The organism is Streptomyces sp. GL_141, assembly GCF_057834385.1.
In genome coordinates, this window is sequence record NZ_CM174402.1 from 8,340,936 (window position 1) to 8,398,606 (window position 57,671).

A 57,671-nucleotide genomic window follows, 5' to 3' on the forward strand; every position below is an offset into this window, starting at 1 on the left:
CGAGAGGTTCATCAGGAACCGGGTCAGCCAGGCCCAGCCGAAGTCGGGATGGCGGCGCGGGTCGATCCAGAAGCCGGTCAGGAAGCCGCGCCAGCGGAAGGCCGGGCGGGCGGCGGGGGCGAGCACCGAATCCCGCCGCATCAGCACGTACGGCACGGCCGCGAGCACCGAGAAGGCCGCGCAGGCCAGGTAGCCGGCGGTGATCCCGCCCGCGACCGTGGCCAGGGCCGTGCCCACCAGGATCCCGATCACCTGGGAGACCCCGAGCCAGCCGCCGACCAGCCCGCGCTGCCGGGCCGGGACCTGGTCGGGGACGGCCGCGGTGAGCGCGGCGAACGCGGCGTTGAGGGCCAGCTGCACCAGGCACCAGCCCGCGATCACCACCGCGAGGCTCTGCGCGAGCCCGAGGACCACCAGGCCGGCCGCCCCGCCCGCCACCCCGGCGACCACCCAGGGGATCCGGCGGCCCGCGCGCGCCGTCGTACGGTCGGACAGTGCTCCGAAGACGGGATTGGCGACCATCGAGACGGCCGCCCCCAGCCCCGTCACCAGGGCGAGGGTGGACGCCTTGTGGTCCGGGGTGAGCTGCTCGGCCTGGCGTGCCAGCAGCAGCTGGAGCGGGCCGAACCAGCCGACCCACACCCCGAGGTTGGCGAGGGACAGCGCGCTCACCCACCGGCCGCCCGGCGGCGTGGCGGTCTCCTGCGCCGCCCCGGCCTTCGGCCCGGCGGTCACCTGCCGCTCTTGATCAGGTCGCGGTACCAGGCGTACGACTCCTTGGGGGTCCGGGCGAGGGTCTCGTAGTCGACGTGGACCAGGCCGAACCGCTGCCGATAGCCCTCCGCCCACTCGAAGTTGTCGAGGATCGACCAGATGAAGTAGCCGCGGACGTCGGCCCCTTCGGCCATCGCCTCGTGCAGGGCGCGCACGTGGCCCTCGTGGTACGCGATCCGGCGGGCGTCCTCGATCCGGCCCGTGCCCGGGTCCGGGCCGTCCCCGTACGAGCAGCCGTTCTCGGTGATGTACAGCGGCGGCAGCCGGTCCCCGTAGCGCTCGCGCAGGGTGGCGAGCAGTTCGCGCAGTCCGTCCGGCACCACCGGCCAGTCGAAGTCGGTGCGCTCGTACCCCTCGATCTCCCGGAAGCCGAAGGGGAGCCCGGAGGGGATCTCGATCCCGCCGAAGACGGAGGTGCCGGCCGGGGTGGGGGCGCCGACGAGCATCGGGTTGTAGTAGTTGACCCCGTACCAGTCCAGCGGCGCCGAGATCGTCTTGAGGTCCTCGGCAACCGGGCCGGGCAGCAGGGACTCCAGGCCGTCCGGGTAGGCGCCGGTCAGGATCGGGTCGGCGAAGAGGCGGTTGGTGAGGGTGTCGTACAGCGCGGCGGCGGCCCGGTCCTCCTCGCTCTCGCCGGCGGCCCACACGGGACTGTGCGAGGCGGCTATGCCGATGTGCCGGGCGCCCGCCGCGCGCAGGGCCTGTACGCCCAGGCCGTGGGCCAGGAGCTGGTGGTGGGCGGCGGGCAGGGCGTCGAAGACGAGCTGCTTGCCCGGGGCGTGCTCGCCGAGGCCGTACCCCAGGAGGGTCACCTCGGCGGGCTCGTTGATGGTGATCCACATCGGCACCCGGTCGGCGAGCCGCTCCGCGACCACCGAGGCGTACGCCGCGAACCGCTCGGCGGTGTCGCGCTCCAGCCAGCCGCCCCGCTCCTCCAGGGCGAGCGGGGTGTCCCAGTGGAAGAGCGTGGGCACCGGATCGATCCCCGCGGCGCACAGCTCGTCGACGAGCCGGTCGTAGAAGTCCAGGCCCGCCCGGTTGACGGCCCCGTGCCCGTCGGGCAGGACCCGGGACCAGGAGACGGAGAACCGGTAGGCGTCCACGCCCAGTCCGCCCATCAGGGCCACGTCCTCGCGGTAGCGGCGGTAGTGGTCGGTGGCCACCTCCGCGTGCGAGCCGTCCTTGACGCGCCCCGCCTCCCGGGTGAAGGCGTCCCAGGAGGAGGGCCCCCGGCCGTCGGCGGTGGGGGAGCCCTCGATCTGGAACGCGGAGGCGGAGACTCCCCAGCGGAAACCGGCCGGGAAGCGGGGCGTGGGGGATGCGGGCGGTACGGACGCGGTCATGCGGGCTCGCTTCGGTCGGGGACGTTCACGGCACTTTCGGGGCCCCGGACCCGCCCTGTCAATGGAAAGTGAACAATTCTCAACTTTTGCCGGAGCGTGCCGCGCCGAGCAGGACGAGCTCCTCGGAGCCGGCCTCCTCCAGCTCCCCGGCGAGCTCCCGCGCCTCCCCGGCCCCGCCCGAGGCGCGTTCGCCCGCGCAGAGCAGCAGGGACTGTGTGAGATGGGCGCGCAGGGCGGCGGCGAAGACCCGGTCGAACTCCTCCCCGGAGAGCGCTCCCGCCCGGCGCAGGGTGTCGGCGGACACCATGCCCGGCATGTCGTGCCCCTCGTGCGGGCGGGTGTCGGGCGCCGCGGACACTGCCAAGAGCGTCCGGAGCCGGGCGAGTTCGGCCTCCTGCCGGTCCGCCGCCCGCTCCGCGAACCGCACCAGCGCCGGATCCCCGGCCCGCCCCGGCGCCAGGCCGGTCAGCAGCCGGGCCCGCTCGTCCATCGGGATCATCAGCTGGATCCAGGCGATGTCGGTGGCGTTGAAGGCCGCCGCCCGCGGCGTCCCGGCCACCGGCTGCGCGCCGCAGCCGGTGACCAGGAGCGCCGCGAGCAGCAGCACCCGTACGGGCCGCCGGGTCAGAACGTACCGGCGGAGTTGCACTTGGCGCTCTGTACGACGCAGTCCTTCACGCGCTGCCCCAGGGCCGCGTCCTCCCAGGCGTTGAAGAAGTCACCGTGGATGGAGGAGGCCATGCCCGAGGACAGCGAGAGGCCGTCCGGGTTGCCGCCGGTCGGGTAGCCGATCACGAAGGAGACGGAGGGGATGGCCACGGGGTAGGCGCCGGAGCACTTGCCGCCCACGGTGGTGAAGGACACGTGCGACTTGTGGTCGGGGCTGTCCAGGTGCTTGCCGTCCCAGCAGTCCGGGAAGACGAGCTGGTAGACGAGCTTGGCGTTCGGCGCGCACACCGGCCAGTTGTCGTCGGCGCTGCGCCCGATCTCGCCGCCTTCGCCCGCGCACCAGAACTGGTTGACCGAACCGGCCGGAGTGGGCACCTGCGACTTGGCGTTGCCCGCGATCATCCGGAAGCCCTGCGGGAACGGCACCGTCGCCGTGGGGTCCGGCAACCGGGACCCGTAGTAGACGATCATGCCCTCGGGTTCCACGGCCCTGCCGCGCTCGTAGAGGGTCGGTATCCAGTAGCTGGAGAGGTCCTTGGCGGGGGTGCAGCTCGTCGCGGTGTGCGCGGCCAGGGACTCCGCGGTGCTGAAGGCGTCCGTGCTGCGGTTGCCGAAGAAGCTGTGCATGTGGGACGCGCCGGGCAGGCCCGGGGCCACGATCGGGTCGTCGGGCTTGGAATGGCTGTAGACGCAGGTGGCGTTGAACTCCGGCACCCGGACGGCGTTCGCCGGCACCGGCGCGGGGGTCATCGCACGGAACCCGGCCAGCTGCGCGTCCCACTTCGCCTGGTCGACCTTGACCCAGCCCGGAGAGGAACCGGCCGCGAAAGAGAACCAGTTGACATTCACGAAGTCCCCGGCCCCGCTGCCGCGCAGGACCGCGAACACCGACTGGGGACCCGCGGGATGCGCGGCGACATCGGCGGTCCGCGTCGACCAGCTCTGCCAGCCGCCGGTGGGGGTGATCTCGAACTGCGCGAGCAGCGGTCCTGTCGTCGATCCCGTCCGCAGCTCGACGGCGCCCGGTCCTCCGACCGCGGAGGCCACCCGGGCCGAGACGGTCAGCGGGCCGGAGGCGCCCAGGTCGACGTTGTCGAAGCGCATCCAGTCGCCGTCGGCCAGGTACGCGGCGTTCTGGCCGCCGCCCGTGTCGCCGGTCGTTTCGAGCTGGACGCCGGACTGCGCCGCGTAGGCCTCGGCCTGCACGAGGACGGTGTCGGCGGCCCTCGCGGGCGCGCTGGTCACGGTGGCTCCGAGGCTCGCGGCCAAGGCGGTGGCCAGGGCGCCCGCGAGGAGGGCGCGGAGCGTGAACCGGGGTTTTCGCATGGTGATTCCTTTCACTGGTAGACGCGCACGTAGTCGACGAGCATCCGGGCCGGGAACGGCGTCGTGGCGTCCGTCGGGCCGGGCCAGTCACCGCCCACCGCGAGGTTGAGGATCATGTAGTGGGGGTGGTCGAAGACCCACGGCCCGCGGGTGCGCTCCACCTGCTCCTTGTCGAGCGTGAAGACGGTCCGCCCGTCCAGGCTGTAGACGATGCCCTTGCTGTTCCAGTCGGCGGCCCAGACGTGGTAGTCGTCGGAGAAGTCCGCGTCCTGGGGCAGCTTGTAGGGGGCGCCGATCCCGCCGCCGCCGTTGTAGGCGGGCGCGTGGACGGTGGAGTACGAGGTCTTCACGTCCTTGCCGAGGACCTCCATGATGTCGATCTCGCCGTTGTACGGCCACGGCCGCCCGGTCAGGAAGTCGCCGCCCATCATCCAGAACGCCGGCCACAGCCCGTTGCCCTCGGGGACCTTGATCCGGGCCTCGACGCGCCCGTACGTGAACTGGAACGTGGCCCCGGTGTTCATCCGCGCCGAGGTGTACTGGCAGGTGGTGCTGCCGGTCAGCGGGTCGGGCGGGCAGCCCTGGCCGGGCGTGGCCTCCTTGCGGGCCTCCATGACGAGGTGGCCCGCACCGTCCGTCGCGGCGTTGCGGTGGTCGGTGTAGTACTCCAGCTCGCCGTTCTGCCCGGTGCCCGGGTCCGCCCGCCACTTGGCCGCGTCGGGCTTGCCGGCCGCGGGGCCGTCGAACTCGTCGCTCCACACCAGCCGCGGCGGGTTCGCGGGGTCCGGCGGGAGCGGCGGGGGAGTCACCGGCGCGCCGCCGGTGCCGTACACCTGGAACTCCCACAGGGAGTATCCGTACGGGGTCGCGCGCTCGGTGCCGTACATCCGCACGTACCGCCCGGAGCCCGAGACGGTCAGGGTCTGCTTGAAGCCCGTGCCCGCCGTCGTGGAGTAGACCGGGGTCCAGGTGTTCCCGTCCGGGGAGACCTGGATCTGGAAGGACTTGGCGTGGGCCGGGTCCCACTGGAGGACCACCTTGCTGATCTGCGCGGGCGCGCCGAGGTCCACGGAGATCCAGCCGGGATCCGTCCAGCCGGTGGCGGGGCTGGTCGCCCAGCGGGAGGCGGGGTCGCGGTCGAAGGCCCTGGCCGGGGTGCATTCCCAGCAGTTCCCGTCGGCCTGCGAGGAGGAGGCCGCGCCGGTCCTGCCGTAGGAGAGCAGCGCGTCCCCGCCGCCCCCGGTGCCCGGGGTCCCGTAGACCTGGAACTCCCAGAGGGAGTAGCCGTATCCGGTGGCGCGCTGGGTCCCGTACATCCGGACGTAGCGGCCGGTGCCGGAGACGGTCAGGTTCTGGGTGCCGCCCGCGCCGGCGGTCGTCCCGTAGAGCGTGGTCCAGTTCGCGGCGTCGTCCGAGACCTGGATCTGGAAGGCCTTGGCGTACGCGGCCTCCCAGGCGAGGGAGACCCGGGTGATCGTGGCCGCGGAGCCCAGGTCCACCTGGATCCACTGCGGGTCCGCGAAGGCGCTGGACCAGCGGGTGCCGGCATTCCCGTCGACGGCGCTCGCGGGGCTGTAGCCGGGCTCGCTGCCGGAGACGGTGACGGATCTGCCCTGCGACAGCAGCGTTTCGGCGGCGCGGGCGGGGGAGGCGGGGAGGGTGCTGAAGGTGAGGAGGGTGAGGGCGACGGCGACGAGTAAGCCGAGGCGGCGCAGCGACGGAGGCACGGCGGCTCCAGGAAACGTGGGGGAACAGCGGGGAGGGGTGCGAGAGTCGGAGAGGAAGAGTGGGGGAGCGCTCCCTGAGGGGTGAGGATGGGGCGGCCCCCCAGGGCTGTCAAGGTGTCCCGTCATCAGGCCGACATACGGGCGACTTCGGTTCGTCCCCTGATGGAGCGTTCTCTCGGCACCCGCGGACCTCGCGGTGAACCGTGCTGACCAGGGAGGATCCCGCACCGTCGACAGCCCGGCCCTCACCGACGGACAATGCACAACACAGCACGGTCTGTTGACAGTCGATCAGGCTCCGGTCCACCATCGCGGGAGAACGCTCCCCCGCGGGCCGTCCGTCCGACCCGGCGGCGGCGGCGCCGCCGAACGGAACGGGCCGGTATGAGAAGACCCACGCTGGAAGTGGTCGCCGCCCGCGCGGGCGTGTCCCGATCGAGCGTCTCCCGTGTCGTCAACGGGGAGGCCACGGTCGCGCCCGAGATCCGCGAGGTCGTCATGCGCGCCGTCCGCGAACTGGGCTACGTGCCCAACGCCGCCGCCCGCAACCTCGTCACCCGCCGGACCCACGCGGTGGCCGTGGTCGTCTCCGACCCTCCCCAGGGCGTGGTCTCCGACGACCCCCTCTTCTCCACCGTGGTCCGCGCCGTCAGCAGGGAGCTGGAGGCCGCCGGGAAACAGGTCGTGCTCATGCTCGCCGAATCCGACCGGAGCCGGGCCCGGGTCGAGGAGTACGTGGCCGGCGGACACGTGGACGGGGTCATGCTCGTCGCCCTGCACGGCACGGATCCCCTGCCCGCCGCCCTGGCCAGGACGGGCCTGCCGGTCGCCTCGTTCAACCGCACCTGCGCGCGGGACGTGCCGTACGTGGAACTGGACAACGCGGCCGGCGCCGCGCTCGCCGTACGCCACCTCCTGGAACGGGGCCGGCGCCGCATCGCCACCATCACCGGACCACTGGACCTCTTCGAGGCCCGCGAGCGCCTCGACGGCTACCGCGCCGCCCTGCGCGACACCGGCCGCCGGTCCATCGTGGCACTGGGCGATTTCACCCGGGCCTCCGGAGCCGAGGCCATGCGGCAGCTGCTGGAGGACGACCCGGAGCTGGACGCGGTGTTCGCGGCCAACGACCTGATGGCCATCGGCGCCCTGCGGACCCTGCGGCAGGTGGGCCTGCGGGTCCCCGAGGACGTGGCCGTCGTCGGCTTCGACGACATCGAGGCCGCCGCCTACACCGTGCCCGCCCTCACCTCCGTGCGCAGTCCCATGGCCGATCAGGCCACGGCCACGGTGCGGCTGCTCCTGGGCCTGATCGAGGGCGGCTCCAGGGACCGGGTGGTCATGCCGAACGACCTCGTGGTCCGCGAGTCGTCATGAGGGAGCGCTCCCTCAGGTGGTGCGCCCCTCGGAAGGACCCGTCACGTCCTGGACGTGCCGCAGGCCCGGTCCCGCCAGGACCTCGTGCAGTTGCTGGAAGACCTGCCGGGCGCCCACGGCGTTCCAGTCGGCGGGGAGCAGCTCGGCGGGCAGGCCCGGGTCGAGGTAGGGCAGCCGGCGCCACTCGGTGAGCATCGGCACGTAGTGGCGGAAGGCCTCGGCGGCGTCGATGCCGTCCTGGAGGGCGAGCTTCGCGGCGACCGGTGCGTACGCGCCCGTGAAGGTGGCGTACTGGGCCTGGATCGCGGGGAAGTCCCACCAGGAACTCACGGCCTCCGGCAGGTCGCTGAACGCGGCGTAGTCGGCGGCGGCGAACAGGTGGACGTACTCGCTCAGTCCGAGCCGGACGAGCATGTCGCGGGCGTCCTCCAGGAGCCGGCCCGGCGCGAGCCACACGCCGGGAGCGATGTTGCCGAAGCCGAGCCAGGTCAGCCTGGTGCGCAGCTGGTAGCGGTGGGAGCGCTCGGACTCCGGTACGGAGAAGACGGCCATGGCCCAGCCGTCCGCGAGGTCCGCCGGTTCGAGGCTGGCGAAGATGCGCCGGTCACCGGCGTCGAAGACGGGGTGCACGGCCGGACTGAGCCGGTACCCGGTGGCTCCGCGGCGCTCCGGTTCGAGGACGCCCTTCTTCTTGAGCCGGGAGATGGCCGAGCGCACCGCCTGGCTCTCGACGCCGAGTTCCGACATGAGCGTGATCAGGTCGGCGACGGAGATCCAGCCGCCGCTCCCGCGCACGAAGGCCCCGTAGACCGTACTGATCAACGAGCTGGGCCTGAGGGGGCTGTCCGACATGATCACCTTCCCGTGGTGTGGGGTGGTGATCCTATCGAGGGGCGGCGGCCGGGTCGCCTCCGGTCACCCCGCGGTCGGTGTCCCCGGGTGCAGGGGGGCCTGCGCGTACGCCCCGGAGAGGAGGTGGCCGGCGCCGGGGGCGACGGCCGCCAGGTCGAGGGCGCGCAGCATCTGGTGGGCGGTGCAGACAGCCGCGGACACCACCGGCTTGCCGAGCAGCTGCTCGGCCTCCTCGATGGCGCCGAGCGAGGGCATCTGCACGCAGGCCGACAGCACGACCGCGTCCGCGTCGGCGTAGTCCAGGGCGCGGGCCAGGCCGGGGAGCCTGGCGGGGTCGTGGGCGGCCACGTCGAGGTTGTTCGGGATCTCCAGGGCCTGGAAGTCGAGGACCTCGATGCCCTCGTGGGTGAGGTAGTCGACGACGGTCTGCGTGAGCGGGCGCATGTAGGGGGCCAGCAGGGCCACCTTCTTGGCGCCCATGGTCTGCAGCCCGTGGACCAGGGCGCCCGCGCTCGTGACCACGGGAGCGGGGGCACCGTTCTCCACGGTGCGCGTGTGCAGGCGTTCCTCGGAGGCACGGTGGTAGCCGAGCCCCATGCTCATGATGGCGACCAGACAGGCGTAGCCGAGTACGTCCACCCGCGCGTCCGAGAGTTCCACGGCGCAGCGGTCGGAATCGGCGTCCATCGCCTTGAGCTGCTCCGGCGTCACATGGGTCATGCGCATACGGCTGGAGTGGAAGGTGAAGCGGTCGTCGGGCGCGATCTCCATGCGGGCGCGCAGGATCGCGGGGACCTCGGTCTCCATGGTGACGTTCGAACTCGGCACGATCTGGCCGATGCGGTAGGTACGGGGCGGCACGGGTGCTCCTCGGGTCTCTGGCGGGGGTGTCGCGGGTGTCGGGGCGGGTCCGGCCGGATCAGCGGGCGTCGACGACCGGGTTGGCGAGGGTGCCCATGATCTCGACGGTGGCCTCCACGGTGTCGCCGGGCACGAGGAACTCCGGCGGGACCATGCCGGCCCCGACGCCGGAGGGGGAGCCGGTCGCGATGACGTCGCCGGGCTCCAGCGTCACCCCCGAGCTGATGTCGGCGATGAGCCGGGCGATGGGGAACAGCATGTGGCGGGTGTTGGACTTCTGCTTGGTGACCCCGTTCACCCGCAGTTCGAGGTCGAGGTCCATCGGGTCCGGGACCTCGTCCGCGGTGACCACGGCCGGGCCGAAGGGGGCGTAGGAGTCCTGGCCCTTGGAGAAGAACCACTGGCCCGACCGGCGCTGGTCGCGGGCGCTGATGTCGTTGACGATGCTGTACCCGAAGATGTGGCCGTACGCCTCCTCCTCGGTCACCCGGAAGGCGGTCGTACCGATGACCACGGCGAGCTCGCACTCCCAGTCGAGCTGCGTCGTGAGGTCGGCGTTGTGCAGGATCGGCGACCCGGGGCCGGTGACGGCGGTGGCGGGCTTGCTGAAGAGCACCGGACGCGGCGGCAGGTCCTTGTCGGTGTCCAGGCTCCGGCTGGACTCCTCCACGTGCTCCACGTAGTTCAGCCCGACCCCGATGATCTTGCCGGGGCGCAGTGGCGCGCGCAGGGTGACGTCCTCCAGCCGGTGGACGGCCCCGGCGGGCCGGTCCGCGGGGTCGCCCGCCAGCAGGCGGGCGGCCGCCTCGCGGGCGGGGGCGCCGGCCCGGACGAAGGAGAGCAGGTCGGCGGGCAGCTCGACGCCCGCGTGCAGGGCGAGGGCCGCGAGGTCGTACACCAGGCCGTCGACCTGGGCGCCCAGGCGGTCGGCGGTGCCGGTCATCGGCGCGGTCGTGTAGGTCACCAGGCGCATCGGGGGCTCCTAAGGGGGAGAGGTGAGGGGAAGGAGAGGAAGAGCGGCGGCGCGGGGTGCGCCGCCGCACCGGGACCGGTGTCAGGGCCGGCGGTCCGGTGCGGCGGCGCGGCTCAGGAGGCGGGCTGGTGCCCGCCGTTGTCCGGGTACGCCTCTTCGCGGTGGAAGCCGAGGGACCGCATGACGGGGAAATCGTTGAAGGAGAACAGGCAGGCGTCCTCGGACGGGTCGAGGTTGCGGTGCTCGTGCCAGGCCCAGGACGGCACGCAGAACACGTCGCCCTGCTTCCACTCGAAGCGCTGCCCGGCGATCACCGACACACCGCGCCCCTTGGCCGCCGTGTAGATCACCGACCCGGTGTGGCGGTGGGCCAGCGTGGCCTGGCCCGGGCGCAGCAGCTGCATGTGGGCGCTCATCGTGGGCATCACCGAGCCGCCGGTCACCGGGTTGGTGTACTCCGCGATGACCCCGTCGTACGGGGAACCCCCGGTGGCCGAGGCCAGGCCGAGCAGGGCCTCGTAGGTCTGCTCCCAGGGGTAGGCCAGCAGCGGGGAGTAGGGGCGGCTCCACTTCTCGGAGCCGTACGGGAGCAGGTTCGCGGCGTAGGTCAGGACCGAGGAGTTCACCACCTTCCCGGGCTTCTGGTGCAGCTCGGGGTGCACCTCGTAGAACCCGGCGTCCAGGGCGTTGACCAGCGGGATGTCGAGGCCGTCCTGCCAGATCACCGGGGCGTCGGCGGCATCGTTGCCGTGCTCGTGCCAGGTGCCGTTCGGGGTGATCGCGAAGTCGCGCGGGCCCACCTTCAGCTTCTGGCCGTCCACGATCGTCCACGCCCCGGTGCCCTCGTGCACGAAGCGCAGCGCCGCGGCCTGGTGGCGGTGGGCGGTCATGGCCTCGCCGGGGCCCATGATCTGCAGGCCGGTGTAGAGGAGTCCGGCGGCGGCACTGACGTCCCTGCGGCCGGGGTTGACCAGCATCACGACGCGGCGGCCCGCGTCGTCGGCCCTGACGAGGCCGAGGGCCTTGTGCACGAGGGGCCGCAGCTCCTCGTAACGCCACAGCACGGGAACGGACTTGGGCTGCGGGTACCAGGGCTCGATGTCATTGGCCACCGTCCACAGCGCCCCCGCCTCCAGGGCTTCGAGCTCGCCGTAATAGGCGGTGAGTTCGGGGGTGTCGGAGACCCGGGCGCGGCCCAGTGCGGTGTCGTCCTGGTCGGTGGTCATGCGTCCTCCTCGGGGGTGGTGGCGGTGGGCGGAACGGACTGCGGGACGGGCAGCGGAGCGGATTGCGGAACGACCAGCGGGACGGACTGCGGGACGGTGAAAGTGACCGGCGTGCGGGGCCGGTTGTCCACTTCGAGACGGAAGACGTCGAAGCGGTTGTAGTGCCCGGTGATGTCGTGCATCTGCTTGGGCTGGATGCACCGGTTCAGGTCGATCTCGGCGTAGACGATGCCCTCGACGTCGACGAGCGGCTCCGTGACCGGGCGGCCGTCGGGCCCGAAGATGCCCGACAGGGCGCTGCGCGGCCGGGCGAACAGGGCCCGGACCGCCTCGTCCTCGCCTGCGACCGCGTCGACGATCTCGGGGGAGACGGTGGAGCAGGCGACGACGGAGAAGACCTTCCCCTCGAAGCTGTGGGCCGCGGTACGGACGGCGATGGCCTCGGCCATGTCGTAGTCGGTCGGAGCCACCGGCAGGGCGATGTAGCAGGCCGCGTGCACCAGTTCGCCCTGGGCCAGGAGCGTGAACCGCGCCAGGGTGTTGGTGTTCTCCCCGCACGCGAGGGCGCCGACCGGGCCGACGGGGGTCTGGTGGACGCGCAGGGAACTTCCGTCGCCGCCGGTCCAGGTGAGCTTCTCCGCCCAGGTCGGCACCAACTTACGGTGCACACCGAGCAGTTCGCCGTCGGGGCCGATGGTCAGCAGCGTGTTGTAGAGCACGCCCAGGCTGTGCGGGGCGCGCTCGTTGACACCGATGACCAGTACGACCCCGTACTGGCGGGCCGCCGCGCGCAGGGTGTCGACGTGCGGGCCCGGGACGTCGATGGACGCACGCTGGAGGCGCTCGAACCAGGGCGAGCCCTGGACCGGGTTCATCGTCCAGTTCCAGTACGGGTAACCGGGGACGAACGCCTCGGGGAAGACGACGAGTTCGGCGCCCTTCCCGGCGGCCTCCGCGATCAGGGCGACGGCCTTGTCGACGGTGGCGGCGGGATCGAGGTAGACGGGAGCGGCCTGGACGGCGGCCGCGATGAAACGGGGCAGGTCGTTCGGGGAGCGGGTGTGGCGGGTGTGACGGGTCTCCATGAGGTCTCGGCCGTTCCGTTCAGAGGGCCGGCGCGGCGACGCGCGGCAGCCATCGCTGGTGCACCGGTGCGGCGGGCTGCCGCAGCAGTTCGAGGCGCGGCGGCACCCGGTCGGTGCGCGCCGCCGGCGGCCGCGCGCTGCCGGCCCGCCAGGACCGGGCCCACGGGGCGGCCGGTCCGCGGTACCCCTGGGCCACGGCCGCGTGCAGGGTCCACAGGGGGTCGTGGAGCTGGGCGCGGCCCACCGCGCACAGGTCGGCGCGGCCCGCCAGGATCACGGAGTTCACGTCGTCGTAGGTGGAGATCGCACCGACGGCGATGGTGGCCACCCCGGTGGTGTTGCGGATCAGGTCCGCGTACGGGGTCTGGTAGCTGCGGCCGAAGGGCGGCCGCTCGTGGGCGACGACCTCACCGGTCGAGACGTCGATCGCGTCGGCCCCCGCCGCGGCCAGGGCGCGCGCGATGTGCACGGCGTCCACCTCGTCGAGGCCCCCCTCGGCCCAGTCGGCGGCCGAGACGCGGACCAGGAGGGCCTTTCCGGCCGGCCAGACCGCCCGTACCGCGCCCAGCACTTCGAGCGGGAAGCGCAGCCGGTCCGCGACCGGTCCGCCGTACTCGTCGGTGCGCCGGTTGGTCAGCGGGGAGAGGAACCCGGACATCAAATGGCCGTGCCCGTACTGGAGTTCCAGGACGTCGAAGCCGGCCCGGTCGGCGCGCTCGGCCGCGCGCACGAAGTCCCGTACGACCAGGTCCATATCGGCGCGGGTCGCCTCGCGGGGGACCGGGCCGTCCTCGTTCCAGGGCAGCGGGGAAGCGGCCAGGAGCGGCCCCCCGGCGGCCCGCCGGCCCGCGTGGGTGAGCTGGATGCCGAGGCAGGTGTCGGACTGGCCGTGCGCGAAGGAGGTGATCCGCCGCCAGGCGGCCTCCTGCTCGTCGGTCCACAGCCCGGGGCAGCCCGCGTCGGTCCGGCCGTCGGCGCTCACCGCCGTCATCCCGGCGATGACCAGGGCCGCGCCGCCGAGGGACTGGGTGCCCAGGTGGACGAGGTCGAAGTCGCCCGGCACTCCCTCGGTGGCCGTGGACAGGGCCATGGGGGGAACGACGATCCGGTTGCGCAGGCGCAGGCCGCCGAGCCGGAAGGGCCGGAACATGGGCGGGACCGGCGCGGAGCTGTTGACGGCGGTGGTGAACTCCTCGTCGCGCACCCGCAGGTTGTCGTAGGTGACCCGGCGGCTGCGGGTCAGCAGGTTGAAGGCGAACTGGTGCGGGTCCTGGCCGGTGTACCGGTCGATGTTCTCGAACCACTCCAGGCTGGCCTGCGCCGCCCGCTGCGTGGACTCCACCACCGGCCTGCGCTCGCCCTCGTAGGCGGCCAGCGCGCTCTCCACGTCGGGGTGTTCGTGCAGACAGGCGGCCAGCGCGAGGGCGTCCTCCATGGCGAGCTTGGTGCCGGACCCGATGGAGAAGTGGGCCGTGTGCGCGGCGTCCCCGAGCAGCACGGTGTTGCCGCGGCGCCAGGTGCGGTTGCGCACGGTGGTGAAGCGCAGCCACTTGGAGTTGTTGGGGATGAGCCGGTGGCCGTCCAGGTGCCCGGCGAGGATCTCCTCGCAGCGGCGGATCCCCTCCTCGTCACTGGCGCCGGGCGCGAGGTCGACGCCGGCCGACCCGGCGAAGCCGCCGCGCTGCCAGGTGTCCTCGTCCATCTCCACGATGAAGGTGGAGCGGGTGTCGTCGTACGGGTACGCGTGCACCTGGAGGGTGCCGAAGTCCCGCTCCTCGACGATGAAGGTGAAGGCCTCGAAGACCTTGTCGGTGCCCAGCCACATGTAGCGGCCCGGGCGCTCGTCGAGATCGGCGCCGAAGGTGTCGGCGTAGGCGGCCCGGGTGGCCGAGCGCACGCCGTCGCAGGCGACCACCAGGTCGTATTCGGCGGCCAGTTGCTCCGGCGCGGGAGCCTGCGTGCGGTAGCGGACGTCCACCTCCAGGGCGGCGCAGCGCTCCTGGAGGATCTGCAGCAGCCGGCGGCGGCCCAGAGCGGCGAAACCGTGCCCGCCGGACGTGAGGGTCCGGCCGCGGTGGCGCACGTCGATGTCGCTCCAGCGGGCGAACTCCGCCGACATCGCGGCGTGGACGGAGGGATCGGCCTGGGCGATGCCGTCGAGGGTCTCGTCGGAGAAGACGACCCCGAAGCCGAAGGTGTCGTCGGGGGCGTTGCGCTCCCAGACGGTCACCTCCCAGTGCGGGGAGATCTGCTTGGCCAGGGCGGCGAAGTACAGGCCGCCCGGCCCGCCTCCGATGACTGCTATGCGCACGGGGCGCCTCCTCGGTTGTTCTCGATCAGTTCGGGGGCCTGCCGTCCGGCCTTCGTGAGGACCTCGCGGACCTCGGCCGGCCAGGGGGTGGTCCCGGTCGCGCGGGCGGCGGAGTGGGCGATGACCATGCGGCCGGTGGCGGCCACCGTGCCGTCCGTGCCATCTGTGCCGTCCGTACGGTCCGTGGTGCCGTCTGTACGGTCCGGACTCGCCGTACCGCCTGGGCCCGGCTCGCCGCGGACGGTGAAGGCGTAGTGGAGGGAGCTCGCGCCGACCTTGGTGACCCGCAGCTCGGTCCGCACGGCCTCGCCGAACCAGAGCCGGGCCCGGTAGTCGGCCTCGAAGTGGACCCGGGGCGTGCTGCCGAAGAGGTGCGACAGGCCCAGACGGCGCAGCAGCACGGCCTCGGCCGCCTCGACCCAGCGGATCACGGTGGAGTGGTGGTAGTGGCCCGCCGCGTCGGTGTCGGTCCACTCGACCCGGCGCTCGACGACGACGCTGGGCAGGTGCGGCACCTGTGCCTCGGGGCACCCTGCGGCGCACCCGCCGTCGTCCGGGGCCGCGGCGGTGGGGGCGGCTTCGGCCGGTTCCTCTCCGCGGGCGCGGAGTTCGCCGCGCCGGAGCTTGCCGGTCTCCGTCCGGGGGAGCTCGGTGACGAACTCCACCGCACGCGGGTACTTGAAGGGGGCGATGGCCGCCTTGACGTGCTCCTGGAGCTCGCGGACGGTCTCCGGGGCGGCCGGGACGCCCGCGCGCAGGACCACGTACGCCTTGACGAGCATGCCGCGCCGCTCGTCGGGGACCCCGACGACACCGCAGTCGGCCACGTACGGGTGGTCGGCGAGCGCCTTCTCGACCTCGGGCCCCGCGATGTTGTAGCCCGAGGAGACGATCATGTCGTCGCTGCGGGCCACGTACCAGAAGTAGCCCTCGGCATCGCGGATGTAGGTGTCGCCCGTGATGTTCCAGCCGTCGCGGACGTACGTGGACTGCCGCGGGTCGTCCAGGTAGCGGCAGCCGGTGGGTCCGGTGACGGCCAGGAGGCCGGGCTGCCCGTCGGGAACGGGCACCCCGTTCGCGTCCACCACCGCGGCCCGGTAGCCCGGGACGGGCCGGCCCGTGGAGCCGGGGCGGATGTCCCCGTCGGCCGCAGAGATGAACACGTGCAGCATCTCGGTGGCGCCGATGCCGTCGATGATGCGCAGCCCGGTGGCGGCGTGGAACTCCTCCCACACGGCGGCGGGCAGGGGCTCGCCCGCCGACACGCAGCGGCGCAGCCCGGCCAGCCGGCCGGCGGCGCCCGCGGCCAGGATCGCGCGGTAGGCGGTGGGTGCGGTGAACAGGACGGTCACGCCGTGCTCGGCGACCAGGTCGGCGAGCTGCCCCGGCGTCGCGGTCTCGACGAGCAGGGTGGCGGCCCCGACCCGCAGCGGGAAGACCACCAGACCGCCGAGCCCGAAGGTGAAGGCGAGCGGCGGGGTTCCGGTGAACACGTCGTCGGACCGCGGCCGCAGGACGTGCCGGGAGAAGGTGTCGGCGTTGGCGAGCACGTCCCGGTGGAAGTGCAGGGTCGCCTTGGGCCGCCCGGTGGTGCCGGAGGTGAAGGCGATCAGGGCCACGTCGTCCGCGGCCGTGTCCACGGTGGTGAAGGCACCGGTCTTGGACGAGCAGCGGACGGCGAGGTCGTCCTCGCCGGGGCCGCCGTACGCGATCACCCGCGGGGCGGCGAATTCGGCGGAGCCGTCGCCGTGGGCCGCGGCGGCCGCGGCTCCTTCGATTTCCGCGAGGTAGCGGTGGTCGCAGAGGGCGACGGCGGGGCGGCTGATCTGGCACAGGGAGGCGAGCTCGGCGGCGCGCAGCAGCGGCACCGTGGTGACGGCCACTCCGCCGGCCTTGAGCACGCCGAACCAGGCGGCGACGAGCCAGGGGTTGTTCGGGCCGCGCAGCAGCACGCGGTTCCCGGGGAGCAGGCCCAGGTCCTCGGTGAGCACCTGGGCGACCTGGTTGGCGCGGTGTTGCAGCTCGCCGTACGTCCAGCGCTCTTCGGTGGTCAGCAGGCAGGGGCGGTCGGGTCCCCAGCGCTCGACGGCGTCGTCGAGGAGGCTGTGGGCGCAGTTGAGCCGGTCCGGGTAGTCCAACTCCGGGAGATCGAAGTGGAGTTCGGGCCAGAGGTCGAACGGCGGAAGCCGGTCGCGGCAGAAGGTGTCGGCGTGCGCCGAAGGGGAGAGCTCCATGGGGCGGCACCTCAATCAGGGAGCAGCAGGGGAGATGGGGCAAGTATCTCGATAAATTGGCGGGCGTCAATTCCTCGCCATATTTCTGTGAGGCGGATCGCTTCTCCGGCGCGCTCCCGGTGCCTCTCGGATGGCCCCTCTCGGCCCCTCGGGGCCCCCGCTCCGGGGCGATGCGCGTGCCGATCCGGGCGTCAGGCGGCCGGTACGCGCACCCGTACGGATTTGCCGAACTCATCCGCCCAGACGCTTAGTTGACCGCCCGCCTCGGTGGCCATCAGGTGCACGATCAGCAGGCCGCGCCCGTTCTCGGCGTCCTGGTCCACTTCGTCCCGCGGGTGCGGCAGCCGCGGCAGCGAAGGGGCGCCGTCGGCGACCTCCAGCTGGAGCCATCCCCCTCGCAGGGAGACCTCGACGCGCAGGCGGCCCGCGCCGGCGGCGTGCAGGACGACGTTCCCGGCCAGCTCGCTCACGGCCAGCAGCAGGACGTCCGCCGTCTCGGCGGCGACTTCCCAGCCCTCGAGCACCGAGCGCACGCGGGAGCGGATCAGGGGGACCGTCGCCGCGGTGGGCTCGGCGGCCCAGCGGCCGAAGCCGCGGGCCCGGGCGGAGGCCGCGGACGTCGCGGCGGCCGTGGCGGCTGCGGAGGTCGGGGTGTCCGGGGCGGCCGGGGCGGCTGGGGTGTCCGGGTCGGCGGCGGGTCGGATGGCGGGGGGTGTGGAGGTGAGCATGGCGTGCTCCCGTGGGGGGAAGGCGACGACATTCGCGCGGTGGCTCGTGTAACTGCCGGGGAACTGGGACTGCCCGTGCTCTTGTGGTCTGCGGAAACGCGTCGCTAGAGTCGTGATTACACGTGTAACACGCTAAGGGTCCTCCCCGGCCCGCGCAAGCATTTCGGACATACGTTACGAAGCTTTGTCCGTCCTGCTCGCGCGGCTCTGGCCGGACCCGCAGACCCGCATCTGGACCCGTCGGCCCCCGGGCCGAGAAGATTGGAAGGGCCGCAATGACGCAATCGCCCCCCGCCGCGATCGATACGGCGGACATGACCTGGCCGCCGCCTCCGTTCCGGACCCCCGTGTCCGCCGTCGTGGACGCGTACGGGGGCCGCCGCTTCGAGGGGATCACCTACGCGACCTCGCCCGGCTACCGCCCCCGGCTGCTCGACGTGCAGGTGCCCGCGGGTGACGGGCCCTTCCCGGCGGTGGTCTGGATCCACGGCGGCGGCTGGCTGGACGGCGACCGGCGCTATCCGCCGCCGACCGTGCCCGTCGAGCTGCTGCACGGGTCGGTCCTGGCTGCGGGGCTGGCCCTCGTCTCCATCGACTACCGGCACAGCCTGGAGGCCCCCTTCCCGGCCCAGCTGCACGACGTGAAGGCCGCGATCCGCTACGTCCGGCGGTTCGCCTCCGTGCTGGGCGTCGACCCGGACCGGATCGGGGTCTGGGGCGAGTCCGCCGGCGGCCACCTGGCGGCCCTCGCCGGGGTCGTCGGCGCCGACACCCCGGACGCCGCGGCGCTGGAAGGCACGCACGGAGTGGGCACCGGCGACACCGCCGTCAACGCCGTCGTCGACTGGTACGGGGTCTCCGACCTGGTCACCCTCTCCGAGCACCCCATGCCGGCGTTCCCGCCGCTGCCCGGCGGAGTCGAGTTCCCCGACCCGTACGAAGCCCTCCTCGGCGCGTCCGTCGCCGAGAGCCCGGAGCTGGCGCGGGCCGCGAGCCCGGTCACGTACGCGGTCGAGGGCTCCGAGCCGCCGCCGTTCCTCCTGGTGCACGGAACCCTTGACGGACTGGTCCCGTACAGCCAGAGCGAGGAACTCGCCGCGGCCCTCGTGAAGGCCGGGGGCGAGGTCGTCCTGACCCCCGTGGAAGGCGCCGACCACATCTTCCTCGGCTCGCCCGACATCGGCCGCATCGTCGCCGACAGCGTGGCCTTCCTCGCCCGCCACCTGGGCGTCTGAGGTCCGGCCCAGCCGCGAAAGGACGGCACCGGCGGCGGGCGCCCCCGTGTTTCGGAGCGCCCGCCGCCGGTGCCGTCCTGAGGGATCCGTCAGCCGGTGCAGCCGGGGACCGTGCCGGCCGGGCTGCAGTTGTTCGGCCGGTTGGCGCGGACCTCGTCGCCGTTCAGGGCGAGGCCGTCGGACGCCTTGAAGATGCCGCCGCCGTCACCCGCCCGGTTGTTGGTGAGGGTGTTCTGCTCCAGCGTCGTGCGGCCCAGCCCCTCGGGGCCCCCGGCGTGGTAGAGCCCACCGCCCTGCGCGGTGCCGTTCTTCGCGGTGACCGTGTTGCGCAGGACCTCGTTGCGCTTGGCCGTCAGGCTGCCGCCGTGGGGGTTGTCGAGGCCGCCGCCCTGAGCCGTGCCGCCCGCCGCCTCCGCGGTGTTGCCGGTGATGTGGCTGTCGGTCAGGTCGAGGGTGCCGAAGGGGCCCACGCGGACACCGCCGCCGCGGGCCGTGCCGTTCTCGGCGATGGCCCGGTTGCCGCTGATCTTCACGCCGCTCACGGTCATCAGCGCGTTGTTGGCGATGCCGGCGCCCTGGGCGACACCGTTCGGTGCGTCCGAGGTGTTGTCCGTGATGGAGCCGCCGCTGATGGTCATCCTGCCCGGCGCCGGGATGCCGTTGGAGACGGTGGCGCGCGCGAACCCGCCCCGGGCGAAGGAGCGGTTCTTGCTGATGACCGTGTTCTCGACCGTGGTCTCGGCGAAGCTGATGATGCCGGCCCCGAACGCGAAGCTCTGGGTGTCCTCGGTGACGGTCGTCGTGTTCCCGGTCAGCCGCGAGTCGGTGACCGTGAGCGGACCGTCGTTGGCGATGGCACCGCCCGCGGCGCCGCTGCCGATGTCGCTGCCGCTGTAGACGACGTGGTTTCCGGTCACCTCGGTCTCGCTCACGCTTCCGGTGCCCGGGTTGTCGATACCGCCGCCCTGGGCGAACACGTCGGACCGGGACGTGTTGTCGGTGATCTTGCTGCGGGTCACGCTCATCTTGCCGGTGTTGGAGATGCCGCCGCCGCAGGCCAGCCCCGGGGGGTCGGGGAAGGCGGGGCAGTCCGTGGCGAAGCCGCCGCTGATCGTCGTCCGGGTGAGCGTGAGGTTTCCCGCGGGGCCGACGAGGAGGATCCGGAACTTCGGCACCTCGTGCCCGCGCTCGTCCCGCCTGATCGTGGCTCCCCGCCCGTCGATGGTGATCTCACTGGTGATCACCGGCAGCCCGTTGCCGGGGTTCACGGGGTCCGGCGCGGTCAGCTTGTACGTGCACGAGCGTGCCAGCTGGAGGGTGTCCGGCCCGGTCGAGCCGTTCGCGGCGTTGATGGCCGCGACGAGATCGGGAACCGAGCAGCGAACGTGCACCGTGGCGGCGTGGGCGGCCGGGGCGGGGACCGCCACCAACGCGCCCGCCACGAGACCGAGGACGGCCGAAACGTGCCGACGAGACATCGGGGGACTCCTCCTTCTGCGCTGTGGGGCCGGCCGGCGGGGGACCACAACCGGCCGAGCCCACCCGACCACGCGCGCTCACCGTCGGCTTCCCGACTTGATCCATACAGGCGGGCGGACGCCCCGGACGGAGCACGGAGGCGTGCGAACGGGTCAAGGGGGCACAGCGAACGGGCTTGAGGGGGCACAGCGAACGGGTCAAGGCCGCACAGGAGGTAAAGCGGCCTCAGGGGCTCAGGTGGTCTCGCGCCGGACCAGGATCGCCTCTATGTCGGGTACGGGCGCCGTGGTGCCCGTTTCGACCAGCTCGTGCACGGCGTCGGCGACCATGGCCGGCGAGGCCAGTTCCAGGCGGATGGAGGTCAGCGGAGGTTCCTGGAGCGAGGAGAGGACCAGGTCGTCGGAGCCCACGACCGCCACGTCCTGCGGTACGGAGATCCCCTCGGCCCGCAGCGCGTGGAGGAGCAGGGCGGCGTACTCGTCGTTGTACGCGAACACGGAGTCCAGCCCGAGGCTCCGCCAGCGCCGGGCCAGTGCGGTCGCGGACTCCCGGGTGTACGAGAGCTCCACCGGGGTCACGGTGGCCATGTGGCGGGCGGCGACGGATTCGGCGCCGGCGAGCCGCGGCTCGGCGAACAGGCCGAGGCCGCGCTCCTGCGGCATGACCACGCCGATACGGGTCCTGCCGCGCGCGATCAGGTGCTCGGCGGCGGTGGCGCCGATGAGGGCGTGGTCGAAGCCGATGGTGTGCACGCCCGGCACGGGGCGGGCCGCGAAGGCGATCAGCCCCCGCACCCCGGCGCGCCGCAGCAGCTCGGCGGCCTGCGCGGTGAGGCGGTCGCCGTCGAGGGCGATGACGGCCGCCGGACGCAGTTCGGCCCAGGCGCGGGCGGCGTCGAGGGGATCGGTGAAGCGCCCGGCGTGCAGGACGGCGGTGTAGCCGTGCCGGTCCAGCTCGCTGTGCAGGTCGTCGACCCAGTCGCTGACGAGGCGGCCGACCGCGGAGATCGACGAGGGCATCAGGACGAGATTGCTGCGGCCGGCCCGCAGGGACCGGGCCGCGGCGTGCGGTACGTAGCCGAGCTGGCGGGCGGCGTCGAGGACGCGCGCGCGGGCGGCGTCGCCGACGCGGTGGCCCTGGGTGTCGTTGAGGACGAAGGAGACCGTGGCGCGGGACACCCCGGCGAGGCGGGCCACGTCGGCGCTGGTCGGGGACGCCGGAACAGGAGTGTCTTTGGCCATGACGTCGATCGACGCTCCTTTTGATCGGCCCGATGCCTTCCCTTCGAAGGTTACACGAGTTAGATCAAGGGAGCGCTGGCCCGCCCGAATGGGCGGGACGCTCCCGGGGGACGTCGTGGGGCGCATCTGGTGGGGTGGATCTGGTGGGGCGGATCTACTCGGGCCGGGCGAGCGCCCCCTCGTGCAGGCGCAGGGAGTCCCCGGCGAGGTCGTCGAGCGCGGTGACCACGGAGTCGAAGCGCATCGTGGTGCGGGTGTCCTTCTCGTACGGGTTCCACGTCGGCATGTCCGGATGGTTCGGGTCGCCGGTGCGGACGAAGGCGATCCAGGCCTCGTGCATGGTGTGCGCGAGGCCGTCCCGGACCGCGGGGTCGAGCCCGGCCGTCAGGGGAGCGTGGGTCCACTGGTCGAAATTGGCGAAGGCGAAGGGCAGTTCGAGGCAGTGGGCGGCCCCGAGCCGGCCGTCGTAGGCGGCCGCGGGGAGGTCGAACTGGTAGGCCCACACCGGACGGCCCGCCGCGGCCCGCGCCTCGGCCAGCCGGAGGGCGGGCACGCGGAAGAGCTCGTCGGTGATCAGGTCCATCAGGACGCCGGCCGGTCCGCTCCCCGGCCGGGCGCGCTCGTACGCCGCGTACACGCCGGGGGCGGCTTCGGGACCGAAGGTGTCCGCGATCCGGGCGGTCACCTGTTCCCGGTCGGCGGCGCCGTAGGCCTCGTTCAGTGCGAACCCGAAGTTGGCCTCCTCCCGGGTCCAGCCGATCATCACCTCGATGTCCGCGGCGGCGCCGTGCAGCAGGGCCTGTGCGGGGTGGCGGGGCAGGGTGACGCCGTCGACCACGGGCAGGAACGGTGTGGGCCAGTACCCCCACCGCGTCGTCAGGGCGAAGAGCCCGCCCATGGCCCCGATCAGCTCGGGCCAGGGCACGGCGCGCAGCTCGGCCACGGTCTTGACCCCGGCGAGCTCCAGGTACGCGGCGGTGCGCTCCCGGTAGGCGCCGGGCGCGGGGAGGTCCAGCCCGAAGGGCGGGCTCATCAGGATCACCCGGCGGATCAGTTCCCGGGCCTCGGGCAGCCCGGCGAGGGCGGCCGTGGACACGGCGCCGCCCGACTGGCCGGCGACGGTGATCGCATCCGGGTCGCCGCCGAAGGCGGAGATGTTCTCCCGTACCCAGCGCAGGGCGGCGAGCTGGTCGGTCAGCCAGTGGTTGGCGCCGGAGCCGTCCGGCTCGTCTTCGGTGCCGGTGTAGAGGTAACCGAGCGGCCCGATGCGGTAGTTGATGCTGACGACGACCAGGTCTCCGTCGCGGGAGAAGGTCGCGCCGGAGTAGTTGGGCAGTGACCCGGAGCCGGAGACGAAGCCGCCGCCGTGGATCCAGAGCAGCACCGGCCGCCGGGCGTCGTCGACGGCGGGAGTCCAGATGTCGAGGGTCAGGCAGTCCTCGTCGAAGGGCGGCGAACCGTGCCCGCCGAGGACGGGGTCGCCGCCCTCCATGTGCATCTGCGGGGCGCTGGGCCCGTCGGCGGTCGCGTCCCGGGTGCCGCTCCAGCCCGGATGCGGCTGCGCGGGCCGCCAGCGCAGCTCACCGACCGGGGGTGCGGCGTAGGGCACGGCCCGGAAGACGGCGAGCCCGTCCTCGACCGCGCCGCGGAGCGGGCCCGAGGGCGGATGCGCCACGGGGTGATCGGGTCCTGGGGTGGGTGCCATGAGTCGATCCTTCCTGGGCCGCGCGCCGAACGCGCGCCGACCCGCCGAGAATATGCCGCCGATTCTGCGACCGTCAATGTTTCGCAATAGCCGGGCTGGTCGGCGTACGCCCTCCGGGCCGGCGAGGGGCAGCCGCCGGCAGCTGGTCCGCGCGAGAGCCGAGCCGCGCGTGCGGGGTCGCAGCGCGGGCAGCCCGACGACCCGGGAGCCCTGGAAGGTCCGGCCTGGGTTGCAGGGGCTGAAGGGGTTGCAGGGGTTCAGGCGCGGAATCCGTGAAGGTGGTCACGAGGCGGCCATGGTCCGTAGTGGGCCGGAACCACGATCGGAAACGCCGCTCTGGGCGCACTCCTGTGAGGGACAATGCTCGGCATGACGACGTGAAGAGCACCGGCCGGGCGGCAGCATTGGCGGAAGGTCGGGACCTGGAACACGGTTCTCGACGAGGGTCGACGAGCGTGCGCCGCCTGCGGAACGTCCGTCTGCTCGCACCAGTACCGCGTCTACCCGCCCGAGTCCTCGATGTTCGAGCGCTGCATCGGATTCGCCTGGTGTTCCAGTTGCAGGATCTACTCCGGCAACATGGTCCACATCCCGCGCAAGCGGGTCCTGGCCGACCTCTTCTCCTCGCTGTCCCCTGAGCAACGAGACCGGGTTCTCCGTTCGGAAACCCGGGTGATCGAGTTCCTGGACCGTCAGGTTCGAGGGGGCCGCGGCTAGGACCTGTCGTCAAACTGCTGTCTGCCGCGCGCCCGTTGGTCCGTCCTGGCGGCCCGACCGTACGGACCGCCAGGACGGCGGGGGCGGCCCGGTCGGGTCTGGCCGTCGGCGGGGCTCGGAAGGCGCGGTCCTCAGGGGCGGTCAGTCCCAGAGGGTGTCGGACGCCATGCGTTCCGCCTCCGTCTCCAGCAGGGGTGCGAACGCCCGCCACAGGAGCAGGCAGGCCCCCACGGCGGCCAGGGCGCCGGCGAAGGTGTCGCTCAGCCACTGGGCGTGCTGCCAGGTGCGGCTCCACATCATGGCGCCGGTGTAGCCCGCGCCGAACAGCCACCACCAGCGCCGGCCGCCCGGCGGGAACAGCACCACCGCGGCCGCGATCACCAGCGCCACCGCGCTGAAGACCTGGCCGGACGGGTACGAGCCGTCGTTGACCAGGGTCCAGGTGTGCGGGGGCCGCGGCCGGTCGGCCAGCTGCTTGAGCGGGAGCACCAGGAGCATTTGGGCCAGGACGGCCGTGGTGAAGACGAAGAGCGCCGACCGCCAGCGTCCGTACATGCACAGGCAGCCCATCAGCAGCAGCGGCACGACCGTGCCCAGCGGCCCGCCCAGGCGGTCGAGCACCGTGGCGAACCCGCTGGCGGTGTCGGCGGGCGACCCCTTCAGCGAAGCGGCCCAGGCGTCGTCGAGGCCCTGGAAGAAGGGCCGTTCGTCCAGGCGGAGTAGCAGTCCCATGAGCACGGACAGCAGGGTCAGTGCCGCGCCCCAGGCAAGAGCGTGCCGGGGCGGAGGCGCGGGGACGAGCCGCCGGGGCGGCCGGGTGGGGATCGGAGGCGGCGTGACGGCGTGACTGGGGAAGCCGGGGAAACCGGACATGGGGAACCTTTCGCGGCCGCCTCCCCGGATGACGGGGGAGCGTGGGAAGGCGGCGGACGGGCGCGAAGCGCGGGGACGGAAGGGAGCGGACGCGCCGAAGGGCGCGTGCGGAGGGGATTCGTGGAGGCGTGCGGCGGAGGCGGCTGCACCGATGACGGCGTGCGGACGCGCACTGCCGCGGTGTGCGGCGGGGATGGGCGGGGCGGGGAGCGGTGGGGTGAGGACGGGGATCCGCGGAGGTGGGGTGGGGTCAGGGGAGACGGGGTGAGCGCGCGGGGTGGCGTGAAGGCGCGCGGGGTGGCGTGAAGGCGCGCGGGGCGTGCATGCCGATGGGGGCGCGTCTGCGCCCACTGCCGAGTGGTGTGGCAGCGGACGGCCGTACGTACGGAGGCGAGTGGAAGTGGCGTGTGGAAGGAGGCGGGAGGGTGCAGGTTTCTGGAAGGGGTCGGGTCGACGGGTCAGGGGGATGGATGGGTGCCGTACGGGTTCGAGCGGCAGGGACGTAGGCAGTACGGGTCCCCGCAGGTCAGCCGGGCGCGCCCCAGGTGCGGAGACTAGCCGGAGGGCCCCGTAGGCACGGGCCGGCCGGGTCGGCCTGGTTGGGGCGGGACCGGCCGAGTTGCCCGAGCGCGCTGTGGGTCCCCGAGCCGGCCTACTTGGCTCAGGGGCCCGAGCCGCGGAGGGTGACGGGCCGGCTGATGCTCCCCGAGTGATCCGAGCCGCCTGAGTAGCACGGCTTGCCCGACGCGTCCGAGCTGCCGAGGGTGCCCGACCTGCCTTGGCTGCCGGGGGTTTCCCAGCTGCCCCAGTTGGCAGAGCTGCTGGAGGTGCCCGGGCCGCGACGGGGGTCCCAGTCGCCTGGACCGCCCGAGTCGGCCGAGCGGGCTCAGCCGGCCGAGCAGCCCATGCGGCCCGTGCCCCCCGGAGGCAGCCGAGCCGCCCCAGCTTGCGGAGGTACCAGAGCAGCCCGTGCCGTCGGGGGTGGCTGGAGGTGGCCGTGCCGTCTGGGTAGTCCGGGTTGTCCGAGCCTTCTGAGCTGCCGAAAGTGCCCGACATACCTTGGCTGCGAGGGGTTTCCCGGCCGCTCCGGTTGGCGGAGTCGCCTGGGCAGGGAGGGTGCCCCAGCCGCCCGAGTTGGTCGAGCCGCCTGAGTTGGCCCAGGCCGCCCAGCCGCCTATGCCTCCCCCAGGGGTGTCGGAGGTGGCCAGGGGGCTCGGGCTCCCGGAGTTGGCCAGGCCGCTCGAGCCCCCTGGAGGAAGCCGGGTGGCTGGTGCCGCCGGGGTTTGCCGGAGGTGGTAGAGCTCCCCGAGGTAGCCGGGCCGCCGGGTGTAGCCGGAGGTGGCCGGGCAGCCCGGGCCGTCCTGGCCCCGGGATGCGCCGGCCCCGGGAGGGTCGGATCGCGGTCGGGGTGTCGGGGTGGTGGGGTCCGCCGGGGTACGGCGGTGCGGTGCGGAGTATTGCGGAAGCGTGACCGTCGCCACAAGGGCAAGAGGGTTCTCGGTCGGGGTGGACCCGTCCGGAGGCCGCATTTGGTTGGTTACACGTGATCGAACTGGACTTCGTCTAGGGGTCACGATCTGTACGGAGACCTGTGCCAACCCTTGGCGAGACCGGGGAACGGGTGCTACACAGTGTCCAAGCACCTGAAGTGACACGTGTAACAACATCGTGTTTCGGCCGCGTGGCGCCACACCGCACGGCGCCGCACCACACCGCTCCACATCCGCACAGCAGGGCTCCGCTCAGCATCGCCACCGCACCGCTGGGCACCGCTCCGCATCCGCACCGCAGGGCATTGCTCCGCATCCGCACCGCAGGGCACCGCACAGCAACCGCATCCGCATAGCTCCGCATCGCCACCGCGCCGCTGGGCAGCGCTCCACACCGCGCCGCTGGGCGCCGCTCCACACCGCACCGCTGGGCGCCGCTCCGCATCCGCACCGCAGGGCTCCGCACAGCACCGCATCCCCAACGCTCCGCATCCCGACCCCACCCCACCGCACCGCAGGGCACCGCACGCACCGCGCCGAGCAATCGCACCGCGTCAGCCGTCTCGCGCTCGGTGCGGCGTTCCCCCGGCGGCGCCCCCGTGCGCGACAGCGCCCTCGGCGTCGCCGCCCTCCCCGTGCACCGCACCGGCGGTCCCCCCACGCCACCTCCCCGCTCCGTCCCCCGAGGAGTCGTCATGGCTACGAACGAGATCATCGACCCGCCCGTCCCGGCGGATCCCGAACCCACCCGCGGACGCGGGCTCATGCTCCTCCTGCTGGTCGCGAACTCCGCGATGATGGCCGTCTACATGGGCGTCGGCTCCGTCCTCCTGCCCACCCAGATCGCGGCGATCGCCGGCGATGACAAGGTGGCCGTGCTGGGCCTGATCGGCGGCATCAGCGCGATTTTCGCGACCGCGTTCAACCCGATCGCCGGTGCCCTCTCCGACCGCAGCGGCCGCCGCAACCCCTGGGTGCTGGGCGGTGCGATCGGTTCGCTCGTGGGCCTGGCCGTCCTCGGCAGCGTCAGTACCGCCCTGTTCGTCGGGATCGGCTGGTGCCTGGTCCAGGCGACCATGAACATCTACCAGGCCGCCGTCACCGCGATCGTGCCCGACCGGGTGCCCGCCGCCCGCCGCGGTACCGCGTCCGCGCTGGTGGGACTGGGCCTGCCCATCGGCGGCACGGTCGGCGTGCTGATCGCCTCCCAGACCTCGGAGCACCTGCGCACCGGCTACCTCGTCTTCGGCGGGGTCATCGCCGGAGCCGCGCTCCTCCTCACCACCTTCTGCCGGGACGTACCGAGAGCCGAGCCCGACCCGGACGCGCCCGCCGCGCCCAAGGGAGCCCAGCTCAAGGCCTTCCTGTCGGCGCTCGCCAACCACGACTTCCGGTGGGCCTTCATCGGGCGGGCCCTGATGGTCCTCGGGTACTTCTCGGTGGTCGGCTACCAGCTCTACATCCTGGGCGACCACATCGCGCTCCCCGCGGGGCTGACCCCGCCCGCCGCGATGGCGATCCTCACCCCGGTGTCGATGGTCGCGATGGCCGTCTCCACGGTGGTCGGCGGGTTGCTGTCCGACCGCTGGAACCGCCGCAAGGTGTTCGTCGGCGTCTCGGCGGCCCTCGCCGGGCTGGTCATGGTGGTCCCCGTCGTCAGTCCGACGTGGACGGGCATGCTCGTCTTCAGCGCGCTCAACGGCCTGGCCTTCGGATGCTTCATGGCCGTCGACACCGCGCTCGTCACCCTGGTGCTGCCCCGGGCCGAGGACGCCGCCCGTGACATGGGCGTACTGAACATCGCGAACGCCGGGCCCCAGATCATCGCCCCGTTCGTCGCCTCCGCCGTGGTCACCACCCTGGGCGGGTACACCCCGCTGTTCCTGGTCGGTGGAGCGCTCTCGCTGATCGGCGCCCTCGCGATCCTCCCCATCCGCAGCGTGCGCTGATCCCCTCCCGGGTCCCGTACGGGGCCTTGCCCCCCCGGGGCACCGCCCCCGGGTCGCCTTCGACCTCCGGGCCGCCCCTCCCGGGCGGCGGCCCGGCCCGCACTCCGGCGGGCTCGCGCCGAGGGTCGCGAGCCCGCCGGGCAGCACCCCTCCCCACCCTCACCCAGGTCGCAGTTCCCCTCTCCACCCCTCTCCGAAGGAGCGTTCCGTGCAACGCAAGCGAGTTCTGCCGTTGGCCGCCCTGCTGCTCTGCGCGCCGGCCCTCGCCGGTACGGTGCCCGCCGCCGCGGCCGAGCCGCAGGGCGGGCCGGCGCCCGCACCGGTGCCCGCGGGCCCGCTGCGGATCCTGCTCACCAACGACGACGGCTACAACGCGCCCGGCATCCGCCTGGCCTTCGCGCGGCTGACCGCCGCCGGGCACGACGTCACCATCGTGGCCCCGCTGACCAACCAGAGCGGCGCCGGTACGAAGACGTCGAACACCCCGTCCCTCACCGTCCGCCACCCCGAGCCGAAGGTGTGGGCGGTCGACGGAACCCCCGGCGACTCGGTGAACTTCGGGCTCTCCGAGGTGTTCGAAGGCCGGGCGCCCGATCTCGTCGTGTCGGGCACCAACTTCGGCCCGAACGTGGCCGCGCTCGCCAGCCACTCCGGCACGGTCGGCGGCGCCGTCGCCGCCCTGGACGCGGGCGTGCCGGCCATCGCCCTGAGCACCGGCGGCATCGCGGCTCCCGACCCCGTCACCACGGTCAACGCGATGGGTCCGACGCTCGACTTCGCGGTCAAGCTGATCGACCGGCTGCGCTCGCGGGCCCGCTCCGGCCCCCTGCTGCCCCAGGGTGTCGGCCTCAACGTCAACCACCCCGTCGTCGGCGCCGACGGCAAGGGGACTCCGGCCGGAGTGGCCACCACCTTCCAGGACGCGCAGGCACTCCTGAAGGCCGACTTCACCGACTCCGGCGACGGCACCTGGAAGGTCGGCGTGACGGTGGACCTGAAGACCCCGGCCCGGGGCAGCGACGTGGAAGCCGTGAGCGCCGGGAAGATCGCCGTCAGCCCGATGAACGCCGACTGGAACACCGGGCCGGTCGACTTCGCCGTCACCGCGGCCCTGCTCGCCGGGCTCCGCCCGTAGGCCGGGTCCCGCCCCCGGGCATCAGGCCTCGTCTCTAGCTCAGGCCGCGCCCGGACCGGGTCCCGCCGACCGCACCAGCCGGCTTTCCGGAGGCGGGGCGGGCGTCCCGCGCCCCGTCCCGCCCCCGGATTGCCCCGTTCCGCCCCGTCCCGCCCCCGGATCGTCCCGAACCCAGGAGTACGGATGCAACGGCCCTCGCACCGGATCACCCGGCTTTCCACGTCAAGACCCTTACTCGGCACGCTGCTCGGCCTCACCGCGCTGATCGCCACCGCGCTCCCCGCGGCCGCCTCCCCGGGAGGCTCGCGAAACAACCCACCCGACAACGCGCCCCGCCCGGTGGTCTCCGTCGCGCAGGGCGCGCTGCGCGGCCGCGCCCACGACGGCGCGCAGGAGTTCCTCGGCGTTCCCTACGCCGCCGCCCCGGTCGGGGAGAACCGGCTGCGTGCGCCGCAGCCTCCCCGGCGCTGGAACGCGGTGCGCGAAGCCGTCGAACAGGCCCCGGCCTGCCTGCAGTTCTCGCCGTTCGGGCTGGGCGATCCCTCGGCCGTCAGCGAGGACTGCCTGTACCTGGACGTGTACCGGCCCGGCCGGGCCCGCGCCGGGGCCCGGCTGCCGGTGATCCTCTGGATGCACGGGGGTGCGTACAGCCAGGGCACCGGGACCCAGTTCGGCGGACGCACGATGGCGGAGCTGACCGGCTCCGTCGTGATCAGCATCAACTACCGCCTCGGCCAGCTGGGTTACCTGGGCCTGCCCGAGCTGGGCCGGGAGAACGCGCTGCGCTCCGGCTCCTTCGGGCTGATGGACCAGATCCGGGCACTGCGCTGGACGAGGGAGAACATCGCGGCCTTCGGCGGGGACCCGGGCAACGTCACGGTCTCCGGCCAGTCCGCGGGCAGCGGTTCGGTGTGCGGCCTGCTGGCCGCCCCGTCGGCTGCCGGCCTGTTCCACCGGGCCGTGCTGCAGAGCGGGCCGTGCACGCTGCTGCGTACGCCCGACCGCGCGCGGGCCGAATCCGAGGCGCGGGCCTTCGCCGCGAGCGCGGGCTGCCCCGATCCGGCCGTCGTCGCGGCGTGCCTCCGTGCCGCTTCCGGGCCGACCCTGGTGGACGCGGCCCGTACGCGGGCCACTTCGGGTCCCGCGTCGGGCGACGGGCTGCTGCCGCGCGATCCGGCCGCGGCGATCTCGGCCGGGGTCTGGAACAAGGTCCCCGTCCTGATCGGGAGCACCCGCTCCGAGGCACGCTTCTTCGTCGCGCTGACCCAGCCCGGCCTGACGGCCGAGCAGTACGCGCAGCAGGTCCTGGCCGGCTATGGCGCGGCCGGGCCGGAGGTCCTCGCCCGCTACCCGGTCGCCGCGCACGGATCCCCGTACCTGGCGCTGTCGGCGGTCATGACCGATTCGACGTTCGCCTGCGAAACCGCCTGGACGGCCCAGTCGTTCGCCCGCCAAGTACCCACCTTCGCCTACGAGTTCGACGACCCCGACTCGCCGACCCTGGCGGGCGCGCAGGTACCCGGCCTGGACGAGTCGAACGCCCACAGCGCGGAGCTCGCCTACCTGCACGACTTCACCATGGGCGACCGGCCCCTGACCTCCGTCCAAGTCGCCCTGGCGACACGGATGAAGCGCTACTGGGGTGCCTTCGCCCGCCACGGTGTTCCCGCCGTCGCGGGTCAGACCCCCTGGCCGGCGACCGGACCGGCCGGCACGGTACTGACCCTGGCGCCCGCCGGGGACCGGATCGACCGGGCGTTCGAGGCGCGGCATCAATGCGGCTTCTGGCGCGACCAGCCCTCCCGGCCGCTCTGACGGGAGACGAGACCCGGTGGTCCGTACGGGGGGTGATCCGCGCTCGCGTCAACGCGTGAGCGCCGGGATCATCCCTTGGTGATCACCGAATGGACGGCGGCCCGGGGGGTGCCGCCACGCCGCCGGATGCCCCGAGGGCCACGGGCATCCGGCGGTTCGTCGCGTCCACGACGCAGGTGCCGGGCGCGGGGAGACGGGGGATCGCCGCGCGAAGTGGACCGTGCGCGATGCCAGCATGCCCGTTCGGGCAACGGAACCAGGCGAATCCGTTGCGTAGGCACGGGAGGTGGGAACGTGACCGCTCAAGCGGTGGGCGCGGCTCGCTCGACGCCCGCAGGGCGCAGGTCGGCGGAGGCCCCCGCGGACCCCGCCGGGGTCGCGGACGCGTCCGGGGCGACGACCCCGGCAGGGGTTGCGGGAGTCGGAGGGGCCGCCGGGGCGGCGACGGCCCGGACGGCGCCGGCCGCCGCGCAGGCTCCGCGCCGCACGGATCCGGAACTGCTGCTCGCCGCCTCGGTGCTGCTGGCCGACGCCGCCCTCACGGCGAAGCAGGCGGGCGCCGAGCTGACGGGCGCGCTCACCAGCTGGCGGCTGGGGCTGGAGGCGCTGCGCCGCCCCGCCTGGGCACTCGGTACGGCGGTGTCGTGCGCGCGTGCGCTGACCAGCCCGGCGGGGCTCGGCTTCGGGGCCAACGGCGGACTGGCCGGAGAACTGGCCCGGATCGCGGGGAACTTGACGTACCGCAGGCCGGCCGCCGTGGCCATGGCCGTGGACGCCTTCGCCCTGCGGATCAGGGCGATCGCCTCCGACCACCCCAACCTGGACTCACCGCTCGCCAGGCGGCTGACCGACGCCATGGTGGCCGGGAACAGGCTGGAGGCGCTGCGCGCCATGCACGCGCTCGTCGAGCGCCTGGGTGTCACCCGGGCCCTGACCACCATGAGCCCCGTGATCATGGAACTGTCCGCGCTGCTGGGCCTGCTCGACGAGAACCCGGTCAACGACGACTTCTCCTGGGTGACGCTGGCCGGCGGCGTGCCGACCAGCGATCCGTTCCTCGGGCTGCCGAGCACCCTGCTGAAGTACCTCAACCCGGGCCCCGGCCGGGCCGAACGGGCGGACGCGGACTCCATCCTGGCGAAGGTGCTGGCCACGTCCGGCAACGACATCGTCAGCTACGTCAACGACATCGGCGCCCTGGGCAACCACGGGCTGGTGCTGCTGCGCCGCGTCGAGTGCGCCGACGGCGCCGTACGGCACGTCCTGCTGCTGCCCGGAACGAGCTTCGCCCTGCTGAGCAACAGCACCCCGCAGGACCTGGTCGGTGCGTTCGACGGGCTGCTGCGCACCGATACGACGTACACGCGCGCCGCGCGCAAGCTGCTGGTACGGGCCGGGGTGCCGGCCGGGTCGGAGCTCATGATCGTCGGACACAGCCTGGGCGGGATGACCGCGATGAACCTCGCCGCGGACGTGGAGGTCTCCTCCCGCTACCAGATCACGCACGTGATCGCGGTGGGCTCGCCCATCGACGGCAAACGGCCCGCCGACCACACCACCCAGGTGATCAGCCTCGTCAACAACCACGACGTGATCCCGATGATCGACGGCCGCGGCCCCGCCTCGCCCAACGACATCCCGGCCAGCTGGGTCGAACTGGCCTGGCTGGACGAGTCGTACGACTACCCGCTGTCGCACGCCCCGCAGGCCTACTCGGACACCCTGCGCGGCCCCATGGCGCACCACCGGGAGAAGGTCAACGCGCTGATCGGCGCCTACGACGGCCGCATCGTCGGCAACCAGCCCTACATGCTGCGCGACAAGTGACCCAGGGAGAACCCGAGATGACCTCCGACCACGACGGCGGCGCCTCCACGGCGAAGACCGCACCGCGGGCCCCCGAGACGGCCTGGGCCCTGGAGAACGCCGTGTTCAGCGCGGCCATGGTCGCCCAGCGGCTGCCCTGGACGGACGCGGCGGCCCGCGCGCTCGGCCTGGAGGCCCTGACCCGCGAAGGGGTGCGGCGCGCCCTGCTCGAACACCTGCGGCGCACCCGCTCCGGACGGCCTGTCCACCTGCGGACCCCGTTCGGGAACTTCCTCGTACCCCTGACCCCCGCCGCGTCCGAGGCCCTCCTCGGCCGGGCGGACGAGGGGCGGGCGCTGGAGCCCGCGGTGGGGCTCACGGCTGCCGGGCGGCGGTACGGGCTCTCCCCGCACGCGGTTCCGACCTGGGAGACCGCCGCACCGGGAGGCGAACTGCCCGCGCTCGCGGCCCGGTACGCCGACGAGGCCGTCGAGGGCCGGCGCGGGGACGGCACCCTGGAGTGGCAGGCCTGGAGCCAGGCGATGGCAGGGCTGAGCCGCCACCTGGTGGCGGGCGGGGCGGCCGCCGAGGACACCTTGCTGAGCGAGATCGTCACCCGGGCCGCCGCGGCGGACGGCCGGGGCCGGGCGGACCTGGAGGCCGCGCTCCGGCGTCGTACGACCCGCTACCTGCAGAGCCCGGACCCGGACTCCCTGGTCGGCCGACTGGTCGCGGCGGGAGCCTGCGCGGACACCGTGGCCGCCGCGGTGGCCCACGCGCTCGCCCTGGTGTCCGAGGCCGCCACCGCCACGACCCTGCAGGCCCTGGCCCTGCACACGCTGGAACCGGCGGCCGCCCCGGAGGAGGCCGTGGCCCGGGCGCTGTGCCACTACCCGCCGGTGGCCGCCGCCGTGCACCGGGTACGGACGCCGTTCGTCTGGGAGGGCCTGGAGATCGGCGCCGGTACGGACATCCTGTGTGCGCCGGGCTGGCTCCCCGCTCCGAAGGGCGGCGCCGGGCCGGGCGTCTGGCCCTCCGCGCTGTGCGGAGCGCCCGGCGCGTGCGCGGCGACCCGGCTCGCGGTGCTCGTCGCCGAGGAGCTCGTCCGCGCGATCACCGCGGTCGCACGGCCCTTCGTCGTCTCGCCGAGGCTGGCCGCCGGCCGGCCGCCGGGCACGCTCGAGGCGCGCTCGCTGCTCGTCTCCCTCCGGGAACTCCCGGGCGGCCGGGGCGACGGCCGGGTGACGGTCGGCAGGCCGGCGGCACTGCCGGTCCCGGTGCGCGGCTGCACCCCCGCGTCCTACGGGGCCCTGGCGCAGACCAGCGCCGACCGGCTGGCGGCGCACGGGGAGAGCCTCGCGGCCTGCGCCGAGGCCGAGGGCTGGGAGCGGGACGAGGCGGGGGAGAACTTCCGCATGGTCCTGCTCGACCACGCGGGCCGGTGCGCACGGGCGGCCGACGGTGTGCGCAGGGCGGCGGCCCGGCTGGCGGACTGAGGCCCGGGCGGCGCGCGGTCGCCGCCCTGCTACCAGAAGGGCGTCTCGCGCCTGCCGCGCTCCCTGTCCACCAGGGACTGCAGGGCCTCCTGGGCCTCGTCGCACAGTCGGCGGGCCGCGGCCCTGCGGGCGGTGTAGGACTCCGGCCGGGGCGGTGCGGGGATCGGATCGCCCACGGTGATCAGCCACTTCGCCGGCAGCGGGAGGATCGTGGTGAGCGGGAAGTAGGGGAGGTCGAAGAGGCGCGCCAGGGCGGGGACGTCACCGAACTTGGGGTACGCCTCCTCGGCGCCGATCACGGACACCGGGACGACGGGCGCGCCGGCCTGGACGGCGGTCGCCGCGAACCCGGGGCTGAACGGTCGCAGCCGGTACCGGCTGCGGAAGGGCTTCTCCAGGCCGGAAATTCCTTCGGGAAACACGCCCACGAGTTCCCCGGCGGTCAGATGTTCCAGCCCGAGCGTCGGATCGAGCGGAAAGGCGCCCATTTTCCGGGCGTACGAACCGATCACCGGAAATCGAAAAGTCAGAGATGCGGCCGGAACGTTCAGGGGGCGGTTCAGAATGCGGGTGAGTGATTTGACGAGGACGAACGCATCGAGCCCCCAGGCCCCCGAGTGGTTGGCCACGATCATGGCCGGCCCTTCCTGTGGGATATTCTCCCCACCGGTGACCTCGAGGCGAAAATAGTCCTCCATCAGCCAGTCGAGCAGCCGGTCCCAGGCGCCCTCCCCGGCTTCGCCGAGCCGCTCCTTGGCGTAGCGGAACTCGGCGGCCCCCGCCCCCGTCACATCGGTCACGCTTTCCGACACGAGTATTCTCCTTTTCCCGCCGGTCATCGGCGCCACCTTGGCGCAATGGCGGCAATATCGCAAACAGGAGCCGTCATGACCATTTCCACTCCAGAATCGACCGAATCGACCGAATCTGCGGGATCGGCGGGATCGACGATCGATCTGATCGGCGGCATCATCCTTTCGATGGGAGAATCCGCTGCCGAGGACGTGCACGCCGGTGCCCGGATGGGGGACCTGCTGACCGACTCGCTCATGGTGGTGGAGATGGCCATGGCCCTGCACGAGAAGCTGGACGTCAAGGTCGACGAGGACGAACTCCGCGACGTCACCCTCGCCGATCTCGCCGCACTCCTCGACGCCCGCCGGGGCGTCGTGGTGCCCCCGCGGGACGGTGCCGCTCGGTAGTCCGCGCCGGCGGACCTCCGGCCGGGCGACGGGCGACCGGCCGGAGGTCCGCCGGACCCGGCCGGTCCTAGCGGGCGCCCGCCGAGGCGTGGGCCGGCGCGGATTGGGCCGCCACCGCCGCCGACGTGGCGTGCACGGTGTCGAGCTGGGCCTCCATGTCGTCGAGCGCGCTGCGCACCGCCGCGATCCGCAGCAGGAGCTCGTCGGCGGCGTCCGGCGGTGACTGCGACGCCAGGAGCGCGGCCCGCTTCTCCTCCTTCTCGGCCTCGTCCTCCATCTCCCGTGCCTCCTCAAGGGCGTTGAGAACCACGCCGATCAGGACGTTGACCAGGACGAAGGATCCGAAGAGCACGTAGGAGGCGTAGTAGAGGAGGCTCAGCGGGGAGATGGCCAGCCCCGCGTGGACGGCGTCCCCGAGCCCTTCGAGCGTCATGAGCAGGAACAGCGTCAGTGCGGCCCGGCCGATGGACCCGTAGTGCTGCGGGTCGTGGTGGGCGAAGCAGATCCAGCCGATCATCGCGTACACGTAGACGATCAGCGCGCCCACGAACAGGAAGCTGACCGTACCGGGCAGGCTGCGGCCCACCGCGACCAGCAGGACCCGCAGCTGGGGCATGAACTTGGCGGTCCGCAGGACCCGGGCCAGCCGCAGCAGCCGCAGCAGCGTGGTGTTCTCCCGGAGGAACGGGATGAAGGCCGAGGAGACGACCACCAAGTCGAAGACGTTCCAGGGGTCTCGGAAGAAAGCTTTCGGCCGGTCGGCGTGCGCGCCCAGGCGGATCAGCATCTCCAGGGTGAAGGCGATCACGCAGAAGCGCTCGGCCGCCGAAAGGATGCTGCTGTACTCGGCGGACAGGCCGCTGTACGTCTCGGCCCCCAGGAGTGCGGCGTTGAAGAGGATCACCGCGAAAACGGTGAGCGAGAACGCGGGCGCCTCGCACGCGTCGCGGCAAGGTGCGGCAAGCCTTCCACGCCAGGTGTCCACCGCGGTCGGGTCGGTCATCGTGCTCCCTCGTACGGGCCACCGGCCGCCCGGCCCCGCACGCGCCGGCTGCGCCGCGACGGAAGACGAGGCAGCCGAGGCGGTGTTCATGTTCCGGCTCGTGTAACGCCGTACGGGGGAATTCGAGACGCCCTGGAGCGCTACATCGCCCGATCGGGTCCGGGCCCGCCCCGCGAGGGCCGCGGGGCCGCGGGGCCGCGGGCAGGATGGGCGCATGACGAGTCGTGACGGTGGGACCGGACAGGCGTGGGCCGCGTTGGGCGGCCCCGAGGAGCTGGTGGGGCGGGTCGGCTACCGGGGGCCGAGCGCGCTGGGCGACGGGCCGCTGCCCGTACGGGAACTCGCGCGGGCCGCGGTGGGCGTGTGCGCGCTGGCGGCCGCCGAGCTGGCCGCCGTACGGGCCGGCGGGAGCGCGGCCGACGTGGCTCCGCTGCTGGTCGACGAAGGGGCCGTGGCCACGGCGTTCGTCAGTGAGCGGCACCTGCTCGTGGACGGCCGGGCTCCCGTGTCCTTCGCGCCGCTGTCCGGCTTCTGGCGTGCCGCCGACGGATGGGTGCGGACGCACGCCAACTATCCGCACCACGAGTCCGCGCTCGTACGCGTCCTGGCGGCCGGCACCCGGGAGGGCGTGGCCGCGGCGATCGCCCGGCGCCGGGCCGTGGACGTCCAGGAGGAGGTCTACGCGGCGGGCGGGCTGGCGGCGGCCGTACTGACGGACGGGTACGGCGCGCCGCAACCCCTAGTGGAACGAACCGAGTCGGGCGTGCGCGGGCGGCCCCTCGGAGCGGTCGCCGTCGGCACCGGCCTGCCGCTGGCGGGGGTACGGGTGCTCGACCTGACCCGGGTCATCGCGGGGCCGGTGGCCACCAGGACGCTCGGACTGCTCGGCGCGGACGTCCTGCGGATCGACCCCCCGGGGCTCCCGGAGTCGGACGACGCCTACGCGGACACCGGATTCGGCAAGCGCTCCGCGCTCCTCGACCTGTCGGAGACGCGGGACCGGGCGGTGCTCGACGGGCTGCTGGCCGGGGCGGACGTGGTGGTGACGGGCTACCGGCCGGGTGCGCTGGAGCGGTACGGGCTGGGCGCGGCGGAACTGCTGGCGCGGCGACCGGAGCTGGTGGTGGCCGAGCTGTGCGCGTGGGGCCCGCGGGGCCCCTGGGCGGGGCGCAGGGGCTTCGACTCGCTCGTGCAGGCGGGGTACGGGATCTCCGCGGCCTGCGGGGACGGGCACGGCCCCGGGGTGCTGCCGGCGCAGGCACTGGACCACGGGACGGGGTACCTGGCGGCCGCCGGGGTGCTACGGGCCCTCACGGAGGGCGGCGGCCAGGCCTTGCGGTTCTCCCTGGCGGGGACGGCGTCGTGGCTGGTCCGCGAGGTCCCGGGGGCCGGCGCCGCCGTACCGGGGTACGCCCCGGAACCGTGGCTCCGGGAGACCGGTTCGGGATACGGGCCGCTGCGGTACGCGGCTTCGCCCCTCGGGGGCCGCGGGTGGGAGCGGGGCCCCTCCCGCTGGGGGACGGACCGGGCCGCCTGGCTCTGAGCAGGACGTGGGGGCGTACGCCAGGCGGGGCCCCGGCCGGGGTGTCGGCCGGGGCCCCGCGGGAGGTGCCGGCCGTCTCCGGAGTGTGGAGGGGGCGGCATGGGCGGATCGGGTGGAGCGCGTGAGGTGGCTGGTCGGTTCACCGGCTCACGCGCTCCGGAGCCGGCCTAGAAGTACACGTTCCAGGTGACGTTGACCGAGGAGGACTTGCCCGCGGCGTCGGTCACGGTGAGGGTGCTGCCGCCGAAGCCCCAGGTGGTGGGGGAGCCGGTGATGACGCCCGTGGCGGCGTTGACGCTCAGCCCGGCGGGAAGGCCGGTCGCCTTGAAGGCGTACGGCGCGGTGCCGCCGGTGGCCTTGAGGGCGAGGCTGACGGGCTTGCCGATGTAGACGGTCTGGTTGCCCGGGTTGGTCAGTACGGGGCTGGTGCCGGTGACGGTGCTGACGGTCCAGGAGAAGGTGGCGGACGCGGTCTTGCCCGCGGTGTCGGTGGCCGTGACGGTCACGGTGGAGGCGCCGGCCGTCGTGGCCGTGCCCGAGACGGTGCCGGTGGCCGAGCCGATGCTCAGGCCGGCGGGCAGGCCCGTCGCGGACCAGGAGTAGGGCGCGGTGCCGCCCGTGGCCTTGACGGTGAGGTTGGCCGCGGTGCCGACGGCGGAGCTCTGGCCGCCGGGGTTGGTCACGGACAGGGCCGTACCCGCGGTCGTGATCGTCCACGAGAAGGAGGTGGAGCCGGTCTTGCCGGCGTTGTCGGTGGCGGTGACGGTCACGTTGGAGGTTCCGGCCGTGGTGGGGGTGCCCGTGATGGTTCCGGTGGAGGAGCCGATGGCCAGGCCGGCGGGCAGGCCCGCGGCGGACCAGGTGTAGGGGGCGGTGCCGCCCTCGGCGCTGTTGCGCAGCTCGGGTATCCGGGCGCCGATGACGCCGTTCTGGGCCGAGACCGCGGCGACCGTGACGTTGCCGGGCTGCGGGGTGGTGACGACCAGGGCCAGGTTGAACCTGGTCAGGGCCTCGACCACGGGCTGGAAGATGGTGAACTTCTCACCGCTGCCCGAGGTACAGGTGGCACTGCCGCCGCCGGAGTGCAGGCCCACGGCCTTGCCGCCGGTCGCGGTGATGTACGCGCCGCCCGAATCGCCGCCCGCGGAGCAGGCGTTGGAGTAGGACAGGCCGTCGATGACCACGTTTCCGTAGTCCACGCTCTGGTTGACCTTGGTGACCTCGCCGCACCGCATGCCCGTGGTCTGCCCGGAGCGGCAGATCGCCGTGCCGACCACGGCGTCGGCCGAGCCGGTGACGGCGACGGCGGCGTGGGTGGCGTCGCCCGCGACGTACGGGGAGAGGTTCCACCCCGACTGGTCCACGTCGACGACGCCCATGTCGCCTTCCCGGGCGTTGACGCTGCTCTGCCCGTCCTTGTTGGACGTGCCCACGCGGGTCCCGTCCTTGCCGTAGGCGGGCTGGTTGACGTCGTTGGTGCAGTGACCGGCCGTCAGGAAGGTCTTGGCGCCCCCGGTGACCCGGGTGGCGACGAATCCGATGGAGCACGGGCTCTCGCTGCCCGGCACCCACTTCTCGCCGCCGGTCACGTCGGCCTGCTGCCGCGGGCTGTCGGAGGACTCCGTGACGTGCACGATGCCGCCGAGGGCGGCGAGGCGGGCCACGAAGGCGTCCGTGGACGCGTTGCGCGCCGTCCGGTCCACCGTGACGTCGATCCGGTTGTTCCGGACGTCGGGACCCCACGAGACCACGCCCGCGATACCGGACCCGATGTCGCGCGTCACGGTCCGTGCGGTGGCGGCCAGTTCGGCCTGGCTGTAGCGGGCCGGCCGGGCGACGGCGCCCGCGTCCCGTACCAGCGCGGCGTCCGTCGCGGTGGAGACGGCCGCGTTCAGGCGCCCCGTGGAGGAGTCGAACCACAGGCCCGCCACCCGGTCGCCGACCCGGCCCCGGATGAGGGTGGCGGCCTTGCCGGCCGCCGCTTCGTCGGCGATCCGGTCGCGGGCCTGACCGGGGGAGAGGTGGAGATCGCGCTGCATGGCCTCGAGGACCTGCGGGGACACGGACGGTCCCGGCTGCGCGGCGGCAGTGGCCTGAGCGGGCAGGGCGCTGAGGCCGCCGAGCGCGACGACGGCCGTGACCGAAGCCGCGGCAACGGAGGTCCACTTGGACCTGTTGGGAAGATTTCGCACGGAAATCCCTTCATGGGGGGACGGACCGGAGGGGTAGGCCGGTACGGATGCGGGTCCCGTGGGGGAGCACGGGACCCTTCACGTCCCCGGAGTGCGGAGGCCGGGGAGCCGGGTCCGCGCACTCCGGGGTGGCCAACAGAGTGATCCCGGGGCGGCGTCGCGAGCATCGGAGGAATCCCTTGCTGCCGCTCTCAGCGGCCGACCGCCCCAACCCGCCCTCACCCGACCCGCGTTGCCCTGTCCCGTCGACCGGCGGGGGCTCACGCGCAGGCGGCGGGCGTGCTGCGCGCGCGTGCGCCCCCGCCGGCGCGCGGGCGGGGCTCCGGGCCCGGGGTGCGGTACGGCGGGCCGTCCGGACCGCGCCCCCGCTCCTCCCGTGGAGGGCTGCGGTGCTCCGGGTCTGCCACCCCGCACCCGGAGCGCGGACGGCCCGCCGTCGCACCACCATCGCCGGGAGCGGGACCCCTTGGCATCAGGGGAAACCCTTGATCCCCCGGCCCGGCGGCACCCGGCGTTGTCACGGCAACCGGCGCCGCCTACGGTGCCTCCTCGTGACGCCAGACAACGACCCCGCCGACCCCGCCCACCCAGCCGACCCCGCCCACCCGGCGGACAGCCCCGCGCCGGTCGCGGGGAGCCGGCACGCGGCCTCCGGCGCGGCCGCACACGCGGCCACGGTGCTGGAGCGCGAGGGGCGGGTGGCGCTCGCCGGCCCCTGGGGCGCGGGCAAGACCACGGTCCTGGGGGCGGTGCTGCGCACCCTGCCCTCCGGATCCGGCTCGGGCTCCGGCCCTGACGCCGGCTCCGGGCGTACGGTGCTGCGCGTCACGACGGTCGAGGAGGACCGCGACCACGTTTACGGCGCGCTCGCCCAGATGCTGTCCCACTGCCGCCCGGCCCAGCTCGCGGTGCTCTCCGGCAGGCAGCACGAGGTGGTCGACCGGATCCTGCACCGGGGAGCCGACGAACCGCTCGCCGCCTCCGAGCAGTTGCCCGTCCGCCTCGCGGTCACCGCGCTGCTCGCGTCGGGCCGCTGGACCCTGGCCGTGGACGGGGCCCAATGGCTCGATCCGGCCAGCGCCGACGTCCTCGGCTACGCCCTGCGCACCCTCGCCGCCCCCGGGCTCACCGCGATCGTCACCGAACGCGTCCACGGCCGCGCGCAGGCCGCGGCCCGGCTGCTCGGCGGGCATCCCGTCCAGGTCGACGTGGACCCGCTCGACTCGGAGGAGACGGCCGCCCTGCTCGACGCGCACGGCCTGCCCACCCGCTGGGCGGGCCCGCTGCAGAGCCACTGCGGCGGCCACCCCCTGCTGACCTCCGTGTCCTGTACGGCACTTGCGCGGCTGCCCGCGTCCCGCCGGTACCGGCCGGCCATGGCCGAGCAGGCGGTCGACGCGGCCGGGGCCTGGCTGCGCGCCACGCTCGGCGAACCCGCCCGGCACACCCTGATGCTCGCCGCCCTGACGAGCCGGCCCTCGCTGCCGCTCCTCCTGCGGGCGGGCCGCTCCGAGGCCGAGGAGCACCTGGCCCAGGCCCAGGCCGCCGGGGTCCTGAGCGTGGACCCGGCGAGCGCCGTCCACTTCACTGCGGCGGCCCTGGCCCGGGCCGCCGCCCGCTCCGGAGCCAGGCCCCTGCGCGCGGCCGCCCACCTGACGCTGGCACGGGCCGTCGGAGACCCCGTCCACGAGGTGCGCCACCGGGCCCTGGCCGCGGACCTGCCCGACCAGGGACTGGCCGAGGACACCGAGACCGCCGCGGCCACCGCCCGCGAGGCGGGCGAACGGGCCCTGGCCGCCGAGCTGTTCCTGCTGGCCGCCGAGATCACCCCGCCGGCCCGCTCCGCCATGCGCATCCGCAGGCTCTCGTACGCGGCCCAGGAGGCGGCCTGCGCCGGCGACGTCGACATCGCCCGGCAGGCGGCCGACGCGCTGACGGCCAGCAGGGCCGAGCCCACCGACCAGGTCACCGCGCTGCTCGCGGTCGTCGACGCCCACGGCCAGGCCATCACCGACTTGGAGCCGCTGCTCGCGCGCTGCCGCGAACTGGCGGCGGGCCACCCCGACCTCCTCGCCGCCGTCGAGCTCCGCGCGGCCATCGCCGCCAACGTCGCCCACGCGGCCCCGGAGCGGGCCCTGCGCGCGGCGGGCCGGGCCGCCGAACTCGCCGCGGCCGGCGGCCACCGCCCCCTGCAAGCGGCCGCCCTGACCATGCGCGCCCGGATGGAACGCGTCCTCGGCACCGCCGACGCGCCGGGCACCCTCGCCGAGGCCCTCGCCCTGGGGGTCCCGGCCCAGCACTCCGGCATCCGCAACAGCGCCCAGTACCTCGCCGCCCGGCACGCCGTCTTCGACGACCGGCTGGCCGAGGCGCGCGAACGGCTCGTGGAACTGCTCGCGCTCGCCGAGCACGAGGGCGACGCCGAGGACCTGGTCGACATCTGGCGCAGCCTCGCCGAGGTCGACACCCGGCTCGGGGCGTGCGCCCCGGCGCTCGCGTGGGCCGATCAGGCCGTACGGCTGTCCACCGGGGCTGGGCTGTCCATGGGCCCCGCCTGGTACACCGCGGCGCTGACGCAGAGCGCCGCCGGATCCTTCGCGGCCGCCCTGCGCACCGCCTCCTGCGGGGCCCGCGCCTCGCAGGAGGAGGGGGACGGACTGTACGTGTCGCGCAACCTCTGGGTCATGGGTGCCGTCCAGCTGCACACCGGGGACGTGGCCGACGCCGTGGCTTCCCTCACGGCCGTCGCCGAGGCCGAGCGGCACGTCCCGCTCGCCGACCCCGGCATGTTCCGCTGGCAGCCGGACGCCGTGGAGGCCTTCACCTGCGCGGGCCGGCTCGACCTGGCCGGGGCACTGCTGGAGCGCGCGCGGCCCGCCCTCGGCCCGGGCGGAGCCGACTCGGGACCGGCGGCGGCGCTGGACCGCGCCCACGGGATCCTGCTGGCCCGCGGCGGCGCCGTCGAGGAGGCGAGCGGCCTGCTCCACCGCACGGCGGCCGCCTTCGAACGGCTGGGCCTGCCCCTGGAACAGGCCCGTACGCTCCTCGCCCTGGGCCGCGTCGAGCGGGCCCGCAGACGCCAGGCGGCCGCCCGCGCGGCCTGGGAGGCGGCCCGGGCCGTCTTCGACGACACGGGCGCCCGCCCCTGGCAGGAGCTCACCCGGGAGCTCCTCGACCGGGCGGGCGGATCGGCTCCGGCCACGGGGCCGGCCCCGGGCGCGAGGAGGCTGACCGAGTCCGAGTCGCGCCTGGCGGACCTCATCTGCCAGGGGGCCACCAATCAGCAGGCGGCCCAGCACATGTTCATCTCGGTCAAGACCGTCGAGGGCATGCTGAGCCGGGTCTACCGCAAGCTCGGCGTCCGTTCGCGCACCCAGCTCGCGGCGGCCCGCGCCGCCGCGGCGCCGGGCCAGGACGGACGAACGCCCCCCGAGTGACCTGGGGTCACTCGGGGGGCGTCCGGTACATCCGGTCCTACGGGGACGGGGTCCTGGGGATCAGGCCGCCGGCGCCGGGTAGGTCGGGTACTCGACTCCGGAGACGTACTGGACGACCCGGACGACCTGGCAGGAGTAGCCGAACTCGTTGTCGTACCAGAGGTAGAGGATCGCGTTGTCCCCGTCGACCTTGGTGGCGCCCGCGTCGACGATCGAGGCGTGACGCGAACCGATGAAGTCGCTGGAGACCGCGTCGGGCGCCGTGGTGAAGTCGATCTGGCGCTTCAGCGGGGAGGTCAGCGACACGTCGCGGAGGTAGTCGAGCACCTCTTCGCGGGTGGTCTCGCGGCCGAGCCGCAGGCTGAGGATCGCGATCGAGACGTCCGGCACCGGGACGCGGATCGAGCTGCCGCTGATCGGGGCCTTCAGGTCGGGCAGCGCCTTGGCGACGGCCGAGGCGGCGCCCGTCTCCGTCATGACCATGTTGAGCGGCGCGGAACGGCCGCGGCGGTCGGCGCTGTGGTAGTTGTCCAGCAGGTTCTGGTCGTTGGTGAACGAGTGGACGGTCTCCACGTGGCCGCGCAGAACGCCGTACTCGTCCGCCATCGCCTTCAGCGGCGGGACGATCGCGTTGGTGGTGCAGGAGGCGCAGGACAGGATCTGCTCGTCCGGCTTGATCGTGTCGTGGTTGACCCCGTGCACGATGTTCGGGACGTCGCCCTTGCCCGGGGCCGTCAGGACGACCTTGTCGATACCGGGGCGCAGGTGCTTCGACAGCCCCTCGCGGTCGCGCCACTTCCCGGTGTTGTCGATCAGGATGGCGTCCTTGATGCCGTACGCCGTGTAGTCGACCTCGGACGGGTCGTTGGCGTAGATCACCTTGATCTCGTTGCCGTTGGCGATGATCGTGCTCGTCGCCTCGTCCACGGTGATCGTGCCCTGGAACTGGCCGTGGATCGAGTCGCGGCGCAGCAGCGAGGCGCGCTTGACGAGGTCAGCCTCACCACCGCCGCGGACGACGATGGCACGCAGGCGCAGGCCGTTGCCGGAACCGGTCTTCTCGATGAGCAGCCGGGCGACGAGGCGGCCGATGCGGCCGAAGCCGTAAAGGACCACGTCGCGGCCCTCACCGCGCTCGATCTTGTTGGCACCCGTGGCGCCGGACACGGCGCCGGCGGTGAACTCCTCCACCGACAGACCGCGGTCGTCCGCAGCGTACGACGCGGCGAGCATGCCGAGGTCGATCTGCGAGGGACCGAGGTCGAGGGTGGTGAGCGCCTGGAGGAAGGGGAGGGTCTCGGTGACCGAGAGCTCCTCGCCGTCGATCTGGCGCGCGAAACGGTGGGTCTTGAGAATGCTCACCACGGACTTGTTCACCAAGGAGCGGCTGTGCAGGAGGATCGTGACGTCCCGCTCCCGGTGCAGCTTGCCGATGATCGGGATCATCGACTCCGCGATCTTCTCGCGGTTCTTCCAGTTGGTGAACGAGTCGTCATTGACAGTCACAGAATTATCTTTCGAGCTAGGCGGCGCTCATATGCTAACCCGCGCGCGGATCGCCCCTCGAGGCACCCCCTGATCAGTCCGTCACCCCTCCGCGCGCTGGGTCACGGGAGCGTTGCTCTCGTCGCCCAGGAACTCGTACCAGCGGCGCTGGAGGCACAGGTAGCGGGTGTCCGCCTCGGCGAGCGCGAGGAAGGAGTCGACGGTGTCGGCCAGCCGCTCGCGCAGGCCCGGATCGGTCAGCTCGCCGTCCTCGCCGAAGGCCGAGTGCGCCATGGCGAGGCTGAACATGTCGGGGTACACCCGGGCCCCGAGGTGTTCGAGCGGGACCCGCAGCGCCCAGAGCCCGCGGTTCCCGCCCACCATCGACGGGGAGGCGGACACCAGCAGGGTCTGCTTGTCCTTGAAGGGCTGCGGCCGGAAGCGGGACACCCAGTCGACGGCGTTCTTCAGGACGCCGGGCACGGAGGCGTTGTACTCGGGCGAGGCGATCACCAGGGCCTGCGCCGCGAGCAGCCGCTCGCGCAGGGCGGCCGACCCCGCGGGCTGGCCGTCGGCCTGCTCGTCGTCGCCGTCGTAGGTGGGCATCACGAAGTCCCCGATCCGGGCGAGGTCCGCGACGGCGCCCGAGCGCTCGACCTGACCGGCGACGAGCGCGGCCAGCCGGGCGTTCACGGAGCCCTCGCGGGAGGATCCCGCGAGGACGAGGACCCGTAGCGGGTCGGGGCCGGTGGTGACGTCCAGGGGATCCGGGGCGGCCGGATCCGTCGGGAACTTCGGGCTCTGGGGCTGGTTCGCATCGGTCACGTGCGGGACCGTACGGGACCCGCCGCGGGTCCCGGTGGCGCGGCGCACGGGCTGTCACCCGGACGGGGTCAGTTGGCGCTCCAGCCGCCGTCCAGGGGGAGCGAGGTGCCCGTCACGTACCCGGTGTGCGGACCGCAGAGCCAGAGGGCGGCCGCGGCGACCTCCTCGGGCTCGATGAGCCGCTTGATCGGCGACCGGGTCAGCAGCACCTCGGAGAGGACGTCCGCGGCGGGGATGCCGTGCGCGGCGGCCTGGTCCAGGATCTGCCCCTCGACCAGGGGGGTGCGGACGTAGCCGGGGCTGATGCAGTTGCTGGTCACCCCGTACGGGGCCCCCTCGATCGCGGTGACCTTGCTCAGCCCCTCCAGGGCGTGCTTGGCCGCCACGTAGGCCGATTTGTAGGCGCTGGCGCGCAGCCCGTGCACGCTGGAGATGTTGACCACCCGGCCCCAGCGGGCGGCGTACATGTGCGGCAGCACGTGGCGCAGCAGCAGGAAAGGCGCGGTGACCATCACCTGCTGGATCAGGGCGAAGCGCTCGGGCGGGAACTCGGTGATCGGGGCGACGTGCTGGAGCCCGGCGCTGTTGACCAGGATGTCGACGGCGGCGGGCAGCTGCCCGATGGCGGCGGGATCGGCCAGGTCGACGACGTGGGCGTGCCCGCCGACGAGGCCGGCGACGGCGGCGGCCGCCTTCGCGTCGACATCGGCGACGTGCACGACGGCCCCGGCCTCGGCCAGGGCCACCGCGCACGCCCGGCCGATGCCGCTGCCGCCGCCCGTCACCAGGGCGACGCGCCCCCGCGGGCCGGTGGGGGAAGGATGTTCGCTCGTCATGGCCCGAAGCGTAGGGACGGCCGTGGGCGGCGCCCACGGTGTCGCACCCCATAGCCGGAGCCGCCCGTATGGAGACGATCACCATGCGGGCCCGCGGCGTGCGGGGCGGGCCCGGTGCGCCCTCAGGTGTCGAGCGGGCAGCTGGTCAGCAGGGTCGCCGGGGTGGCCGACGGATCCCGGGGGACGGTGTGGCCGAGCGGAGGCCGCACACCGCGGCCGATCCAGTCCTCCAGCGCGGTGAAGGCGGCGCGATGGCAGGGGGTCAGGGGGCGCAGCCGGTCGGGGAAGGCGTCGACGAGCGAGTCCACGTGGGTGCCGCCCTCGATGCGGTAGTAGCGCATCAGGTCCCCGCGGCCGGCCTGCCGGACCATCTCGGCGTAGACGTCGGAGTCCCGGGAGATGGGGAGCAGGACGTCGAGGGTGCCGTGCAGGGTGATCAGCGGTTTGCCGATCCGGCCGGTGAGCGCGACCCGCCGGACGGCGCGCCGGACCTCCGCCGGCCGGTCTGCGTAGGCGTAGTCGGCGTCACAGGCCGGGGTGCCGGGCGCGCAGAAAGGGGTCCCGGCCTCGGCCGGACCGTCGAAGCCCGGATCGAACTCCTCCCGGTAGATCCGCTGGGTGAGGTCCCAGTAGTAGCTGTGGTGGAAGGGCCACAGGAACTCCGAGCCGGCCGGGAAACCGGCGGCGAGCATCGCCTCGTGCGCCGGCCCGGCTCCCGGGCCGCCGGCCGCGTAGGCGGGGTAGGCGGCCAGCGCCGGGGGCAGGAAGGTGAGCAGGTGGGGGCCGTCGGCCCGCCACAGGGTGCCCTCCCAGTCCACCCCGCCGTCGTACAGCTCCGGATGGTTCTCCAGCTGCCAGCGCACCAGGTAGCCCCCGTTGGACATGCCCGTGGCCAGGGTGCGGTCCGGGGCCCGGCGGTAGCGCTGCGCCACGACCGCGCGGGCGGCCCGGGTCAGCTCGGTGACCCGGGTGTTCCATTCGGCGACGGCGTCCCCGGGGGCCCGCCCGTCGCGGTGGAAGGCGGCTCCGGTGTTGCCCTTGTCGGTGGCGGCGAAGGCGTAGCCGCGCGAGAGCACCCAGTCGCCGATGGCGCGGTCGTTGGCGTACTGCTCGCGCACGCCCGGGGAGCCGGCGACGACGAGACCGCCGTTCCAGCGGTCGGGCAGCCGGATGACGAACTGCGCGTCGTGGTTCCAGCCGTGGTTGGTGTTGGGGACGGCGGCCGGGGCGGCCGTGTCGGGGAAGTAGCCGTCGATCTGGATGCCCGGCACGCCCGTGGGCACGGTCAGGTCCCTGGGGGTGAGACCGGCCCAGTCGGCCGGATCGGTGTGCCCGGAGGCCGCGGTGCCGGCGGTCGTCAACTCCTCCAGACAGTCGGCCTGTTGGTGCTCGGCCCCCGGTACGCGGAGGTGGGCGCGGCGGGCACAGTGCGCGTCGGCCCCGGCGGCCCCGTCGGCGGCGGCCGGGGGAGCGGGGAGCGCCAGCAGGGCCGAGGCCAGGAGGGCGACGGCCGCGGTGGCGGCGGTGGTGACGGAACGGATGGCCGGTGGCATGGGGGAGGCTCCAGGGGTCGCGTCGGTGCGGGGCGGGGGAGTTGGGGAGCGGACAGTGGTTCAGGGGCAGCCGGCGTCGGCGATGACGAAGTAGCCGGCGGGGGCCTCCTTCAGCGTGTGCGTGACGTAGAGGTTGTAGAGGCCCAGGTTCTGGCCCGAGCCCTTGGCGTAGGCGTAGCCGCCGGCGGTCGTGGCCCGACCCGCCTGTACCTGCTGGTAGTTGTTCGCCTTCCAGCACGCGGCGGGCGCGCCGGTCGTGCTCGCCGTGACCGGCGCCGAACGGGCCCCGGCCGCTCCCGCGCCGTCGCGGGCCGCCACGGTCCACGTGTGCCCCGTACCGGGGGCGAGGCCGCCGTCGGTGTACGGGGGTCCGGCCGGGGTGGCGACCTGGATCCCGTCCCGGTGGACGGCGTAGTCGGCGGCGCCCGGTACCGGGTCCCAGGTGAGGGTGACGCTGGTGTCCCCGACGGCGGAGGCGGTCAGACCGGAGGGCGTGGGCAGGGTGCCGGGTCCGGGTCCGGGGCCGGAGCCGTCCAGACCGAAGAACTTCGCGATCCAGTGGGCGGAACAGATCGAGGCGAGGAAGTACGCCGCCCCCGTGTGCCCGCACTGCCCGGGACCGGAGCCCGGATCGACCGGGGTGCCGTGCCCGATGCCCGGGACCCGGTCCACCTCGACGGCCACCGTGCCGTCGGCGGCCAGGTACTCCTCCTGGCGGGTCGCGTCGGGTCCGATGGCGGAGCTGCGGGTGGGGGTCTGTGCGAGCCCGTGCAACGCCGTCCACTGGTCGCGCAGTTCATCGGCGTTGCGGGGAACGACGGTGGTGTCCGCGTCGCCCTGCCAGATCGCCACGCGGGGCCAGGGGCCGGACCACGCCGGATGCGCGTCGCGGACCAACTGGGCCCAGGCCGCCGGGGACTTGTCCACTCCGGGGTTCATGCACGTGTACGGGCCGCTCCCCTTGGCGCAGTCGTAGGGCAGCCCGGCGATCACCGCCCCGGCCGCGAACACGTCCGGGTAGGCCGCGAGCATCACGGCGGTCATGGCGCCGCCGGCCGACAGACCGGTGACGAAGGTGCGGGCGGGGTCGGCCGCGTAGACGGAGACGGCGTGAGCGGCCATCTGCCGGACGGACGCGGCCTCGCCCTGGCCGCGCCGGTTGTCCGCGGCCTGGAACCAGTTGAAGCACTTGTTGGGGTTGTTCGCGGAGGTCGTCTCCGCGAGGACCAGCAGGAACCCGTTCCGCTCGGCGAGTTCGGGCAGCCCGGAGTGGTCGGCGTAGGTCTGCGCGTTCTGCGTGCAGCCGTGCAGGGCGATCACCACGGGCGGGTCGGCCGGGAGGGAGACCGGGCGGTACACGTACATGGTGAGCTGCCCAGGATTGCTCCCGAAGCCGGTGACCCGCTGCAGCGCGACGGCCGCGCGGGCGGGGGAGACGGGCCCGGCCACGACTCCCCCCACGACCAGCAGCACGAGCGCGAGCAGTCGCACGAGGGCCCGGCGCGGCCGCCCGTACGGCCGCCCGAACGACGGCCCGTACGAGCGCCCGTACACCTGCCCGTACATCTGCCCGTACGAGCGCCCGGGCGGTCGGCGTCGGCCGGTGGGGCGGTTGTCGGACGATCTGTTGCGCAAGGACATGGCGGCTCCCTGAGGCGGCGGGCGGGACGCGGGCCCGTCGTCCGGGGCCCGCGGTGCCCGCCACCGTAAGAGCGGCCCCGCCCGCTGCGGCATGGCGCGGAGCGCCATAGTCAGGCCCCCGCTTGACCGGTCCGCAAGGGTTGCGCCGGGCTCCCGCCTGCTGCTAGGCCGGCACTGCCGGCACCGCCGGCTCTGCCACCGACAGCTCCGCGTCCGTCGCCGTGCGGACCTCGTCCAGCGAGACCCCGGGAGCCAGTTCGCGGAGCAGGAATCCCTCCGGGGTGATGTCGAGGACCGCGAGGTCGGTGATCACCCGGTGGACGACGCCCCGCCCGGTCAGCGGCAGCGAGCACCGCTCCACGAGCTTCGGCGTGCCGTCCTTGGCGGTGTGCTCCATCAGCACGATCACGCGGCGCGCGCCGTGCACCAGGTCCATCGCGCCGCCCATCCCCTTGACCATCTTGCCCGGGATCGTCCAGTTGGCCAGGTCGCCCGCGGCCGACACCTGCATGGCGCCCAGCACGGCCGCGTCCACGTGCCCGCCGCGGATCATGCCGAAGGACAGCGCGGAGTCGAAGAACGAAGCCCCCGGCCGGACCGTGACCGTCTCCTTGCCCGCGTTGATCAGGTCCGGGTCCACTCCGCCGGGGAGCGGGTACGGGCCCACGCCGAGGATGCCGTTCTCCGACTGGAGCACCACCTCGACCCCCGGCGGCACGTGGCCGGGGACGAGGGTCGGCAGCCCGATGCCCAGGTTCACGTACGTACCGTCCGTCAGCTCGCGGGCGGCGCGGGCCGCCATCTGCTCGCGCGTCAGAGCCATGTCACATGCCGCCTTGCTGTTCGAGGAGGAGGGCCGTCCGGACCGTGCGGCGCTCGACGCGCCGCTCCGCCGCCGGATCACCGGGACGCACGAGGACCACGCGCTGGACGAAGACGCCCGGCAGGTGGACGGAGTCCGGGTCCAGCTCTCCCGGCTCCACCAGTTCCTCCACCTCGGCGATGGTGATGCGCCCCGCCATGGCGGCGAGGGGATTGAAATTCCGCGCCGAGGAATGGAACACGAGATTGCCGTGCCGGTCCCCGGCCGCCGCCCGCACCAGGGCGAAATCGGTGGTGATGCCCTCCTCCAGGAGGTACTCGCGGCCGCCCCAGCTGCGCAGCTCCTTGGGCGGCGAGGCCACGGCCACACCGCCGTCGGCGCGGTAGCGCCACGGCAGGCCGCCCTCCGCTACCTGCGTACCGGCCCCGGCCGGAGTGTAGAACGCCGGGATGCCCGCGCCACCGGCCCGCAGCCGTTCGGCCAGCGTGCCCTGCGGAACCAGCTCCACCTCCAGTTCGCCGCTCAGGTACTGCCGGGCGAACTCCTTGTTCTCGCCCACGTACGAGCTGGTCATCCGGGCGATCCTGCCCTCGCGCAGCAGCAGTCCCAGACCCCAGTCGTCCACCCCGCAGTTGTTCGACACCACCTCCAGGCCGTGCACCTCCGCGCGTTCCAGCAGCGCGCCGATCAGCACGCCCGGCACCCCGCACAAGCCGAAGCCGCCCACCGCGAGCGAGGCTCCGGCGGGGATGTCCGCCACTGCCCCGGCCGCGCTCGCGACCTCCTTGTCCAGCCCCATCGCACACCCTCCGTCGCCCGGCCCCGGGCCGCCGGCCACCCGAACGGGCCGGCGCGCGGCCGGGCCCGCCCGACCGACCCTAGGAACCGCCGGCCCGCCCTGACCATGGCGGCCGGGCACACACCGGGCCGCCCCGCTGTGGGCCGCGGCGCCAGGGGGAACCGGCGGAGCCGGCCACACGTCACAGCTGTGCCGATCCGGCAACGGAGAACGAGGGGGAGCTGATGGTGCGTCGAACCACCCGGAGACACCTGCGTGTCGCGAACGCGAACGTGAAGGGCAACGCCGCCGCCGCAGCGGTGGCCGTGGGCGTGGCCTTCGCGCTGCTCACCGGCTGCGGAAAGGTGCCGGCCGAGTCGTCCGTGGCCGATCCGGTCGCACCCGGCGCGGTGGCCGCCCCACCCCGGACGGACCAGGCCTGCCCCGTGCTCGACCCCGCCGCACCGCAGTCGCCGCCGGTGGTGATCGACGGCACGGCCGCCAACACCCCCGAGGGCACGCGGCTCTCGCAGGCCATCGGGGCCCAGGGCTACGGCGCCTTCGCCGACGTCTACTCCACCCAGATCGTCGACCACCCGGCGGGCCGGGTCGCCCTGTGCGTCACCGACCTCGCCCGCGGCCGGCTCCTGGTGGAGGCCGCGCACGCGGCCGATCCCGAAGCGGACCCGGCCCGGGCCGACCTGTACCTGAGCCGGTACGCGCACCGCACCCTCCGGGCCGCCGGAAACAAGCTCATCGACCTGGACGCCGGCTTCCCGATCTACACCGTCTCCGGCGGCCACGGCGCGGCGGTCGAGGTCACCTCCACGGCGGAGGGCGCGGCGTCGCCGGAGTTCAAGGCGCGCCTGGAGAAGGCCACCGGGGGCATCCCCGTCATCATCACGAAGGGCGAGCAGCCCACCCCGCTGGTGGGCTCACTGACCGCCGCGCCCTGACCGCCGCGCCCTGACCGGTCCGGGAGCGGCGGCCCGGTCAGCTGCTCCGACCCGCACGATCGAGCAGCTCCTCCATCGCCGCCCGCGGGAGCGAGGGGTTGGCCGCCGCCGCCTCGGCGGTGTCCGATTCCGTGTCCGGACGCTCGCCCCCCAGCAGCCCCACGAGGACCGGTGCGGACAGGGCGGGGTGCCGTGCGGCGTCGGCGCGGGCCCTGGGTTCCGCCAGGCACGCCAGCAGCGCCGGCTCCGTCGCGCGCGGGTGCACCGCGATCGCGCGGAAGGCCCGCCGTACGGGCGGGTCGTGCCGGGCCAGTTCCGCCAGCAGGGCGGGTGGCGCGTCCGGGTTGGCGGCCACCTGCGCGAGGACCCGTACGCCGTGCCGCGCGACCATCGCGCGCAGCCGGTCCTCGGACAGGCCGGGGTGCGCGGCGACGCATGCGACGACGGCCGCGTCCGGATCGTCGGCCAGGGCATCGCGCACCGCAGCCGGAAGGCCCCGGCCGCGGGCCGCCAGCGCGCGTACCGCCGGGTGCGGGGAGGCGGCCAGCCCGGCGAGCTCCGGCCCGGTGGCGGCGGCGAGCCGCGGCACCGGCTCCGGGCCGAGCCGGACCGACCGCGCCAGGTCCGCGAGCACGTCGAGCGGAATGCCCGGAAGCCGGGCCAGGAGACGGAGGAGGCGTCCGTGCGCATGCCGGCCGGCATGCGCGTTCGCGGCCAGCGTGCGGATCAGCGGCCCGTCGAGCGCCGGGTTCCCGGCGGCCTCGTGCCGGACGCCCGGGATCGGATCAGCGGCCAGCTGCGCGTACAACTCCTGTGACAGGTCGGTCCGTTCGGCCAGCGACCAGCGGACGATCATCGAGGGGTGTCCGGCCAGGGACGCCGCGGCCCCGGAGGGAGTGGCCGGGTTGTGCACGGCCCGCTGGAGCGTGTCGTGCACGGTGGACTCGTGGCCGCCCGCGCAGGCGGCTCCGCCGCGCAGTTCGCAGTCCGTGCGCGGGCAGTGGGGATCGTGGGTGAACGGAATCTCCTCACGGTCGCAGACCAGGCACGCCAGGGCCGGAGCGAGCCCCTCCCCGGTGATCAGCGCCGCCAGCGCGGCCGGCGGAACCGCCTCGTTGATCGCGGCCGCCATCCGGACCTCGGCGTGCGGATGCGCCGCGAGGCGGCCGGCGAGGGCCGGATCGGTGGTCCGGATGCCGAGCTCGGCCACCACCGACACGTCCGGATCCGCCGCGAGGCTCTCCCGTACGTCGAGCGGTAGCCCGGGAAGGGAGGCGAGCCGCCCACGGGTCTCCGGGTCGGGGTGCGCGGCGAGGGCCCGGGCCCACTCGGGCGGTCCGGCGCCCTCGTCGAGCAGGGCCAGGGCCACCGACGGCCGGTCGAGCGGGTCCACGCCGGCGGGGTCCAGCAGCCCGGCGTGCGCGAGCAGGATCGCGGCCTGGTCGCCGGCGGCCAGAGTCCGGACCTGGCGGTCTGTGAGATCGGTGCGCCCGGCCAGTGCGCAGGCGAGGTCCTCGTCAGGATCGTGGACGCGGCCCGCAAGTTCGGTCAGCCGGTCGAGGAGATCGGCGGGCAGGGCCGGGTTGGCGGCGAGGCCGCACAGGAGCCGGATCACGGCAGCACCACCGCGGCCAGGGCCTCGGCCAGGGCCGTCGCGTAGGGATGCGGACGGCGTCGGCGCAGCGTCAGCACGCCGATGTGCCGTGCGGGGCTGGGCGGTTCGACCGGTACGACGGCGACGGCGACGGCGGCGGCGACGTCGCACCGGCCCGCCCGCTCGCGCTGACCGCGCTCGTGCCGGTTCCCGTCCGCCTTCCCGCCGACATCCCCGGCCACATCGCCGTCCCCGGTCCCGTCCCCGTCCCCCGGGGGCAGTGCGACCTGGGGGATCAGGGCGACGCCGACTCCCGCCTCGACCAGGGAGCGTGCGAAGAAGTAGTCCGTGGTGGAAGCCGCCACCTTGAGGTCGAAACCGGACCGCTCCGCGTACCGGCGCAGGTAGGCCTCCGTCTTGAGGCAGCCCAGTACCCAGCGGTCGGAGGCGAGTTCGGCCGGGGCGACCGCACCGCGCCCCGCGAAGCGGTGCCCCGGGGGCAGGACCAGCGCCAGTGGGTCCTCCATCAGCGGGAGCCAGTCGAGCGCGGCCCCCGGCCGGAGCGGCAGCGGGCCGTCGAAGTGGTACGTCAGCGCCAGATCGGCGGCGCCCGAAGCCACCAGGGGCACCGCCTCCTCCGGCTCGGCCTCCAGGACCGTCAGCTCCACCTCCGGATGCGCGGCCACGAACCCGGCGAGCGCGCCCGGCAGCAGCCTGCGGCCGCCGCTGACGAAGGTGGCGACCGTCAGCCGGGGCCGCTCGGCGGTGATCCGGTCGATCTCGTGGCGCACCCGGTCGAGCTCGGCCGACACCGCCTCCGCCGCCTCCACCAGCAGCCGGCCCGGCTCGGTGAGCGTGATCCCGCGCGTACTGCGCACGGCGACGGGGTGACCGAGGCCGCGCTCCAGGGCCGCGATGTGCTGGGAGACGGCCGAGGGCGTCAGGCGCAGCGCCCCGGCGGCCTTGTTGAAGCTTCCGTGCTCGGCCACGGCCCGCAGGATGCGCAGCCGCTGCACATCGATCATCAGTTTCCCTTACGACGCGTACAGCATTCCGGTAGTTCCGCTGGGGACGGTACCCCGGCAGAGTCCCGGACATGAAGAAGATCCTCGTCATCGGCGGAAGCCGATACTTCGGAAAACACCTGGTCACCCTGGAGCGGGACGCCGGGAACGAGGTGACCGTGCTCAACCGGGGCTCCGCCGCCCCGCCCCGGGGCGTCGGCCACCTGATCGCCGACCGGGAGGACGAGGCGGGGCTGCGGGCGGCGCTGGGGGAGCGCACTTTCGACGTGGTCTTCGACCAGGTCTGCTACACGCCCCGGCAGGCGGAGACCGCCCGCCGCGTCTTCGCCGGACGCACCGGGCGGTACGTGATGACCTCGACCATGGAGGTCCACGACCCCGCGCCGCCCACCCCTGAAGCGCGTGCCTACGCCGAGGGCAAGAGGCGGGCCGAGGCCGTCCTCGGGGCGGAGCCCGCCTTCGGGTACGTCGCGGTGCGCACCGCGCACGTACTCGGCGGCGGCCGGGCGGAGTTCACCGGCCGCCTCGCGCACTACGTGGAGCGGATCGGCGCCGGGATCCCGGTGGCGGTGCACGCAGCCCCGTACCCCACCTCCTTCATCCACCACCACGAGATCGCCCGGTTCCTCCGCTGGGCCGGGCAGCGGGACTTCACGGGGCCGGTGAACGCCGCCTCGCACGGGGAACTGGACGTGCTCGGGCTGTCCGGAGCCGTCGGCGAACGGGTCGGGCGGGCGCCGCGCCTGCGGACCGTCGCGGCCGGCTCCGAGGCCTCGCCGTTCTCCTTCGACCGCGCCTACGCGATGGACAACGGCCGGGCCGCGGCGCTCGGCTTCCGCTTCGGTCGGCTCGCGGACTGGCTCCCGGAGGCCATCGGGGAGAGCGCCGCCGTCCTCAGGCCGGCTTGCGCCACACGGAGATGTGCTTCGCGGAGTCCTGGGTGAACGGCGCCCCGTCCCAGTCCGCGACGCGACGTTCCAGCTCGAGCCCGGCGATCCGTGCCATCAGGTCGAGCTCGGCCGGCCAGGCGTAGCGGTGCCGGGAGTCCTCGCGGCGGTAACGGCCGTCGCCGCCGTCGCGGGTGAAGTGGTGCGAGACGAGCACCTGCTCGACCAGGTCGAAGGTGTCGAAGCCGAGATGCCGCTCGGAGACGTCGAACGGCACCGCGACCTGGCCGGGCGGCAGCAACCGCAGGGGCGGCACGCCCAGCTCGATGACGAACCGGCCGCCGGGCTCCAGATGACGTGCGGCGTTGCGGAAGCACTCGACCTGCTCGTCCTGTGTGAGCAGGTTCGTGATGGTGTTGTAGACGAGATAGACCAGGGTGAACCCGCCCGGGACGACGGTGGTGGCCATGTCCCCGATGGTCACCGGGAGCGTGTCCTCGTCGATCTTGCGCCGCAGGACCGCTGCCATGTGCTCGGACAGTTCGATGCCCACGACCGGCACGCCGCGTTCCCGGAGCGGGACGCCCACCCGTCCGGTCCCGATGGCGAACTCCAGCGCCCGGCCGTCTCCGGCGAGCCCGGCGAGGAAGGCGAGGGTCGGTCCGAGAACGGCGGCCGAGGACGTCTCGGTCTCCTCGGCGTCGTAGCGGTCGGCGGTCTCACGGGTCCACAGTTCACTGCTCGTCACGGGCGGCCACTCTGCCGGGTGCCGACGGGTGCTGTCGACGTATTTGCGTCCTCCTCGGCGCGGCGCGGCACGGCGCCGGGGTCGAGGACTTCGTCGTGGTCGCCACCGACACCCACCCCCTAGCGGTCCCCGGCCCGGCGCTCCAACGGAGTTGCTACTGCCGAGTTGTTCACACTGAAGGTGACGCTGCCCGCCCGGTAGCGGTCGTCGGACCACTCGATGGGGCGGCCCGTGCGGGTCGCGGAGACGTGCCGCTGGCGCAAAAGCGGGCTCCCGCGGCGGATTTCCAGCAGTCGGGCGTCCTCGCTGCCGGCGGGAAGGGCGTCGATGAGGTGCTCGCCGTAGTGGGCGACGATGCCGGAGTCGTTCGCCAGCCCGTCCATCACCGAGCGGCAGTCCTCGGGCATCGCCTCGACCGCCGCCGCCACCCAGTCGGCGTAGGCCGTCCGTTCGACCATCGTCGGCTCCCCGTCGAGCAGCCGGAGCCGTAGTACGGCGAGGATCTCCGTGCCGGGCGGCAGGGCCAGCCGGTCCGCCTCCTCGGTGGTGGCCGGGCGGCGGGTGCGTGACAGGAAGCGGCTCGCGGCCTGGTGGCCGACCCCCTCGGCCCACTGGGCGAAGCTGTTGAGCTCGCCGAAGCTGTGCTTGCGCTCGTGGCGCAGGACGATCCTGCGGGCCCCCTGCCGGGAACCGATCAGCCCCTCGGCGGCGAGCGT

The 57,671-nt window shown here is 73.8% G+C and carries 43 protein-coding genes and 1 pseudogene (2 of these 44 cut by a window edge); 12 read left to right on the top strand and 32 right to left on the bottom strand.

Going from position 1 to position 57,671, the window contains the following annotated elements:
- The 5 genes from AC3IX6_RS37075 to AC3IX6_RS37095 form a co-directional block, all read right to left on the bottom strand.
- A protein-coding gene (locus tag AC3IX6_RS37075; protein WP_489367690.1) for an MFS transporter crosses the window boundary here: on the bottom strand, positions 1–735 show its 5' portion. It extends 513 nt beyond the left edge of the window; only the first 735 of its 1,248 coding nucleotides appear in the window; the start codon lies at positions 733–735; its stop codon lies beyond the left edge, outside the window.
- Positions 732–2,117, bottom strand: a complete 1,386-nt coding sequence (locus AC3IX6_RS37080; protein WP_489367691.1) for a GH1 family beta-glucosidase — start codon at positions 2,115–2,117, stop codon at positions 732–734. Before AC3IX6_RS37080 ends, AC3IX6_RS37075 begins: the two co-directional genes overlap by 4 nt.
- 79 nt (positions 2,118–2,196) lie before the next feature.
- A complete protein-coding gene (locus AC3IX6_RS37085; protein ID WP_489367692.1) occupies positions 2,197–2,766 on the bottom strand; it encodes a DUF305 domain-containing protein in 570 nt (189 codons plus the stop codon).
- Positions 2,742–4,112, bottom strand: coding sequence for a DUF1996 domain-containing protein (locus AC3IX6_RS37090; protein WP_489367693.1), 1,371 nt, complete (start codon positions 4,110–4,112; stop codon positions 2,742–2,744). The genes AC3IX6_RS37085 and AC3IX6_RS37090 overlap by 25 nt, the downstream gene beginning before the upstream one ends.
- 11 nt (positions 4,113–4,123) lie before the next feature.
- Complete coding sequence (locus AC3IX6_RS37095; RefSeq protein ID WP_489367694.1) at positions 4,124–5,839, bottom strand: discoidin domain-containing protein; 1,716 nt, start codon at positions 5,837–5,839, stop codon at positions 4,124–4,126.
- A gap of 384 nt (positions 5,840–6,223) precedes the next feature.
- Here AC3IX6_RS37095 and AC3IX6_RS37100 point away from each other — a divergent pair, with 384 nt between their 5' ends.
- Positions 6,224–7,216 (top strand): LacI family DNA-binding transcriptional regulator, encoded by a 993-nt coding sequence (locus tag AC3IX6_RS37100; RefSeq protein WP_489367696.1) that lies wholly within the window; start codon positions 6,224–6,226, stop codon positions 7,214–7,216.
- A gap of 12 nt (positions 7,217–7,228) precedes the next feature.
- Here AC3IX6_RS37100 and AC3IX6_RS37105 read toward each other — a convergent pair whose 3' ends face one another.
- The 9 genes and pseudogenes from AC3IX6_RS37105 to AC3IX6_RS37145 form a co-directional block, all read right to left on the bottom strand.
- Positions 7,229–8,068, bottom strand: a complete 840-nt coding sequence (locus AC3IX6_RS37105) for a PaaX family transcriptional regulator (RefSeq protein ID WP_489367697.1) — start codon at positions 8,066–8,068, stop codon at positions 7,229–7,231.
- Positions 8,069–8,131: 63 nt separating this feature from the next.
- On the bottom strand, positions 8,132–8,875 hold the full coding sequence (locus AC3IX6_RS37110) for a maleate cis-trans isomerase family protein (protein ID WP_489371673.1): 744 nt from the start codon (positions 8,873–8,875) through the stop codon (positions 8,132–8,134).
- Between the two features lie 112 nt (positions 8,876–8,987).
- Positions 8,988–9,902 carry a fumarylacetoacetate hydrolase family protein gene (locus AC3IX6_RS37115; RefSeq protein WP_489367698.1) on the bottom strand — a complete coding sequence of 305 codons (915 nt, stop codon included), beginning with the start codon at positions 9,900–9,902 and terminating at the stop codon, positions 8,988–8,990.
- Positions 9,903–10,015: 113 nt separating this feature from the next.
- Entirely contained in the window at positions 10,016–11,128 is a 1,113-nt protein-coding gene (locus tag AC3IX6_RS37120) for a cupin domain-containing protein (RefSeq protein ID WP_489367699.1), read from the bottom strand.
- A complete protein-coding gene (locus AC3IX6_RS37125) occupies positions 11,125–12,213 on the bottom strand; it encodes a carbon-nitrogen hydrolase family protein (RefSeq protein ID WP_489367700.1) in 1,089 nt (362 codons plus the stop codon). Before AC3IX6_RS37125 ends, AC3IX6_RS37120 begins: the two co-directional genes overlap by 4 nt.
- Before the next feature lie 19 nt (positions 12,214–12,232).
- Complete coding sequence (locus tag AC3IX6_RS37130; RefSeq protein ID WP_489367701.1) at positions 12,233–14,524, bottom strand: oxidoreductase; 2,292 nt, start codon at positions 14,522–14,524, stop codon at positions 12,233–12,235.
- Positions 14,515–15,039 (bottom strand): acyl-CoA thioesterase, encoded by a 525-nt coding sequence (locus AC3IX6_RS37135; RefSeq protein WP_489371674.1) that lies wholly within the window; start codon positions 15,037–15,039, stop codon positions 14,515–14,517. The genes AC3IX6_RS37130 and AC3IX6_RS37135 overlap by 10 nt, the downstream gene beginning before the upstream one ends.
- A 69-nt stretch (positions 15,040–15,108) precedes the next feature.
- Positions 15,109–16,758: pseudogene (locus AC3IX6_RS37140) on the bottom strand (AMP-binding protein); the annotation flags it as partial.
- Positions 16,759–16,949: 191 nt separating this feature from the next.
- Positions 16,950–17,486, bottom strand: a complete 537-nt coding sequence (locus tag AC3IX6_RS37145; RefSeq protein ID WP_489367702.1) for an ATP-binding protein — start codon at positions 17,484–17,486, stop codon at positions 16,950–16,952.
- Positions 17,487–17,761: 275 nt separating this feature from the next.
- On the opposite strand from AC3IX6_RS37145, the gene AC3IX6_RS37150 reads away from it, so the two are divergent.
- Positions 17,762–18,721 carry an alpha/beta hydrolase fold domain-containing protein gene (locus AC3IX6_RS37150; protein ID WP_489367704.1) on the top strand — a complete coding sequence of 320 codons (960 nt, stop codon included), beginning with the start codon at positions 17,762–17,764 and terminating at the stop codon, positions 18,719–18,721.
- 89 nt (positions 18,722–18,810) lie between these two features.
- On the opposite strand, the gene AC3IX6_RS37155 is transcribed toward AC3IX6_RS37150, so the two are convergent.
- The 4 genes from AC3IX6_RS37155 to AC3IX6_RS37170 all read right to left on the bottom strand — a co-directional run bounded on the left by AC3IX6_RS37155 (position 18,811) and on the right by AC3IX6_RS37170 (position 24,736).
- Complete coding sequence (locus AC3IX6_RS37155) at positions 18,811–20,199, bottom strand: hypothetical protein (protein ID WP_489367705.1); 1,389 nt, start codon at positions 20,197–20,199, stop codon at positions 18,811–18,813.
- 234 nt (positions 20,200–20,433) lie between these two features.
- Positions 20,434–21,441, bottom strand: coding sequence for a LacI family DNA-binding transcriptional regulator (locus tag AC3IX6_RS37160; protein ID WP_489367706.1), 1,008 nt, complete (start codon positions 21,439–21,441; stop codon positions 20,434–20,436).
- Between the two features lie 154 nt (positions 21,442–21,595).
- Positions 21,596–23,146, bottom strand: coding sequence for a carboxylesterase/lipase family protein (locus AC3IX6_RS37165; protein WP_489367707.1), 1,551 nt, complete (start codon positions 23,144–23,146; stop codon positions 21,596–21,598).
- A gap of 858 nt (positions 23,147–24,004) precedes the next feature.
- Entirely contained in the window at positions 24,005–24,736 is a 732-nt protein-coding gene (locus AC3IX6_RS37170; RefSeq protein WP_489367708.1) for a phosphatase PAP2 family protein, read from the bottom strand.
- A 2,185-nt stretch (positions 24,737–26,921) separates the two neighbouring features.
- Between AC3IX6_RS37170 and AC3IX6_RS37175 the strand changes: the two genes are divergently transcribed.
- The 5 genes from AC3IX6_RS37175 (at position 26,922) to AC3IX6_RS37195 (ending at position 34,427) form a co-directional block, all read left to right on the top strand.
- Positions 26,922–28,175, top strand: a complete 1,254-nt coding sequence (locus AC3IX6_RS37175) for an MFS transporter (RefSeq protein WP_489367709.1) — start codon at positions 26,922–26,924, stop codon at positions 28,173–28,175.
- 208 nt (positions 28,176–28,383) lie between these two features.
- Complete coding sequence (surE, locus tag AC3IX6_RS37180) at positions 28,384–29,310, top strand: 5'/3'-nucleotidase SurE (RefSeq protein ID WP_489367711.1); 927 nt, start codon at positions 28,384–28,386, stop codon at positions 29,308–29,310.
- A 183-nt stretch (positions 29,311–29,493) separates the two neighbouring features.
- The gene (locus AC3IX6_RS37185) at positions 29,494–31,125 is read left to right on the top strand and encodes a carboxylesterase/lipase family protein (RefSeq protein WP_489367712.1); all 1,632 of its coding nucleotides are present in this window, start codon (positions 29,494–29,496) and stop codon (positions 31,123–31,125) included.
- 294 nt (positions 31,126–31,419) lie between these two features.
- Positions 31,420–32,952, top strand: a complete 1,533-nt coding sequence (locus AC3IX6_RS37190) for a lipase family protein (protein ID WP_489367714.1) — start codon at positions 31,420–31,422, stop codon at positions 32,950–32,952.
- A 17-nt stretch (positions 32,953–32,969) separates the two neighbouring features.
- Positions 32,970–34,427, top strand: coding sequence for a cytochrome P450 family protein (locus tag AC3IX6_RS37195; RefSeq protein ID WP_489367715.1), 1,458 nt, complete (start codon positions 32,970–32,972; stop codon positions 34,425–34,427).
- Between the two features lie 29 nt (positions 34,428–34,456).
- Here AC3IX6_RS37195 and AC3IX6_RS37200 read toward each other — a convergent pair whose 3' ends face one another.
- The gene (locus AC3IX6_RS37200) at positions 34,457–35,266 is read right to left on the bottom strand and encodes a lysophospholipid acyltransferase family protein (protein WP_489371675.1); all 810 of its coding nucleotides are present in this window, start codon (positions 35,264–35,266) and stop codon (positions 34,457–34,459) included.
- A 141-nt stretch (positions 35,267–35,407) separates the two neighbouring features.
- Here AC3IX6_RS37200 and AC3IX6_RS37205 point away from each other — a divergent pair, with 141 nt between their 5' ends.
- Positions 35,408–35,629, top strand: a complete 222-nt coding sequence (locus AC3IX6_RS37205) for a phosphopantetheine-binding protein (protein WP_489367716.1) — start codon at positions 35,408–35,410, stop codon at positions 35,627–35,629.
- A gap of 67 nt (positions 35,630–35,696) precedes the next feature.
- Here the strand turns inward: AC3IX6_RS37205 and AC3IX6_RS37210 are convergent, their stop codons facing one another.
- Entirely contained in the window at positions 35,697–36,632 is a 936-nt protein-coding gene (locus AC3IX6_RS37210; RefSeq protein WP_489367717.1) for an ion transporter, read from the bottom strand.
- A 214-nt stretch (positions 36,633–36,846) separates the two neighbouring features.
- Between AC3IX6_RS37210 and AC3IX6_RS37215 the strand changes: the two genes are divergently transcribed.
- Positions 36,847–38,175: a CoA transferase gene (locus AC3IX6_RS37215; RefSeq protein WP_489367719.1), complete on the top strand. Its 1,329-nt coding sequence runs from the start codon at positions 36,847–36,849 to the stop codon at positions 38,173–38,175.
- Positions 38,176–38,342: 167 nt separating this feature from the next.
- Here AC3IX6_RS37215 and AC3IX6_RS37220 read toward each other — a convergent pair whose 3' ends face one another.
- Positions 38,343–40,367 (bottom strand): putative Ig domain-containing protein, encoded by a 2,025-nt coding sequence (locus AC3IX6_RS37220; RefSeq protein ID WP_489367720.1) that lies wholly within the window; start codon positions 40,365–40,367, stop codon positions 38,343–38,345.
- 551 nt (positions 40,368–40,918) lie between these two features.
- Between AC3IX6_RS37220 and AC3IX6_RS37225 the strand changes: the two genes are divergently transcribed.
- Complete coding sequence (locus tag AC3IX6_RS37225; protein ID WP_489367721.1) at positions 40,919–43,804, top strand: helix-turn-helix transcriptional regulator; 2,886 nt, start codon at positions 40,919–40,921, stop codon at positions 43,802–43,804.
- 60 nt (positions 43,805–43,864) lie between these two features.
- On the opposite strand, the gene AC3IX6_RS37230 is transcribed toward AC3IX6_RS37225, so the two are convergent.
- From AC3IX6_RS37230 to AC3IX6_RS37260, 7 genes are all read right to left on the bottom strand, one after another.
- Positions 43,865–45,310 (bottom strand): glyceraldehyde-3-phosphate dehydrogenase, encoded by a 1,446-nt coding sequence (locus AC3IX6_RS37230; protein WP_389699475.1) that lies wholly within the window; start codon positions 45,308–45,310, stop codon positions 43,865–43,867.
- An 81-nt stretch (positions 45,311–45,391) separates the two neighbouring features.
- On the bottom strand, positions 45,392–46,051 hold the full coding sequence (locus AC3IX6_RS37235) for an NADPH-dependent FMN reductase (RefSeq protein WP_489371676.1): 660 nt from the start codon (positions 46,049–46,051) through the stop codon (positions 45,392–45,394).
- A 131-nt stretch (positions 46,052–46,182) separates the two neighbouring features.
- Entirely contained in the window at positions 46,183–46,950 is a 768-nt protein-coding gene (locus AC3IX6_RS37240) for a 3-hydroxybutyrate dehydrogenase (protein ID WP_489367722.1), read from the bottom strand.
- A 122-nt stretch (positions 46,951–47,072) separates the two neighbouring features.
- Positions 47,073–48,503, bottom strand: a complete 1,431-nt coding sequence (locus AC3IX6_RS37245) for a 3-hydroxybutyrate oligomer hydrolase family protein (protein ID WP_489367723.1) — start codon at positions 48,501–48,503, stop codon at positions 47,073–47,075.
- A 60-nt stretch (positions 48,504–48,563) separates the two neighbouring features.
- The gene (locus tag AC3IX6_RS37250; RefSeq protein WP_489367724.1) at positions 48,564–50,144 is read right to left on the bottom strand and encodes an extracellular catalytic domain type 1 short-chain-length polyhydroxyalkanoate depolymerase; all 1,581 of its coding nucleotides are present in this window, start codon (positions 50,142–50,144) and stop codon (positions 48,564–48,566) included.
- Positions 50,145–50,307: 163 nt separating this feature from the next.
- Positions 50,308–50,967: a CoA transferase subunit B gene (locus AC3IX6_RS37255; RefSeq protein WP_489367725.1), complete on the bottom strand. Its 660-nt coding sequence runs from the start codon at positions 50,965–50,967 to the stop codon at positions 50,308–50,310.
- A gap of 1 nt (position 50,968) precedes the next feature.
- The gene (locus tag AC3IX6_RS37260) at positions 50,969–51,766 is read right to left on the bottom strand and encodes a CoA transferase subunit A (protein WP_489367726.1); all 798 of its coding nucleotides are present in this window, start codon (positions 51,764–51,766) and stop codon (positions 50,969–50,971) included.
- Positions 51,767–51,990: 224 nt separating this feature from the next.
- Between AC3IX6_RS37260 and AC3IX6_RS37265 the strand changes: the two genes are divergently transcribed.
- Entirely contained in the window at positions 51,991–52,701 is a 711-nt protein-coding gene (locus AC3IX6_RS37265) for a hypothetical protein (protein ID WP_489367727.1), read from the top strand.
- A 37-nt stretch (positions 52,702–52,738) separates the two neighbouring features.
- Here AC3IX6_RS37265 and AC3IX6_RS37270 read toward each other — a convergent pair whose 3' ends face one another.
- A complete protein-coding gene (locus AC3IX6_RS37270; RefSeq protein WP_489367728.1) occupies positions 52,739–54,316 on the bottom strand; it encodes a hypothetical protein in 1,578 nt (525 codons plus the stop codon).
- Positions 54,313–55,320, bottom strand: coding sequence for a LysR family transcriptional regulator (locus tag AC3IX6_RS37275; protein WP_489367729.1), 1,008 nt, complete (start codon positions 55,318–55,320; stop codon positions 54,313–54,315). Before AC3IX6_RS37275 ends, AC3IX6_RS37270 begins: the two co-directional genes overlap by 4 nt.
- Positions 55,321–55,391: 71 nt before the next feature.
- On the opposite strand from AC3IX6_RS37275, the gene AC3IX6_RS37280 reads away from it, so the two are divergent.
- A complete protein-coding gene (locus AC3IX6_RS37280) occupies positions 55,392–56,264 on the top strand; it encodes a Rossmann-fold NAD(P)-binding domain-containing protein (protein WP_489367730.1) in 873 nt (290 codons plus the stop codon).
- Here AC3IX6_RS37280 and AC3IX6_RS37285 read toward each other — a convergent pair.
- Together AC3IX6_RS37285 and AC3IX6_RS37290 are read right to left on the bottom strand one after the other, a co-directional pair.
- Complete coding sequence (locus AC3IX6_RS37285) at positions 56,215–56,955, bottom strand: class I SAM-dependent DNA methyltransferase (RefSeq protein ID WP_489367731.1); 741 nt, start codon at positions 56,953–56,955, stop codon at positions 56,215–56,217. The genes AC3IX6_RS37280 and AC3IX6_RS37285 overlap by 50 nt on opposite strands.
- Positions 56,956–57,074: 119 nt before the next feature.
- Positions 57,075–57,671, bottom strand: the 3' portion of a protein-coding gene (locus AC3IX6_RS37290) for a GntR family transcriptional regulator (protein WP_489367732.1). 150 nt of this gene lie beyond the right edge of the window; the window shows 597 of its 747 coding nt (coding positions 151–747); its start codon lies beyond the right edge, outside the window; the stop codon is at positions 57,075–57,077.

Excerpts from the sequence above, each read along its gene's own strand:
- AC3IX6_RS37125 (WP_489367700.1), bottom strand. The coding sequence starts at position 12,213 with ATGGAGACCCGTCACACCCGCCACACCCGCTCCCCGAACGACCTGCCC.
- AC3IX6_RS37250 (WP_489367724.1), bottom strand. The coding sequence starts at position 50,144 with ATGTCCTTGCGCAACAGATCGTCCGACAACCGCCCCACCGGCCGACGC.
- AC3IX6_RS37205 (WP_489367716.1), top strand. The coding sequence starts at position 35,408 with ATGGGAGAATCCGCTGCCGAGGACGTGCACGCCGGTGCCCGGATGGGG.
- AC3IX6_RS37265 (WP_489367727.1), top strand. The coding sequence starts at position 51,991 with ATGGTGCGTCGAACCACCCGGAGACACCTGCGTGTCGCGAACGCGAAC.
- AC3IX6_RS37255 (WP_489367725.1), bottom strand. The coding sequence starts at position 50,967 with ATGGCTCTGACGCGCGAGCAGATGGCGGCCCGCGCCGCCCGCGAGCTG.
- AC3IX6_RS37215 (WP_489367719.1), top strand. The coding sequence starts at position 36,847 with ATGACGAGTCGTGACGGTGGGACCGGACAGGCGTGGGCCGCGTTGGGC.
- AC3IX6_RS37105 (WP_489367697.1), bottom strand. The coding sequence starts at position 8,068 with ATGTCGGACAGCCCCCTCAGGCCCAGCTCGTTGATCAGTACGGTCTAC.
- AC3IX6_RS37100 (WP_489367696.1), top strand. The coding sequence starts at position 6,224 with ATGAGAAGACCCACGCTGGAAGTGGTCGCCGCCCGCGCGGGCGTGTCC.
- AC3IX6_RS37195 (WP_489367715.1), top strand. The coding sequence starts at position 32,970 with ATGACCTCCGACCACGACGGCGGCGCCTCCACGGCGAAGACCGCACCG.
- AC3IX6_RS37260 (WP_489367726.1), bottom strand. The coding sequence starts at position 51,766 with ATGGGGCTGGACAAGGAGGTCGCGAGCGCGGCCGGGGCAGTGGCGGAC.
- AC3IX6_RS37200 (WP_489371675.1), bottom strand. The coding sequence starts at position 35,266 with ATGACCGGCGGGAAAAGGAGAATACTCGTGTCGGAAAGCGTGACCGAT.
- AC3IX6_RS37115 (WP_489367698.1), bottom strand. The coding sequence starts at position 9,902 with ATGCGCCTGGTGACCTACACGACCGCGCCGATGACCGGCACCGCCGAC.
- AC3IX6_RS37120 (WP_489367699.1), bottom strand. The coding sequence starts at position 11,128 with ATGACCACCGACCAGGACGACACCGCACTGGGCCGCGCCCGGGTCTCC.
- AC3IX6_RS37080 (WP_489367691.1), bottom strand. The coding sequence starts at position 2,117 with ATGACCGCGTCCGTACCGCCCGCATCCCCCACGCCCCGCTTCCCGGCC.
- AC3IX6_RS37110 (WP_489371673.1), bottom strand. The coding sequence starts at position 8,875 with ATGGAGACCGAGGTCCCCGCGATCCTGCGCGCCCGCATGGAGATCGCG.
- AC3IX6_RS37155 (WP_489367705.1), bottom strand. The coding sequence starts at position 20,199 with ATGTCTCGTCGGCACGTTTCGGCCGTCCTCGGTCTCGTGGCGGGCGCG.
- AC3IX6_RS37165 (WP_489367707.1), bottom strand. The coding sequence starts at position 23,146 with ATGGCACCCACCCCAGGACCCGATCACCCCGTGGCGCATCCGCCCTCG.
- AC3IX6_RS37090 (WP_489367693.1), bottom strand. The coding sequence starts at position 4,112 with ATGCGAAAACCCCGGTTCACGCTCCGCGCCCTCCTCGCGGGCGCCCTG.
- AC3IX6_RS37150 (WP_489367704.1), top strand. The coding sequence starts at position 17,762 with ATGACGCAATCGCCCCCCGCCGCGATCGATACGGCGGACATGACCTGG.
- AC3IX6_RS37185 (WP_489367712.1), top strand. The coding sequence starts at position 29,494 with ATGCAACGGCCCTCGCACCGGATCACCCGGCTTTCCACGTCAAGACCC.
- AC3IX6_RS37145 (WP_489367702.1), bottom strand. The coding sequence starts at position 17,486 with ATGCTCACCTCCACACCCCCCGCCATCCGACCCGCCGCCGACCCGGAC.
- AC3IX6_RS37210 (WP_489367717.1), bottom strand. The coding sequence starts at position 36,632 with ATGACCGACCCGACCGCGGTGGACACCTGGCGTGGAAGGCTTGCCGCA.
- AC3IX6_RS37170 (WP_489367708.1), bottom strand. The coding sequence starts at position 24,736 with ATGTCCGGTTTCCCCGGCTTCCCCAGTCACGCCGTCACGCCGCCTCCG.
- AC3IX6_RS37245 (WP_489367723.1), bottom strand. The coding sequence starts at position 48,503 with ATGCCACCGGCCATCCGTTCCGTCACCACCGCCGCCACCGCGGCCGTC.
- AC3IX6_RS37275 (WP_489367729.1), bottom strand. The coding sequence starts at position 55,320 with ATGATCGATGTGCAGCGGCTGCGCATCCTGCGGGCCGTGGCCGAGCAC.
- AC3IX6_RS37240 (WP_489367722.1), bottom strand. The coding sequence starts at position 46,950 with ATGACGAGCGAACATCCTTCCCCCACCGGCCCGCGGGGGCGCGTCGCC.
- AC3IX6_RS37160 (WP_489367706.1), bottom strand. The coding sequence starts at position 21,441 with ATGGCCAAAGACACTCCTGTTCCGGCGTCCCCGACCAGCGCCGACGTG.
- AC3IX6_RS37175 (WP_489367709.1), top strand. The coding sequence starts at position 26,922 with ATGGCTACGAACGAGATCATCGACCCGCCCGTCCCGGCGGATCCCGAA.
- AC3IX6_RS37280 (WP_489367730.1), top strand. The coding sequence starts at position 55,392 with ATGAAGAAGATCCTCGTCATCGGCGGAAGCCGATACTTCGGAAAACAC.